Source organism: Aeromicrobium sp. IC_218 (assembly GCF_004336805.1).
Lineage (GTDB): Bacteria > Actinomycetota > Actinomycetes > Propionibacteriales > Nocardioidaceae > Aeromicrobium.
In genome coordinates, this window is sequence record NZ_SJXM01000003.1 from 223,203 (window position 1) to 277,860 (window position 54,658).

A 54,658-nucleotide genomic window follows, 5' to 3' on the forward strand; every position below is an offset into this window, starting at 1 on the left:
TCGGCCGCCGCGGGCGTCGACGCGTACCTGACGGGCAGCACCGCGCTGCCGGCGCCGATCCCGCCGAACGCGCGTCCGGTCGTCGTCTGAGCGACGTCCGAACCGCCCCTCCGAGGGGGCCCGGCCACGTGCCGGGCCCCCTTCGTCGTCCGTTCACGTGAGCGACGTCTCACGGAAACGGGGCTCGGGTGCGGTAGGGGGAGCGCGGTGGATAGGGTGGACCCGTGCGTAGAGCCAAGATCGTCTGTACCCTCGGGCCCGCTGTCGACACCTACGAGACCCTGCTCCAGCTGGCCGAGGCCGGCATGGACGTGGCTCGTCTGAACATGAGCCACGGTGACGTGCCCGACCACCAGCGACGGCTCGACGCCGTGCGCCGCGTGGCCGCGGAGACCGGCAAGGCCATCGCCGTGCTCGCCGACCTCCAGGGCCCCAAGATCCGCCTCGGCCGCTTCGCGGACGGGCCCCACCAGCTCGCCGTCGGCGACACCTTCACCATCACCATCGACGACGTCGAGGGCGACGCCAGCCGCTGCTCCACGACCTACAAGGGCCTGCCCGGCGACGTCTCGCCCGGCGACCCGATCCTGGTCGACGACGGCCGCGTCCGCCTGGTCGCCCGCGAGGTCACCGACACCGACGTCGTCACCGAGGTCGAGGTGGCCGGCCCGGTCAGCAACAACAAGGGCATCAACCTGCCCGGCGTGAACGTCAGCGTCCCGGCCATGAGCGAGAAGGACGTCGCGGACCTGCGCTGGGCGCTCGGCGCCGGCGTCGACTACGTCGCCCTGTCGTTCGTCCGCAACGCCAGCGACGCCGACGACGTGCGCGCGATCATGGAGGAGGAGGGCGTCAAGCGCCCGATCATCGCCAAGATCGAGAAGCCGCAGGCGGTCGAGAACCTCGACGAGATCATGGACGCCTTCGACGCGTTCATGGTCGCCCGCGGCGACCTGGGCGTCGAGCTGCCGCTCGAGGACGTCCCGATCGTGCAGAAGCTCATCGTCGAGAAGGCCCGCCGCAACGCCAAGCCGGTCATCGTCGCCACGCAGATGCTGGAGTCGATGATCTCCTCGCCGCGCCCCACGCGCGCCGAGGCGTCCGACGTCGCCAACGCCGTGCTCGACGGTGCCGACGCGGTCATGCTGTCGGGCGAGACGAGCGTCGGCGAGTACCCGATCGACACCGTCCGCACGATGGCCAACATCGTGGAGTCCACCGAGGACCACGGCCTGCCCCGCATGGCCGCGTACACCTGGCAGCCGAAGACCCGCGCCGGCATCATCTGCCGCGGCGCGGCCACGGTCGCGGAGTCGATCGAGGCCAAGTACGTCGTCGCGTTCACCACGATCGGCGGCTCGGCGCGCCGCATGGCCCGCTACCGCTCGCACGTGCCGGTCCTGGCCCTGACGCCCGACCCGGTCACGCGCAACCAGCTGGCCCTCACGTGGGGCGTGCAGACCTTCCTCATGCCCGAGGTCAAGCACACGGACGACATGGTGCTGCAGGTCGACACCGCGCTGCTCGAGCGGCACCTGGGGGAGACCGGCGAGGAGGTCGTCATCGTGGCCGGTGCCCCTCCGGGAATCCCCGGCTCGACCAACGCGCTGCGGATCCACCGCATCGGCGACGCGGTCAACGCCGCCGCTCCGGCCTACGAGAGCTGAGCGCCGAGAGGCCCGCACCCACCGGGGTGCGGGCCTTTCTCGTCCTCTGCGTGGGAACGCTCCCAAAAAGTGTTCCGGATCACGTCGCGTTGTGTCAGGGTGGCTCCACCACTCGGATCGTCCGGCACGTTCCTGCCGGTGGAAAGGAGCCTTCGATGGCTGCAGTGACGTTCGACCAGGCGACCCGCCTGTTCCCCGGGCAGGACCGCCCCGCGGTCGACGCCCTCGACCTGTACGTGGAGGACGGTGAGCTGCTCGTGCTCGTCGGCCCCTCCGGGTGCGGCAAGTCCACCTCCCTGCGGATGCTCGCCGGCCTGGAGGACGTGGACGGCGGTCGCATCCTCATCGGCGACGACGACGTGAGCCGGCGTCCGCCCAAGGACCGCGACGTGGCGATGGTGTTCCAGAACTACGCGCTCTACCCGCACATGTCGGTCGCCGAGAACATGGGCTTCGCGCTCAAGGTGGCCGGCGCGAAGGCGTCCGAGATCCGCCCCCGGGTCGAGGAGGCCGCGCGGATGCTCGACATCGAGCAGTTCCTCGACCGCAAGCCCAAGGCGCTCTCCGGCGGCCAGCGCCAGCGCGTCGCGATGGGTCGCGCGATCGTCCGCCAGCCCAAGGTCTTCCTCATGGACGAGCCGCTGTCGAACCTCGACGCCAAGCTGCGCGTGCAGACCCGTACGCAGATCGCCCAGCTGCAGCGCCGGCTCGGCACGACGACGGTCTACGTCACCCACGACCAGGTGGAGGCCATGACCCTCGGCGACCGCGTCGCGGTGCTCAAGGACGGCGTGCTGCAGCAGTGCGCCTCGCCGCGCACCATGTACGACCGCCCGGCCAACGTGTTCGTCGCCGGGTTCCTCGGGTCGCCGGCCATGAACCTGCTCGAGCTGCCCATCGAGGACGGGGGAGTGCGCTTCGGCGACCTGGTCGTCCCGGTGCCGCGCGACGAGCTGGCCGAGGCCGAGGGGCCGACCGTCGTCGTCGGCATCCGGCCGGAGAACCTCGAGGTGTCCGACTCCGGTGTCGCGATGCGCGTCGAGATCGTCGAGGAGCTCGGCGCGGACGCGTGGATGTACGGCACCGCGCAGCTCGGCGCCGACTCGCCGCTGCTCGTGGCCCGCGCCGACTGGCGGCGCCCGCCGCAGAAGGGGTCCGACCTGCACCTGGCGCCGGCCGACCCCGAGAGCATCCACCTGTTCTCGGCGACCACGGGCCTGCGGCTCGGCTAGTCGTCCTCGTCGTCCTGGTCGTCGGGACGTGCGGCCAGGAGCGCGGTCTCGACCGCGTGGCTCCAGCGTCGCGCGCCCCGGCGGCGGGCGCGCGGGTCCATGCGCGGCTGCCACGACGCGGCGCGGTGCCAGTTGCGCCGCAGCGTCGACAGCCCGGCCCAGAAGCCGACGGTGAGCCCCGCGGCGTACGCGGCGCCCAGGCAGACGGTCTCGGAGACGAGCGGACGCTGCACGGGCACGTCGAGCACGTCGGCGACCATCTGCATGAGCAGGTGGTTGGACGTCATGCCGCCGTCCACGCGGAGCCCGGCCAGGTCGATGCCGGCCTCGCGGCGCACGGCCTCGACGACCTCCCAGGTCTGCCACGCGGTGGCCTCCAGGACGGCGCGGGCCAGGTGCCCGCGGCCGACGTAGGAGGTGAGCCCGACGATGACGCCGCGGGCCTCCTGCGACCAGCGCGGCGCGTACAAGCCCGAGAACGCCGGCACGATGGTGCAGCCGCCGCTGTCGTCGACCGTGCGGGCCAGCGTCTCGATCTGCGGAGCGGTGGGGATGATCTCCAGCGAGTCGCGCAGCCACTGCACGAGGGAGCCGGCCATGGCGATGGAGCCCTCGAGCGCGTGCACCGGCGGCTCGTCGCCCAGCACGTACCCGACCGTGGTCAGCAGCCCGTCGGTGTCCGGCGGTCGCTCGGTGCCGGCGTTCACCAGCAGGAAGGCTCCCGTGCCGTAGGTGCACTTGGCGTCGCCTGCCTCGAAGCAGGTCTGCCCGAACAGCGCGGCCTGCTGGTCGCCGATCGCCGCGGCGATCGGGACGCCGCGGAGCAGGCTGTCGCAGTCGCCGTAGCGCTCGGCGTTGCTGCGGATCTGCGGCAGCATCGCCCGCGGGACGCCGAGCAGGGCGAGCATGTCGTCGTCCCACTGCCGGGTGGTCAGGTCCATGAGCATGGTGCGGCTGGCGTTGGTCGCGTCCGTGACGTGGATGCCACCGTCGGGCCCGCCGGTGAGGTTCCAGATCAGCCAGGACTCCATCGTGCCGAACAGCGCGTCGCCGGCCTCGCCGCGCTCGCGCAGCCCCGGCACGTGGTCGAGCAGCCAGCGCAGGCGCGGCCCGGCGAAGTAGGTGGCCGGCCGCAGCCCGGTCGTCCGGCGGATGCGTTCGGCGTCGCCGGCGGCCACCAGTGCGTCCACGAGCTCGGACGTGCGGGTGTCCTGCCAGGTGATGGCGGGGGCGAGCGGACGTCCGGTCGCCGGGTCCCACACGACCGTGGTCTCGCGCTGGTTGGCGATGCCGAGCGCCGCGACGTCGCGCTCGGAGGCGCCCGCCTGGGCCAGCGCCTGCGGGACGACGCGCTGCACGTTGCGCCAGATCTCCAGCGCGTCGTGCTCGGCCCAGCCGGGCCGGCGGAACAGCTGACGGTGCTCGCGCTGGGCGAGCGAGACGGTCTGGCCCTGTCGGTCGAACAGCATGCAGCGGGTCGAGGTCGTGCCCTGGTCGATGGCGGCCACGTAGCTCACGTGACCACCGCCCGGGAGATCGAGTGCGCGGTGGAGCGGACCAGGTCCAGCAGCCCGGCCGACGGACGTCCGTCGCGCCCCGTCACGCGCTCGATCGGCCCGCGCACCGACACCGCGCCCACGACGAGCCCGCCGTAGCCGCGCAGCGCGACGGCCACTCCGGCCTCGTCCGGGTGGAACTCGCCCGTCTCGCCCGCCCAGCCGGACTCGCGGACCCGGCGCAGGACCGCGTCCAGCCGCGGGCGCTGGGTGATGGTGCGGGTGGAGTACCGCTCGAGCTCGGTCGGGCGCGGGGTGCGGACGGCGTGGGCGAGCAGCACCTTGCCCGCGGCCGTCGCGTGCAGCGGCAGCAGGTCGCCGGTGCGCAGCTCCTGGGCGCTGTCGTCGGGGCGGAACACGTGGTGCACCACCCGGGCGCCGCCCGGCTCGGGCATGGTCACCAGCACCTCCAGGCGCGAGCGGGCGGCGAGCGCGTCGGCCCAGTTGGTCGCGATCGAGCGCAGGTCGTGGGGGTCCAGCGCGGTCTGCTGCAGCCGGGCGAGGGCGTCGCCGAGCGCGTAGGCGCCACCGGTTCCGTGCTGCTCCACGACGCCGACGTCGCGCAGCGTCCGCACCAGGCCGAACGCCGTGGTCTTCGGCAGCTCCAGCGCGGCGGCGATCTCGGCCAGGTCGAGCGGACGTCCGGCCGCGGCGAGGGTGCGCAGCACCGCCACCGCCCGCTCGACCGCCTGCACGTTCCCCGGCACGCGACCACCGTAGAGGACGCCGTTCGGCATCGTCGAACGGGACGTGTTGCCGTGCGTCACACGGCTTCCTAGGTTCGCTGCAACGCCGGCAACGGAGCCGGCCTCGAGGGAGGACGGGCGTGTGAAGCGCAACCCACTCGTCGGAGAGCTGTCCGCAGAGTTCTTCGGCACGATGATCCTGATCCTGTTCGGCGCCGGTGTCGTCGCGCAGGTCGTCACCGGTGGTGGCACCGGGGCGGACGGCACCGCGGGCGACTGGAACTCCATCGCCTGGGCGTGGGGCCTGGCCGTCACGCTCGGCGTCTACGTCGCCGCCCGCCTGAGCGGCGCCCACCTGAACCCGGCCGTCACGGTCGCGCTCGCGGCCTTCAAGGGCTTCGAGTGGCGCAAGGTCGCCCCCTACTCGCTGGCCCAGCTGGCCGGCGCGTTCGTCGCCGCGCTCATCGTCCGCGTGACGTACGCCGACCAGATCGCCAAGATCGACCCGAACCACACCAAGGCCACGCAGGGCATCTTCTCCACGTCGCCCGCCGAGGGCGTCTCGGTCGCCACGGCCTTCCTCGACCAGATCGTCGGCACCGCGATCCTGGTGTTCGTCATCTTCGCGCTGACCACCGCGGCCAACAACGGCCCGCTGGCCAACCTCGGCCCGGTCACCGTCGGCCTCACCGTCGTCGCGATCGGCCTGGCCTTCGGCTCCAACGCCGGCTACGCCATCAACCCCGCCCGTGACCTCGGCCCGCGCCTGGCGTCCTGGATCACCGGCTACGGCGACGCGTTCTACTCCGCGAACGGGGACCAGCTCTACTTCTGGGTGCCCATCGTGGCCCCGGTCATCGGCGGTCTCATCGGCGGCGCGCTGTTCAAGTACGCCATCGAGGCGTTCCTGCCCGACGAGGACGCCCTGCCCAAGGCCGACGCCCCCGTCGGCGACACCAACACCTGATCCGCACGGAAGACGAGGAGCACCGACATGGCTGACTACATCGGCTCGATCGACCAGGGCACCACGAGCACCCGGTTCATGATCTTCGACCACGGCGGCAACGAGGTCGCCCGTCACCAGCTCGAGCACGAGCAGGTGATGCCGAAGGCGGGCTGGGTCGAGCACGACCCGACCGAGATCTGGGAGCGCACGACCTCGGTCATCCAGACCGCGCTGCGCAAGGCGAAGCTGGACTCGTCCGACCTGGCCGCGCTGGGCATCACCAACCAGCGCGAGACCACCGTCGTGTGGAACAGGAAGACCGGACGTCCGTACTACAACGCGATCGTCTGGCAGGACACCCGCACCGACCGCATCGCCTCGGCGCTGGAGCGCGACGGCCACGGCGACACCATCCGGCACAAGGCCGGCCTGCCCCCGGCGACGTACTTCGCCGGCGGCAAGATCAAGTGGATCCTGGAGAACGTCGACGGCGTCCGCGAGGCCGCCGAGGCCGGCGACGCGATCTTCGGCACCACCGACTCCTGGGTCGTGTGGAACCTGACCGGCGGTCCGCGCGGCGGCGTCCACGTCACCGACGTGACCAACGCCAGCCGCACGATGCTGATGGACCTGGAGACGCTCGACTGGGACGACGAGCTGCTGGCCATCTTCGACATCCCGCGCCAGATGCTGCCCGAGATCAAGTCGTCCTCGTCGCCCGAGCCCTACGGCCACACGCTCGAGAACGGCCCGTTCGGCGGCGAGGTGCCGATCACCGGCATCCTCGGCGACCAGCAGGCCGCGACCGTCGGCCAGGTGTGCTTCGAGCCCGGCGAGGCCAAGAACACCTACGGCACCGGCAACTTCATGCTGCTCAACACCGGCACCGAGATCGTCCGCTCCAAGGCGGGCCTGCTCACCACGCCGGCGTACAAGTTCGGCGACGAGCCGTGCGTGTACGCGCTGGAGGGCTCGATCGCGGTGACCGGCTCGGCCGTGCAGTGGCTGCGCGACCAGCTGGGCATCATCTCCGGTGCCTCGCAGTCCGAGTCGCTGGCCAAGCAGGTCGACGACAACGGCGGCGTCTACTTCGTCCCGGCGTTCTCCGGTCTGTTCGCGCCGTACTGGCGCTCGGACGCCCGCGGCGCCATCGTCGGCCTGTCGCGCTACAACACCAACGCCCACCTGGCCCGGGCCACGCTCGAGTCGATCTGCTACCAGAGCCGCGACGTCGCCGAGGCCATGGCCAAGGACTCCGGCGTCGAGCTGGAGGTGCTCAAGGTCGACGGCGGCGTCACCGCCAACGAGCTATGCATGCAGATCCAGTCCGACGTCCTCGGCGTCCCGGTCAGCCGTCCGGTGGTGGCCGAGACCACCGCGCTCGGCGCCGCCTACGCGGCCGGCCTCGCCGTCGGCTTCTGGGCCAACACCGACGAGCTGCGCGAGAACTGGAACGAGTCCAAGCGGTGGGAGCCGTCCTGGGACGAAAACCGGCGCGAGGAGGGTTATGCCCAGTGGAAGAAGGCCGTGACCCGCACCCTCGACTGGGTGGACGTGGACTGAGGAGGTTCGACCATGCGATCGGTTGCCCTGTCACCGCAGGCCCGTGAGGACGCGCTCGACGCGATGGAGAGCGAGGTGCTCGACGTGCTCGTCGTCGGCGGAGGCGTCGTCGGGGCCGGAGCGGCGCTGGACGCCGTCACCCGCGGCCTGACCGTCGGTCTCGTCGAGGCGCGCGACGTCGCGTCCGGCACGTCCAGCCGCTCCAGCAAGCTCATGCACGGCGGGCTGCGCTACCTGGAGATGCTCGACTTCCGGCTCGTCGCCGAGGCGCTCAAGGAGCGCGGCCTCAACCTGGAGCGGCTCGCGCCGCACCTGGTCAAGAAGGTGCCGTTCCTGTACCCGCTGACGCACCGCGGCTGGGAGCGGTTCTACGTCGGCTCCGGCGTGGCGCTCTACGACGCGATGAGCAAGGCCTCGGGCTACGGCTCGAGCGTCCCGCTGCACAAGCACCTGACCCGGCGCGGCGCCCGCAAGCTGGTGCCGTCGCTGAAGAAGGACGCCCTCGTCGGCGCGCTGCGCTACTACGACGCGCAGGTCGACGACGCCCGGCACACGATGTTCCTGGCGCGCACGGCGGCCGCCTACGGCGCGCACGTCGCCACCCGGGCCCGCGTGGTCGACCTGGTCAAGGAGGGCGAGCGCGTCGTCGGCGCGCACGTCCGCGACCTGGAGACGGGACGCGAGCTCACGGTGCGGGCCCGCCAGGTCGTCAACGCGACCGGCGTCTGGACCGACGACACCCAGCAGATGGCGGGGGAGCGTGGCCTGTTCCACGTCCGCGCCTCCAAGGGCATCCACCTCGTCGTGCCGCGCGACCGGCTGCGCAGCGAGACCGGCATGATCCTGCGCACCGAGAAGTCCGTGCTGTTCGTCATCCCGTGGGGACGGCACTGGATCATCGGCACGACCGACACGGCGTGGTCGCTGAGCAAGGACCACCCGGCGGCGAGCGAGAGCGACATCGACTACCTGCTCGACCACGTCAACGAGGTGCTGGAGACGCCGCTCACCCGGGCGGACGTCCAGGGCGTCTACGCCGGGTTGCGCCCGCTGCTCGAGGGCGAGTCCGAGGCCACGTCGAAGCTGTCGCGCGAGCACGCGGTCGGTCACCCGGCCCCGGGCCTCGTGGTCGTGGCCGGCGGCAAGTACACGACGTACCGCGTCATGGCCAAGGACGCCATCGACGAGGCCGTCCACGGCCTGGAGGTGCAGCTGGACCGCAAGGTCCCCGAGTGCGTGACCGAGGACGTCCCGCTGCTCGGCGCCGAGGGGTACGAGGCGCTGTGGAACACGCGTCACCTGCTGGCCCGCACCAGCGGGCTGCACGAGGTGCGCGTCGAGCACCTGCTCAACCGCTACGGCTCGCTCGTGCACGAGGTGCTCGAGCTCGTCCGGCAGGACGCGTCGCTGGGCGAGCCGCTCACCGGTGCGAGCGACTACCTGCGGGCCGAGGTCGTCTACGCCACCAGCCACGAGGGGGCGCGTCACCTCGACGACGTCCTCACGCGACGCACCCGCATCTCGATCGAGGAGTTCGACCGGGGCCTGGGCGTCGTCGAGGAGGTCGCCGAGCTCATGGGCGGCGTCCTGGGCTGGGACGACGCGCAGCGCGGCCGCGAGGTCGAGCACTACCGCAGCCGGGTCGAGGCGGAGCTGGAGAGCCAGCGTATGCCCGACGACGAGACGGCCGACGCCGCCCGCAAGGGCGCGCCGGACGTCGTGCCGGTGACGACCGCCTAGGTCGTCGCGCGGGAGGGAAGCGACGGCGCCGCCGCACGGATCATCCGTGCGGCGGCGCCGTCGTCGTGCTCGATGTGCCGGGTACGGGACTCGAACCCGTACGCCCTCTCGGACAACGGTTTTTGAGACCGTCGCGTCTACCATTCCGCCAACCCGGCCGGGCGCCCGAGGCGTCACGGGCGCCGGATAACCTTCTCACGTGGACGACTCGACGACCGACGCGACACCGGCCCCGCGCGTGCTCATCGCCGAGGACGAGGCGCTCATCCGGCTCGACCTCTCCGAGATGCTCGCGGAGGAGGGCTACGACGTGGTGGGCCAGGCGGCCGACGGCGAGCAGGCCGTGGCGCTGGCGCACGAGCTGCGTCCCGACCTCGTGGTCATGGACGTCAAGATGCCCAAGCTCGACGGCATCGCCGCCGCCTCGCAGATCGCCCAGGCCCGCATCGCCCCGGTCGTCATGCTGACCGCGTTCAGCCAGCGCGAGCTGGTCGAGCGCGCGGGGGAGGCCGGCGCCATGGCCTACCTGGTCAAGCCGTTCACCAAGTCCGACCTCGTGCCGGCCATCGAGGTCGCCCGCAGCCGGTTCGCCGAGCTGCGCCAGCTCTCCGACGAGGTCGGGTCGCTCGAGGAGCAGCTGGCGGCGCGCAAGGCCGTCGAGCGGGCCAAGTCGCTGCTGCAGTCGGCGCTGGGCATCAGCGAGGCCGAGGCCTTCCGCTGGATCCAGAAGACGGCGATGGACCTGCGCATGTCCGCGCGCGAGGTCGCCGAGCAGGTCGTCGAGAAGGGCCCGGGCCTCGGCGCGTCCTGAGCGGGGACGCATTACAACTTGGCTACGAAACCCACCAATTCTCCGTGCGTAACCCATTCGGCACGAACGAGGACTATTTTCATCGCAACGCGACCTGGGTCACGAGACCCTGACGGGATCCAGGCCGACCATCCGTTGACGATCCCCGGAGGATTGATGAAGAACAGCACCAAGCTTGTTCGCCTCGCCGCCGTCGCTGCTGCGAGCGCCCTCGTGCTCGCCGCCTGCGGTGGAGGCGACGACGACAAGTCCTCGTCGGACGACAAGACCTCGGCCGCTCCCGCCGCCAAGGGCGACGGCACGCTGACCGTCGGCACCCTGCTGCCGTCGACCGGTGACCTCGCCTTCCTCGGCCCGCCGGAGTTCGCGGGCGTCGACCTCGCGGTCAAGGACATCAACGAGGCCGGCGGCGTGCTCGGCAAGCCGGTCGCGCAGTCCAAGGCCGACTCCGGCGACGGCACGCCGAAGATCGCCCCCGGCTCGGTCGACAAGCTGCTCGCGGCCAAGTCCGACGTCATCGTCGGCGCGGCGTCCTCGAGCGTCTCGCTGTCGGTCATCGACAAGATCATCGGCGCCGGCGTCGTGCAGTTCTCGCCGGCCAACACGTCGACCGCGTTCGACGAGTACGACGACAAGGGCCTGTACTTCCGCACGGCCCCGTCGGACGTCCTCCAGGGCGCGGTGCTCGGCAACCTGGTGCTGCAGGACGGCGCCAAGAACGTCGCGATCCTGGCCCGCCAGGAGGCGTACGGCGAGGCGCTGGCCGAGAACACCAAGAAGACCATCGAGGAGCAGGGCGGCAAGGTCGCCGAGACGGTGCTGTACGCCGTCGACGCCACCTCGTACACCTCCGAGATCCAGAAGATCAAGGACTCGGGCGCCGACGCCATCATCGTCATCGCCTTCAACGAGACCACCAAGATCATCCCGGGTCTGGAGCAGGCCGGCATCGGCCCGAAGCAGGTCCCCACGTACTTCGTCGACGGCAACACGGCGGACTACAGCAAGGACTTCCCGAAGGGCACCCTGCAGGGCGTCAAGGCGACCTACCCGGGCGCTCAGCTGAAGGACGACTTCAAGGCTCGCATGCTCGAGATCGACCCGAAGCTGACCGACTTCACGTACGGCCCGGAGTCCTACGACGCGACCATCCTGTCGGCCCTGGCCGCCGAGGCCGCGAAGGACGACTCGGGCAAGTCGATCGCCAGCAAGATCGTCGAGGTCTCCCGCGAGGGTGAGAAGTGCACGACGTTCAAGGACTGCGTCGCGCTCCTCAAGGACGGCCAGGACATCGACTACGACGGTGTCTCCGGCCCGGTCGACATGAACGACTCCGGCAGCCCCTCGAAGGCCACCATCGGCATCTTCGAGTACGCCGCGGACAACACGTTCAAGAACACCGACTACATCACCGGTGTCGTCGAGTGACCTGCTGAACCGAGCAACAGCAAGGGGCCCCGGCTTTCGCCGGGGCCCCTTCGCGTGGGTGCTGCGTGGCGGTCAGGACAGCGCCTGCTCCAGGTCCGCGAGCAGGTCGGCGGTGTCCTCGATGCCGACCGAGAGACGCACCAGGTCGTCCGGCACCTCGAGCAGCGAGCCGGCGGTCGACGCGTGGGTCATCGCTCCGGGGTGCTCGATGAGCGACTCGACGCCGCCGAGGCTCTCGGCGAGCGTGAACACCTCGGTGCGCGCGCACAGGTCGAGCGCCGCCTGGCGGCCGCCGGCCAGCCGCAGCGAGATCATGCCGCCGAAGCGCCGCATCTGCTTGGCCGCGGTGTCGTGGCCCGGGTGCTCGGGCAGGCCCGGGTACAGGACCTTCGCGACGGCCGAGTGGCCGACGAGCATGTCGACGATCGCCTCGGCGCTGGTGCAGTGCTGCTCCATGCGCAGCGCGAGCGTCTTGGCGCCGCGCAGCGTGAGGTAGGCGCCGAACGGGTCCGGCACGCCGCCCGCGCCGTTCTGCAGGAAGCCGAAGCCGAGGTCGAGCTCCTCGTCGTCCGTCACCAGCACGCCGCCGACGACGTCGGAGTGCCCGCCGACGTACTTGGTGGTGGAGTGCAGCACGACGTCCGCGCCCAGCGACAGCGGCTGCTGCAGGTAGGGCGAGGCGAACGTGTTGTCGACCAGCAGCTTCGCGCCGGCACCGTGCGCCAGCTCGGCCGCGGCGGCGATGTCGCCGACGTTGAGCAGCGGGTTGGTCGGGGTCTCGATCCAGACGAGCTTCGTCTCGGGCCGGATCGCCTCGCGGATGGCGTCGACGTCGTTGACCGCGGCGGGCGTGTAGCTGATGCCCCACTGGGTGAAGACCTTGTCGATGAGCCGGAAGGTTCCGCCGTACGCGTCGTTGGGGATGACCAGGTGGTCGCCCGGGCGCAGGATCGTGCGCAGCGCGCAGTCGGTCGCGGCCATGCCGGAGCTGAACGCGCGTCCGTACGTGCCGTTCTCCAGCGCCGCCAGGTTCGCCTCCAGGGAGCGTCGGGTCGGGTTGCCGGTGCGGGCGTACTCGAAGCCCGAGCGCATGCCGCCGACGCCGTCCTGGGCGAACGTGGACGAGGCGTAGATCGGGGTGTTGACCGCGCCGGTCACCGGGTCCGGGTCCCACCCGGCGTGGACGGCGCGGGTGCTGAAGCCGTGGTCGCTCTGATCCGTCATACGTGCACTCCCAGCAGGTCGTGGCGGGTGAGGACGCCGACGGGGCGGCCCTCGTCGATGACCATGAGGGCGTCGCTCTCGCTGAGCGCCTTCATGGTGGCGGTGAGGTCCTCGCCGATGCCGATGAGCGGCAGGCGCGGCCCCATGTGGTCGGCGACGGCGTCGGCGAGCGAGGCGCGTCCCTCGAACACGGCGCTGAGCAGGTCGCTCTCGTTGACCGACCCGGCGACCTCACCGATGACGACCGGCGGCTCGGCGCCGACGACGGGCATCTGCGAGACGCCGTACTCGCGCAGGATCTCGATCGCGTCGCGGATCGTCTCGGACGGGTGCGTGTGCACCAGCGCGGGCATGTCGCCGGACTTCTTGCGCAGGATGTCGCCGACCGTGGGCTCGTCCGTGCGGCCGTCCAGCGACGTGCGCAGGAAGCCGTACGAGCTCATCCAGTCGTCGTTGAAGATCTTGGCCATGTAGCCGCGTCCGCCGTCGGGCAGCAGCACGACGACGACCCCGTCGGGGTCGCGGCGGGCGACCTCGAGGGCGGCGACGACGGCCATGCCGCACGAGCCGCCGACGAGCAGGCCCTCCTCGCGGGCGAGGCGGCGCGTCATGTCGAAGGAGTCGGCGTCGCTGACCGCGATGATCTCGTCGGTGACCGACGGGTCGTAGGCGCTCGGCCAGAAGTCCTCGCCGACGCCCTCGACCAGGTACGGGCGGCCGGTGCCACCGGAGTACACCGATCCGACCGGGTCGGCGCCGATGACCTTCACGCGACCGTCGGACACCTCCTTGAGGTAGCGACCGACGCCGGTGATGGTGCCGCCGGTGCCGACCCCCGCCACGAAGTGCGTGACGGTGCCGTCGGTGTCGGCCCAGATCTCCGGGCCGGTGGTCTCGTAGTGGCTCTGCGGGCCGGCCGGGTTGGAGTACTGGTCGGGCTTCCACGCGCCCTCGACCTCACGGACGAGGCGGTCGGAGACCGAGTAGTACGAGTCGGGGTGCTCCGGCGGGACGGCGGTGGGGCAGACGACGACCTCGGCGCCGTAGGCGCGCAGCACGTTGCGCTTGTCCTCGCCGACCTTGTCGGGGCAGACGAAGATGCACTGGTAGCCGCGCTGCTGGGCGACGAGCGCGAGGCCGACGCCGGTGTTGCCGGAGGTGGGCTCGACGATGGTGCCGCCGGGCTTCAGGGCGCCGGACGCCTCGGCGGCGTCCACCATCCTGACCGCGATGCGGTCCTTGGAGCTGCCTCCGGGGTTGAGGTACTCGATCTTGGCCGCGACCAGGCCCGAGCCGGGAGTGACGACGTTGTTGAGCTTGACCAGCGGGGTGCCCCCGACGAGGTCGACGACATGATTGGCGATCCGCATGCCGCCATTCTTGCATCCAGTCCGTGAGACGCCCCGGCCGCGCCGGACTAGGGAGCCGTCAGCACGGGCCGGGCCTCGCGGACGGCGATGGTGGTGCCCGGACCGGTCGCGGTGATCGTGTCGGCGAGCGTCTGCCACGGGCCGCCGTCGACGCGGAACCGCACCTGGTAGGTGGCGTCGACCCTCAGGGTGACGCGGCTCGAGGGACGTTCGTAGCGGTGCACGACGTCCTTGCGCGGGTACGGGGCGCCCGGCGTCGTCGTCCGCTGGCTGGTGCCGTCGCCGTGGTGCCAGGTGTAGGTCGTGGGGGAGGCCTCGAGCTCGACGCTGCTGCCCAGCAGGCTGATGCTCCGTGCGAAGTCGGGCTCCTGGGTGTGCAGGATCGTGTCGAGGTTGACCAGCGTCTCGCCGCCGGGCTGGACGGACAGCCGCAGTCGTGGCAGCCCGATCTCGCGCACCGCGGTCAGCACCCGGCCCGGCGTGACCCGTGGCGCCTCTGGCTCGTCCGCCACCGGTTGCGCCGGGTCGTCGCCGAAGTCGCTCGGCAGCGCACAGCGGTAGTTGGGATTCGACATGTCGACGTAGCACCGTTCGGGCGGCGTGGTGCGCACGACCGGCGATACAGGAGCGTCTGGACGAGCGATTCCGTGACTGCGCTGAAGATTCGATCGGCCACCGCGTTCGAACTTGTGGCCATCGATTCGGATCCCGGGTTGAATCTGGCTGGGGTCCGCTCGGATACGGTCATCAGCTGTCGCTGCGGTGGGGCTCGCAAGACCAAGGAAAGTTGCGACAGCGACCGACAGACGCCAACCCCTCATTTCACGTTGTGCATCGTGGTGATGCGGCGGTCCTCTCGCGCCACCTCGAAATACACGCGGTACTGGGCAGGGCCGCCTTCTTCGACCGAGTCGATAGTCGCAACAACGCCATAGGCCGTGTCGTCGGAGGAGACGTCCGAGCTAGCGACCTTCCAGTCGAGATTCGGGACCGCCGTACTCCGGAACGTCTGGACGTACTCCTGGCATCCAGCGCAGGACGCGTCGCTTAGGCGTGCCATCGGGTCTACATCGCCAGTGTGCGCCGCGTAGTTGATCAGGTCGACGTAGTGATCGATGAAGGCGGCAGCCGACTCGTTGCTGGACAGGTCCTGAGCCTGGGCGGGCATGGTGGGCGGGGTCTCGGACGGGGTCGGGGACGTCGCGGACGCGGACGGGCTCGAGGCCGACGCGGACGGCGTGGGCTCGGCGTCGGCGTCCTCGCCGGAGCAGGACGCGAGCAGGAGCAGGGCTCCGAGCATCAGGGTGACGGGTCCGGTTCTGTTCATGCTTCCCCCGAAGGCAGTGGACAGTCCTGCAAACATAACGCCGTCGTTCCGGCCTTGTCAGCCCTCGTGGCGCAGGTGTGGACGCCCGTCCGAGCGCTCCGGCCCTGAGGACGACGACGCCCCGCGGTCGCCGGAGCGACCACGGGGCGTCAGGGCGGGAGGAGCGGCTAGACCGCGCCGGCCTCCCGGGTGCCGTTCTCGACGTGCGCGTACGGGTCCACGGTCTTGGGACCCTTCTCCGGGTCGTGCGGCCAGCGCTCCTCCAGCACGACCGCCAGGGCGGACGCGGTGAAGATCGTCGACAGGATGCCGAACCCGAGACCGATCAGCAGGGCGAGCGCGAAGTCGCCGAGCGAATCGCCACCGAGCACCGCCAGGGCGGCCAGGATGAACATGGCGCCCAGACCGGTGTTGATGGTGCGGGGGATCGTCTGCAGGATCGCCTCGTTGACCACGTCCCTGAGCCGTCGGCCGCGGTTCTCGGCCGTGTGCTCACGGATGCGGTCGAACACGACGATCGTGTCGTTCACCGCCAGGCCGATCACCGACAGGATCGCGGCCAGGAAGACGCCGTCCACGAGCTTGCCCGTCCAGGCGAAGAAGCCGATGACGGTCAGCACGACCGACGACATCGACAGCACGGCGGCCGCCGCGTAGGTCCAGCGGAAGCGCCAGGCCAGGTACAGCATCTGCGCGGCGACGGCGATGATGAACGCCAGGATCGCCTTGTCGCGCAGCTCCTTGCCGAGCGTCGGGCCGATCAGCTCGTCGCGCTGCTTCTCGACCTGCCCGCCGACCGTGGCCAGGGCGTCCTGGACCTCGACGGCCTCCTCGTTGCTGATCTTCTCCAGGCGGACGCTGATGTTGTTCTCGGAGCCGTCGCCGGACGACTCCTGGACGACCGCGGACGGGAAGCCCGCGTCGGAGATCGCCTCGCGCGCGTCGTCGACCGAGATGTCCTTGGAGTGCGAGAACTCCAGGACGCGACCGCCGGTGAACTCGACACCCAGGTTGAGGCCGCGGATCAGCAGGCCGCCGATGGAGACGACGGCGATGACGATCGTCAGGACGATCCAGGTGCCGGCGCGGCGCATGAGGTTCGGGCCACGCTCGTTCAGGTACCGGCGGACCCGCCCGGTCTTGGCCAGGCCGGTGAGGCCCGGACGGTTGCGGACGAACGAGCGGCGCACCGCCCACTCGCACAGCACGCGGGCGACGACCAGCGCCGAGAACATCGACGCGATCGTGCCGATCGAGAGCGTGACGCCGAAGCCCTTGACCGGGCCCGAGGCCAGGAAGAACAGCAGCAGCGCCGCGAGCAGCGTGGTGATGTTGGAGTCGAGGATCGCCGACCAGGCCTTGTTGAAGCCGGTGCTCAGCGAGCGTTCCATGTTGCCGCGCTCGGCGTACTCCTCGCGTGCTCTCTCGAACACGAGCACGTTGGCGTCGATGGCCAGGCCGATGGCGAGCACGAATCCGGCGAGGCCGGGCAGCGTCAGGGTCGAGCCGAGCCAGACCAGCAGGCCGTAGGAGATGAGCGCGTACGTGCCCAGCGCGATCGAGGCCAGGAAGCCCATGAGGCGGTAGACGAGCACGATGAAGATGCCGGTCAGCGCGATGCCGATGATGCCGGCCTCGATGGACGCGTCGATCGCGGCGTCGCCGAGGGTGGCGCCGACGGTGCGCTGCTCGATGACCTCGACCGGCACCGGGAGGGCGCCGCCCTTGATGAGGACGGCCAGGTTGTCGGCCTCCTCCTGGCTGAAGTCACCGGTGATGGACGTGCTGGAGCCGCCGCCGGACGCGCACAGCTCGGGCACGACGCCGGGGGAGGAGATGACCTTGTCGTCCAGCACGATCGCGACGCGCTGGCCGGCCGACGGGTTGGCGCAGGCCGAGGCGACGAGCTCCTTCCAGCCGGGCGCGCCCTCGCCGTTGAACTCGACGTTGACCTGCCACTGGCCGATGCCGCCGTCGGGCGTGACCGCGTTGGCGTCCTTGACGCCGTTGCCGTCCAGGACGACCGGGCCGACGATGATCGGCGCACCGGACTCGTCCTGCAGCAGCTTCTGGCCCTCAGGGACCTGCGGCTCCGCCTCGGTCGGGACGCTGACGACCTCGTGGAAGCCGAGCTGGGCGGTCTGGCCGATGACCTCGGCGGCCTCGCGCGGGTCCTGGACGCCGGGGAGCTCGACGACGATACGGTTCTCGCCGGAGCGAGCCAGCGTGGGCTCGGAGACGCCCAGGGCGTCGACGCGGCCGCGCAGCACCTCCAGCGCGCGGTCGGTGGACTCGGCGTCGGCCTTGACGCGGTCGGTGTCCTGGGTCTCCAGGACGATCTGGGTGCCGCCCTCGAGGTCGAGGCCGAGCTTGGCCGGGGTGGTGAGCGCGAGCGCGAACGAGGCGGCGATGACCGCGAGCGCCGCGAGGGCGCGCCACAGGTTGGTGCGGGATGTCATGGGTGTCTTTCGGTGGTGACGCCGTGCGGCGTGGGACGGACGAGCGGGTGCGGCCTCAGGCCGGCGGCGCGCGTCCCTCGCGGGTCAGCGGGGTGGCCGGCTCGCCCGGGCTGGGGCGCGACGGTGCGGCGTCGGTGACGCCGTGGGGGAGCGGGACGCCCGAGAGCTCGGGCAGCGCGGCCGCCAGGTCCCAGTGCAGGTCCGGAGCGGCGCTCACCGCGGCCGGCTCGACCGTCGCCGCGTGGCGGACGGGAGCGGCGGCGGAGGCTGTCTGCGCGGCGACGGTGCGCTGCGCCGACGTGGGCTGCGTGCGGGTCGCGGCGTGGACCACGACGAGCGCGAGGAGCAGCGGGACCGACAGCACGGCCGCACAGCGCCGCCTCGTGGTCCCGGTGAGCATCCCCTGATCGTACGGGACGCACGTGGCCGGGCGGTGACGTCTCGGTGTGCGTCCTACGCTGACCGCATGACGATCCAGATGCGCCGGCTCGGCACGAGCGACCTGTCCGTCTCCGTCGTGGGCGTGGGGTGCAACGCCTTCGGGCGCCGCATCGACGCCGACCGCTCCCGCGACGTCGTGCTCGGAGCCCTGGACGCGGGCGTGAACTTCTTCGACACCGCCGACACGTACGGCCTCGGCGCGAGCGAGGAGATGCTCGGCGCCGTGCTCGCCGGACGCCGCGACGAGGCCGTGATCGCCACGAAGTTCGGCATGGACATGCAGGGCGCGAACGGGGACGACGGCGGGCGCCGAGGCTCCGCCGCATACGTCCGCCGGGCGGCGGAGGCGAGCCTGCGACGGCTGGGCGTCGACCACATCGACCTGTACCAGCTGCACACGCCCGACCCGGAGACGCCGATCGAGGAGACCCTCGGGGCGATGACCGAGCTCGTCCGCGAGGGCAAGGTGCGGGCCATCGGCTCGTCCAACCTGCAGGCCTGGCAGCTCGTCGGTGCCCACCACCGCGCCAAGGCGGCCGGCCTGGAGGAGTTCGTCACGGCTCAGAACGAGTACTCGCTGTACAACCGGACGGCCGAGGTCGAGCTGGTGCCGGCCTGCGAGACGCTGCAGGTCTCGATCCTGCCGTACTTCCCGCTGGCCTACGGGCTGCTCACCGGCAAGTACCACCGCGGCCAGAAGCCGCCGGCGGGAAGCCGGCTGGAGAGCGAGACGCACCGCTACGAGAACGCCGACTGGGACACGGTCGAGGCGCTGGCCGCGTTCGGCGAGGCGCGAGGACTCAGCCTGCTGGAGGTCGCGATCGGCGGTCTGGCCGCCCAGCCCGCGGTCGGCAGCGTCATCGCGGGAGCGACCCGGCCCGACCAGGTCGTGGCGAACGCCGAGGCGGTGCAGTGGGTGCCGAGCCAGGACGACCTCGCCGAGCTCGCGGCCATCGGACGTCCGCGGCACTCGTACACGACGTTCGCGCCGTCGCGCTGAGGGGAAGTAGGGCGTCGGGCTGGGAAGCGCCTCACGGCGCAAGGCCGCTCGAAGCGGCTATTTGTGGGACCCGGGGCTTGCCACAGCCCGACGCCTCACCAGCGTAGCGGCCGGTCCGTGACGCACAAGCACTAGTGCAGCTCGCCGGCCCGCTCGAGCTCGGCGGCGCGGTGCAGCGCCTTGGCGGTGTCGAGCAGACGGGCGGCGCTGTGCGCGTCGCCGGACTCCAGCTGGGCCCGTCCGATGGCCACGACGTGGGCGAACGAGGCCGCGCGGTCGAGCGCGACGTCCAGGTCCGGGCGCACGATGCCGCTCACCACGGTGTCGACCAGCGCGATGACCTCGTCGGGTCCGGGCGGCTCCACGACACCGGCCAGCACGACGTCGACGGGGGAGTACGCCTTGCCGGCGCTGAACTCGCGGGCGGCGCCGACGGGGTCGCGCACGACCCACGTGCGGAGCACGTACAGCCGCCACAGGGCGCCGGCGATCGTCTCGGCCGAGGCCTGCGACCACAGCTCGGCGATGACGCCGAGACCCTCCTCGTCGGCCAGGTGGACGACGCGCTCCACGAGACCGGCGTCGGCGTCGTTCGCGGCGCCGCGGACGAGCAGGGACGCGATGCGGTGACCGGCGGCCGCGCGCTCAGCGGGGTCGGGTTCACCGGGGAGGTCGTCGAACAGGTGGGCTCCGGGCAGGGCGGGCCGGCGGAAGTCGCTCATCGACGACGACTGTACGCCGCGGACCCAGACCGATCAGGCAGTTGCCGGAGAACGCAGCGCGTCGGCCAGCGGCTCGGCCACGATGCTCACCTGCCAGCGGCGGGCGCCGTGCGCGAGCAGCGTCTCGGCGACGGTGGGCGCGTCGATCGGCGAGGGCGGGCTCCAGGCCAGCTCACGCACCAGGTGGGGCGTCAGCAGGTTCTCGGAGGGCAGGTCGTGCTCGGTGGCCAGCGCGGTCATGACCTCGCGCACCGCACCCAGCCGCTCGGCCGCCGCGGGGTTCTTCTCGGTCCACGTGCGCGGCGGCGGTGGACCGTCGGCGCGCGGGGACGGGCTGGGCAGGTCGGCGTCGTCGAGCTGCAGGACGTCGTCGACCACCTGCAGCCAGCGGGCCAGGAACCGCCGCGGGCCACGACGCTGGAGAGACTTCAGGCCGCGCATGGTCTGGGCGTCGGTCGGGAGCGTCTGGGCGATCTCGAGGATCGCGGCGTCGGGGAGGACGCGCGAGGGCGTGGTGTCGCGCTCGCGGGCGATCTCGTCGCGGGCCAGCCACAGGTCACGGACGACGCCGAGGGCGCGACGGCCGCGGGCCCGATGGATGCCGGACGTGCGTCGCCACGGGTCGGTGCGCGGCGCGGGTCCGGTGAACGACAGCAGCGCCTCGAACTCCTCGGCGGCCCACTCGCGCTTGCCGGCGGCGACGAGTCGCTCGTGCATGGCGTCACGCAGCTCGACGAGCACCTCGACGTCGAGGGCGGCGTACTCCAGCCACGGCTCGGGCAGCGGACGCGTGGACCAGTCGACGGCCGAGTGCTCCTTGGCCAGGCTCGACCCGAGCAGCGACTCGACCAGCGTGGCCAGGCCGACGCGGGGCAGGTTCAGCAGCCGCCCGGCGTGCTCGGTGTCGAACAACGCCCGCGGGCGCAGGCCGACCTCGGCCAGGCACACGAGGTCCTGGGTGGCGGCGTGCAGGATCCACTCGGCGTCGCCGATCGCCTCGTCCAGGCTCGACAGGTCGGGCAGCGCGATGGGGTCGATCAGCGCGGTGCCGGCGCCCTCGCGACGCACCTGCACGAGGTAGGCGCGCTGGGAGTAGCGGTAGCCGGACGCCCGTTCGGCGTCCAGGCCGACCGGACCGGAGCCGGCGGCGACCTTCGCGACGTAGTCGGCGAGCGCCTCGGGCGTCGCGATGACCTCGGGCAGCGGCTCACGCAGGCGCAGTGGCGGCGCCGGCGGGGTGTCGGGCACCTCGGGCGCCGGGAGCTCGGTAGGGGTGTCCTCGCTCATCCGCGCTGGCCACGCCGCGACGGGAACGGGATGACGCCGGGCTGCAGCGGGGGCAGGCCGGCGAGGGTGCACAGGAGGTCGGACCAGGCGGCCGCGTGCTGGCCGTCGGGGACGATCGGGGTCCAGGACGCGCGCAGCTCGACCTGGGCCGAGCCGGTGTCGTCGTCCAGGTCGCCGAAGCCCTCGGACCGCACGACGGTGACCGAGCCGCTGGCGACCGCGTGCTCGGCGCCGTAGCCGGCCAGCGCGTCGACCAGCCAGCTCCAGCCCACCGACGGCAGGACCGGGTCGGCCGCCATCTCGGGGTCGATCTCGGCGCGGGCGAACGTGACGCAGCGGAAGGTGCCCTCCCACGCGTCCTGCCCGGCCGGGTCGTGCAGCAGGACGAAGCGTCCGGTGCCGATCTCGTCGTCGTCGACGGTGACGTCGCCGGTCATCGCGTACGCGTACGGCGCGATGCGGCGGGGAGGCGGCAGCTCGTCGGCGCCCACCTCGGGGCGCAACGAGGCGTGACGCATGGCCTCGACCGCAGCGACGAACGCTGCGGGCTCTCGGTCGATCGGCTCGCGGGCACCCACATCGCGATCGTAGGCGTCACCGCCGACGCCGACCGGCTCCGACACTCCGAATCCGGCCGTCCGATGGGGACGAGGTGGGGCGCACCTGAGAGGATCGGGGGGTGACGACGACGTTGGCCGACAGCCCGTTCCTCCAGGCCGCCCGCGGCGGCACGCCCGCCCACACCCCGGTGTGGTTCATGCGCCAGGCGGGGCGCTCGCTGCCCGAGTACCGCGCGGTGCGCGAGGGCGTGGCGATGCTCGACTCGTGCTTCCGCCCCGAGCTGGTCGTGGAGATCACGATGCAGCCGGTGCGCCGCCACGGCGTCGACGCGGCCATCTTCTTCAGCGACATCGTCGTCCCGCTCAAGGCCATCGGCGTCGACCTCGACATCGTGCCGGGCACCGGTCCGGTGGTCGCCGAGCCGATCCGCGAGGCCAGCCAGCTCGCCCAGCTGCGCGACATCGAGCCCGACGACGTCGAGCCGATCGCCGAGTCGGTCCGCGGTCTCGTCCAGGAGCTCGGCTCGACGCCGCTCATCGGCTTCGCCGGCGCCCCGTTCACGCTGGCGTCCTACCTGATCGAGGGCGGCCCGTCGCGCGACCACCGCCGCACCAAGCAGCTGATGTACGCCGAGCCGGAGCTGTGGCACGCGCTGGCCGGACGCCTGGCCGCGATCGCCGGGCAGTTCCTGCGCGTGCAGGTCGAGAACGGCGCGTCGGCCGTCCAGCTGTTCGACTCCTGGGCCGGGGCGCTCTCGCTGGCCGACTACCGCGAGTTCGTGCTGCCCCACTCGAAGACGGCCCTGTCCGCGCTCGACGGCCTGGACGTGCCGCGTATCCACTTCGGCGTCGGCACCGGCGAGCTGCTCGGCGCGATGGGTGAGGCCGGCGTCGACGTCGTCGGCGTCGACTGGCGCGTCCCGCTCGACGAGGCGGTGAAGCGCATCGGCCCGGGCAAGGCGGTGCAGGGCAACCTCGACCCGACCACGCTGTTCGCCCCGACCGCGGTCGTGGAGCGCGAGGCCGCGCGAGTGATCGAGGCGGGCCGGGCGGCGCCCGGGCACGTGTTCAACCTCGGCCACGGCGTGCTGCCCGACACCGACCCGGACGCGCTCACCCGGCTCGTCGACTTCGTCCACGGGTACGACGCGCGATGACCCGCGTCGCGGTCGTCGGCGGCGGCATCGCCGGTCTGGCCGCCGCGCTGCGCGTGCGTGAGCTCGCGCCCGACGCGGACGTCGTCGTCCTCGAGGCCACCGACCGGGTGGGCGGCAAGCTGCGCCACCAGGACGTCGGCGGCCTGACGATCGACGTGGGCGCCGAGGCGATGCTGGCCCGGCGTCCGGAGGGGCTCGCCCTCGCACGCGCCGCCGGACTGGACGACGAGCTCGTCCACCCGGCCGCCGGCGTCGGGGCCGGCATCTGGACGCGCGGGTCGGTCCGTCCGCTCCCGCCGACGGTGCAGGGCATCCCGTCCGACCTCGAGGCCCTCGCCGCGTCCGGCATCGTGACCGGGACGCCCGTGTCCCACCCCGCGCCGGCGCCCGACGAGGACGTGTCGGTCGCCGAGTTCGTCACCGAGCGGGTCGGGCAGGACGTCCTGGACCGGCTCGTCGAACCGCTGCTGGGCGGCGTCTACGCCGGACGTCCGGAGCGGCTGTCGCTGCAGGCCGCGGCTCCGCAGGTCGCCGCACTGGCGCCCGACCTGCTGGCCGGGGCGGCCGCTGCGCGCGAGCGCACCTACCAGCAGCCCGACGCCGGACCGGTCTTCGCGTGCGTGCGCGGCGGCATGGGCCGGCTGCCCGCCGCCGTCGCCGCGGCCTCGGGCGCCGAGGTGCGTACCGGTGCGGCCGTCCGTGACCTCGTGGGCCACGGCGACGGGTGGCGGCTCACCGTCGGCCCCGCGCACGACCTGGACGAGCTCGACGTCGACCTCGTCGTCGTCGCGACGCCCGGAGCGGCCACGTCGCGCCTGCTCGCCGAGCTCGCGCCGGAGGCCGCGTTCGCCCTCGCCGACGTCGAGTACGCCAGCATGGCGATCGTCTCCTTCGTGCTGGACGGCGAGGTCGAGGGCGTCGGGTCGGGCTTCCTCGTGCCCGCGGTCGAGGGCACGGCCATCAAGGCGTCGACCTTCTCCTCGCACAAGTGGCCTTGGGTCGCCGAGATGGCGCCCGGACGCACCGTGCTGCGCACGTCCATGGGCCGGGTCGGCGACGCCACGCTGCTCGGGCTCACCGACGCGCAGGTCGTCGAGCGCTCGCTGGCCGACCTCACCGAGGCCGTCGGCGCGCTGCCGCCGCTGGTCGACGCGCACGTGCAGCGGTGGGGCTCGGCGCTGCCGCAGTACGACGTGGGCCACCTCGCCCGGGTCGACGTCGTCGAGCGATCCGTCGCGCAGGTGCCGGGTCTCGAGGTGTGCGGCGCGGCCTACCGCGGCGTCGGCATCCCGGCCGTCGTGGCGAACGCGCACGCCGCCGTCGCCCGCCTGCTCGCCACCGCCTAGCCGGGCGCCGGCGCGTGGTGCGCCAGGAGCACAATGGAGCCATGAGCGACATCGACCACGCAGCCATCGCCGAGGAAGTCAACGCCAGCACGCGGTACGTCTTCTACTCGGTGTTCAAGCTCGTCACGCCGCTGGCGGACGCCGACCGGGCGGCCGAGGCCGCCGAGGTCGAGGCGTTCTTCGCCAAGCTCGACGACGACGACGTCGTGGTGCGCGGCACGTACGACGTCAGCGGCATGCGCGCCGACGCCGACCTGCTGATCTGGTGGCACGGGCCGAGCATCGACGTGCTGCAGGCGGCCTACAACGGCTTCCGCCGCACCGCGCTCGGCTCGCGCATGACGCCGGTGTGGTCGAACGCCGCGATGCACCGTCCGGCCGAGTTCAACCGGGCCCACATCCCGGCCGTGCTCGCCGGCGAGGCCGCGAAGCCGTACCTGTGCGTGTACCCCTTCGTCCGCTCCTACGAGTGGTACCTACTGCCCGAGGACGAGCGCCGCACCATGCTGCGCGACCACGGCCTGGCCGCCCGCGACTACGCCGACGTCCGCGCCAGCACGCTCGCCTCGTTCGCGCTGGGCGACTACGAGTGGATCCTGGCCTTCGAGGCCGACGAGCTCCACCGCATCGTCGACCTCATGCGCGAGCTGCGCGCCACCGAGGCCCGGCTGCACGTCCGCGAGGAGCTGCCGTTCTACACCGGCCGCGCGCACTCGGTCGCCGAGCTCGCCCAGCTCTGGCCCTGAGCCTGCAGCACGACGAAGCCCCCGGACGCAGGCAGCGTCCGGGGGCTTCGTCGTGGGGCGTCAGCCCTGCACGGGCTCCTGCGTGAGGCTGATGCCGTTGATGCAGTAGCGCAGGTCGGTGGGCGTGTCGAAGCCCTCGCCCTGGAAGACGTGGCCCAGGTGCGACCCGCAGTTGGCGCAACGCACCTCGGTGCGCTTCATGCCCATCGTGGTGTCCTCGATGTACTCCACCCGGTCCTCGGCCAGCGGCGAGTAGAACGCCGGCCAGCCGCAGTGGGCGTCGAACTTGGTGTCGCTGCGGAACAGCTCCGACCCGCACGCGCGGCACGCGTACACGGCCTCGGTGGTATCGGTCTCGAAGGAGGAGGAGAAGGGGCGCTCGGTGCCGGCCTCACGCAGGACGTGGTACTCGGCGGCGCTCAGCTCGCCGCGCCACTCGTCCTCGGTCTTGGAGACGTCGTACGCGCGGTCGCTCGAGGCGGGGATGTCGTGAGCCATGAGGTCAGGGTACGACCGGGCTCAACCGCGGCTCAGAGCGACTGGGCGTCGAACGGGACGTGCTCGAGCAGGTGCAGCGTCGGCAGGTCCAGCGTGCGCCGCGCGCGCGAGGCCCAGTCGAGCCGGAGCAGCTCGCGGACGGCGTGGGAGTCGGTCATGACGATGACCTCGGCGACGTCGACGCGCTTGGCCAGCGCGACCAGCTCGTCCAGCGGGTCGTCCTCGGCGAGCTCGGCGGTGACCGTCTGGCCACGCTCCTTGAGCAGCGCCACGCTGGCGTCGAGCTCGGCCTGGCCGGCGCGCCGTACCTCGCGCGACAGGTCGCGGAGCGTGTCGGGGTCGGCGGGCGGCAGCACCTGACCGCCGCCGAACGCGGTCATGGAGGACACCATCGAGGACGTGGACGACTCCACGGGGAGCAGCAGGTGGTAGGTGACCGGCTCGTCCAGGCCTTCGTGCAACGAGACGACCTGGTCGGCGTCGAGGGGCTCAAGCTGGTGCTCGATGAGCAGGGCGACGTCATACATGGCCCCAGCCTAGGCGTCGCCGGGGCGCGGCGCCCGTGCTAGGCAGGACCCATGACCGACGACCTGACCTCGTTGCTGCGTGCCCCGGCCTCCGTTGACCTCACGACGCTCGACTCCCGCGCGACGCCCGGCTTCGACGGCGGCAAGGCCGACGGCCAGCACGCCCTGAAGGACGAGCTCGGCGACGTGCTCGCGCTGCGGCAGGAGCAGCTGTACGCCCGCGGGACGACCGGCGCTCGCGAGCGCGTGCTGCTGGTGCTGCAGGGCATGGACACCTCGGGCAAGGGCGGCACGATCGCCAAGGTCGCGGGACTCATGGACCCGCTCGGCGTGCGGGTGGCCTCGTTCAAGCGTCCGACCCCCGAGGAGCTCGAGCACGACTTCCTGTGGCGGATCGAGAAGCAGGTCCCCGCAGCGGGCATGGTCGGGGTGTTCGACCGCTCGCACTACGAGGACGTGCTGGTCGCCCGCGTCCACGCGCTCGTGCCGGCGCCGGAGCTGGAACGGCGCTACGACGCCATCGACGCGTTCGAGCGCCGCCTGGTCGACGACGGCGTCACGGTCGTGAAGTGCTTCCTGCACATCGACCTCGACGACCAGCGCGAGCGGCTCGCGGCCCGCCTCGACGACCCGGCCAAGCACTGGAAGTACGACCCGGGCGACCTCGACGAGCGGGCGCGCTGGGACGACTACCAGCGGGCCTACGAGGTCGCGATCGAGCGGTGCTCGTCGGCGCCGTGGACGATCGTGCCGTCCGGGCACAAGTGGTACCGCAACTGGGCCGTCGGCCAGGTGCTGGCCGAGGCGATGGAGGCGATGGGGCTGGACTGGCCCGAGCCCGGGTTCGACGTGGACGCCGAGCGCGCCCGGCTGGCCGCGACCGACTGATCAACGACGGCGTCGCAGCAGCCGCGCGAGCAGCGGCGCAGCGAGCAGCACGAGCAGCAGCCGCAGCATCTGCACGGCCGAGACGAAGGTGACGTCGGCATCGGTGCCGGCCGCGGTGGCCAGCACGGCGTACAGGCCGCCCGGCGTGGTGGCCAGGTAGCCGTCGAGGCGGCTGGTGCCGGTCAGCTCCGACAGCAGCACGCCCAGCCCGGCGCAGCCGGCGATGATCAGGCCGATCACCAGCAGCGCGGTGGGCAGCATGCGTCCGATGGCCCGCAGGCTCTCGGCGGTGAAGCGGAGCCCGACGTCTACGCCGACCAGCAGGAACCCGATGCTCTGGACGACGGGCGGCACCCCGGCGTCCTGGAACGGCGGCAGGAGCAGCAGCAGGATGGTCGCGAGCAGTCCGCCGAGCACGGCCGGGGACGGCAGGTGCAGCAGCCGTCCGACCACGAGACCTGCGACCACGGCGAGCGCGGAGAACCCGACGTCGCTCCACCCGGCGTGGACGGCCAGCACCTCGCCCTGCTGCCCGGCGCCGAAGACGATGGTCACCACGGCCGGCATCGCGAGCAGGACGACGAGCACCCGCAGGTACTGGATGACCGTGACGACCCGGTCGTCCGCGCCCAGGTCGCGCGACAGGGCGGTCATGCCCGACGCCCCGCCGGCGATGGCGGCGAACGAGGCCGTGACGCCGCTGGTGCCGCGGTGCAGCCGCAGCAGCTGCCCGACGACGACGCTCAGCGCGAGCGTGGAGACGGTCACCGCGACGACCGCGGGCCAGTCCCAGCCGAGTCCGCTCAGCGTCGCCCAGTCGATGGACGCACCCACCGTGACGCCGATGATCGCTTGGCCGACGACGAACAGCAGGCGGGGCGGCTCGACCCGGTGCCGCGGGAAGGCCAGGGAGTGCACCAGCCCGCCGAGCAGGCCGCCGAACAGCAGCGGTGACGGGAGGCCGGCGACCGTCAGCAGGGCCGAGACGGCGGCCACCACCGCGACGAGCAGCAGCCAGGCACGCACGGGCGCCAACCTACGGCGTCCGGCGCCGGACGCACGAGGGGCCCACCGCGACGGCGGTGGACCCCTCGTGGTGACGGCTGCTGGTCAGGCGAACATCGCCTCGAGCGGGACGAGGTCGACGGCGCCGACCGCGTAGCGGGCCAGGACGACCCGGGCGATCTCGTCGTGCGCGCCCATGGGCTCGGCCACCGCGACGGCACCGGCCTCGAGCGCGAGCTCCTTGACCCGGTCGGGCAGGAAGCCCGGGGCCAGGAACAGCGAGCCCACGGCGATGTGACGGCGTCCGTCGGCCCGCAGCGCGCGGACCGCCTCGCCGGCGGCCGGGGGAGCGGCCGATGCGAACGCGGCGATCGTCGGCAGGTTGTGACGGTTGCCCCAGGCCCGGGCCGCGCGCGCCACGGCGGCGTTCGCGATCGGGTCCGAGGAGCCGGCACCGGCCAGCACGAGGCCGTCGAGCTCGCGCACGCGGTTGGCACGCAGGGCCTCGCGCAGGCGCTCGTCCAGGATCTGGAAGAAGGCCTGCTCGATGCCGAGCACGTCGGTCACCTGCACGTGGATGCCGGCGTGGCGCGCCTCGGCGGCGGCCGCGGCCTGCGGCACGTCGACCTTGGCGTGGTACGCCTGCGTGAGCAGGAGCGGGACGACGACGATCTCGGAGTGGCCCTCGGCCACGAGGCGGTCGACGACCTGGTCGAGCGAGGGCTCGGACAGGTCGAGGAACGCCGGGGCCACGCGCAGGTCGGGACGCATGCACGCCACGATCTCCGTCAGGGCAGTGATGGTGGCGGCCGAGCGGGGATCTCGGCTGCCGTGCGCCAGTACGACAAGGGCTGGTGCGGTCATGTGCGTGCCTCCCTTCCAGGGGCGTTCGTGGTGGTCGGGCTGAGGATGCCCAGGTACTTCACGGCGAAGGCGCGTCGACAGGCGCGACACTCCCACTCGCCGTGCTTCTGGCCGTGCGGCCAGAGGTTCTCGTCGCCGCAGTACGGGCAGTGCAGGGGAGCGTTCCCGCTCATCGCAGGACCTCCTCGTCCACACGACCCACCCAGCGGGCGAAGGTCTCGCCGTGCTCGCGCTGCTCCAGGAAGGTGCGCGAGAGCTTCTCGACGTAGTCGGGCAGCTCGGTCGCGGTCACCTTGTGGGCGCGCAGCTTGCGGCCGAAGCCCGCCTCGAGGCCGAGCGCGCCGCCGAGGTGGGCCTGGAAGCCCTCGACCTGCCGGCCGTCCTCGTCGAGCACGAGCTGGCCCTTGAGGCCGATGTCGGCGGTCTGGATGCGGGCGCACGAGTTGGGGCAGCCGTTCACGTTGATCGTGATCGGCACGTCCAGCTCGGGGACGCGCTGCTGGAGCTCGTCCACCAGCCACGCCGCCCGGTCCTTGGTGTCGACGATCGCGAGCTTGCAGAACTCGATGCCCGTGCAGGCCATCGTGTTGCGCCGCCACTGCGAGGGCCGGGCCTCCAGGCCGATCGCGGCCAGGTCGGCGACGACGGCCTCGACGTCGGACTCCTCGACGTCCAGCAGCAGGAGCTTCTGGTGCGCCGTGGTGCGGATGCGGGTGAGTCCGTGACGCTCGGCGACGTCGGCCAGCTGCGTGAGCAGGGTGCCCGAGACGCGGCCGACGACGGGCGCGGCGCCGATGTAGAAGCGTCCGTCCTTCTGGCGGTGGACGCCGACGTGGTCGCCGGGCACCTCGGGGAGCTCGGGCGAGGGGCCGTCGATCATCGGACGCTGCAGGTACTCGTCCTCCATGACCTGGCGGAACTTCTCCGGGCCCCAGTCGGCGACGAGGAACTTGATGCGCGCCCGCGAGCGCAGCCGGCGGTAGCCGTAGTCGCGGAAGACGCCGGCGACGGCGGCCCAGACCTCGGGCACCTCCGCGTCCGGGATCCACGCGCCCAGCCGCTGGGCGAGCATCGGGTTGGTCGACAGGCCGCCGCCGACCCACAGGTCCCAGCCGGGGCCGTGCTCGGGGTGGACGACGCCGACGAAGGCGATGTCGTTGATCTGCGGCACGGTGTCGTGGCTCGGGTGGCCGCTGATCGCGGTCTTGAGCTTGCGCGGCAGGTTCGAGTACGCCTGGTCGCCGATGTACTCGCGCTCGATCCGCTCGATCGCGTCGGTGCCGTCGATGATCTCGTCGGCGGCGATGCCGGCGACCGGCGAGCCGAGGATGACGCGCGGGCAGTCGCCGCACGCCTCCTGGGTGTGCAGGCCGACGGCCTCGAGGCGCTGCCAGATCGTGGGGACGTCCTCGACGCGGATCCAGTGGTACTGGACGTTCTGGCGGTCGGTCAGGTCGGCGGTGTCACGGCCGTACTCGGTGGACAGCTCGCCGATGGTGCGCAGCTGGGCGACGTCGAGCTGGCCGCCGTCGATGCGCACGCGCAGCATGAAGTAGGAGTCCTCGAGCTCCTCGGGCTCCAGCGTCGCGGTCTTGCCGCCGTCGATGCCGGCCTTGCGCTGGGTGTAGAGGCCCCACCAGCGGAAGCGGCCGCGCAGGTCGGACTTGTCGATCGAGTCGAAGCCGCGGTGGGCGTAGATGTTCTCGATGCGGGCGCGGACGTTGAGCGGGTTGTCGTCCTTCTTGGCCTGCTCGTTGGCGTTGAGCGGCTCGCGGTAGCCCAAGGCCCACTGGCCCTCGCCGCGCTTGGGGCGGGGGCGTCGCGGGGTGGTGGTCGGTGCCGGTGCCATGAGTCCTCGTCAGGTCGGGGCACACGGCACGGGCGGGACGCGGTGGTCGGGCTCGGCCGCGCGCCGGAAGCAGTGCTGGGGGTCGCGCGGGACTCAGCGACACATCATGCTGCGGGAACGACCGAGGTCCACGTGGAGTCGCTCCACGAGGTGGGTCGTCGTCGCGTTCAGCATGGGTAGGAGTCTGGCGCGGGCGGTCCGCCCGGCACAAACCCGGATATCACGATGTGGGACACATGACCAGGATGTGAGATGCGTCGGCGACGAGCGCCGGGATTCCGGGGCTTTCGGGCGGTAGGAATCGCGCGGGGGCGGTGAGTCCTGGTCACTTCCGGCGGTGGAGCGGTGACTGGTGGTCACTTCCGACGCGGAAAGTGACCGCCACTCACCGCCCCACGGGTCGAGGGAGGCTCAGGCCTGGGGCATCGCGCGCTCGGCGACGTGCTTCAGGTCCAGCCCCGCCGGCAGGGTGCCCATGACGCCGGACCAGTCGCCGCCCAGTCGCGAGGCGCAGAACGCGTCGGCCACGTGCGGGTCGCCGTCCTGCAGCAGCAGCGCCGCCTGCAGGCACACGGCCATGCGGGACGCGATGCGACGGGCGCGCGTCTCGGCGTCCTCGAGCGTCGCCAGCTCGGTCAGGACGTCCTCGACCGCGGCGTCGAGCCGGCGGTCCGCGCCGCGCACCGCGCCGACCTCGGTGATCCAGGCGTCCAGCGACTCCGGCTCGCGGGTCAGCGCGCGCAGCACGTCGAGGGCGTTGACGTTGCCGCTTCCCTCCCAGATCGAGTTGAGCGGCGACTCGCGGAACAGCAGCGGCATGCCGGACTCCTCCACGTACCCGTTGCCGCCGAGGCACTCGAGCGCCTCGGCGACCATGAACGGCGTCCGCTTGCAGACCCAGAACTTGGCCAACGCCGACCCGATGCGGCGCAGCGCCTGCTCGTGCGCGTCGTGCGGACGGTCCGAGGCCAGCGCCAGGCGCAGGCCGATGCGCGTGGCGGCCTCGCTCTCGACGGCCAGGTCGGCCAGCACGTTCACCATCGCCGGCTGGTCGGCCAGGGTGCGGCCGAACGCCGCGCGGTGGGACGTGTGCCAAGCGGCCTCGGCCAGGGCCTTGCGCATGAGACCGGCCGAGCCGAGCACGCAGTCCAGCCGGGTCGCCGAGACCATGTCGATGATCGTGCGGATGCCCCGCCCCTCGTCGCCGAGGCGCTGCGCCCAGGCGCCGTCGAGCTCGAGCTCGGAGGACGCGTTGGAGCGGTTGCCCAGCTTGTCCTTGAGCCGGACGATCGAGATCGCGTTGCGGCTGCCGTCGGGCAGCACCCGCGGCACCACGAAGCAGCTGATGCCGTCGGGGGCCTGGGCGAGCACCAGGAAGACGTCGTTCATGGGCGCCGACGTGAACCACTTGTGGCCGTGCAGCAGGTACTCGCCGTGGACGTCCGTGGGCGTGGCGGTGGTGACGTTGGTGCGCAGGTCCGAGCCGCCCTGCTTCTCGGTCATGCCCATGCCGGCGAGCAGGCCGGCCTTCTCGCCGGCGGGACGCAGCCCGAAGTCGTACGTGGTGGAGGCGAGGCCGGGCGTCCACTGCTTGGCGATCGCGTCGTCGGCGCGGAGCGCGGGGACGACGGCATAGGTCATCGTGATCGGGCACATGTGCCCCTGCTCGACCTGGCCCCACGTGACGAAGCCGGCGGCGCGCTGCAGGTGGGCGACCGGGCTCGTGGACGTCCACGGGGCCGCGGTGAGGCCGAAGCCGACGCCGTGCTCCATGAGCCAGTGCCAGGAGGGGTCGAACTCGACCTCGTCGACCCGGTTGCCGAACCGGTCCACCGTGCGCAGCACCGGCTCGTGCTCGTTGGCCCGGTGCCAGTGGTGGCGCGCCTCGAGCGAGCCGGCCAGACGGCCCACCGGGTCCAGGTACGCGTGGACGTCCGCGGCGTGGTCGCCGGCGTACGCGTCGAGCGCGTCGACGAGGGCCCGGTCGCCCGCGGCGGCGTGGTGGACGAGCGGCGTGGCCTGGTTCTGGGGTGCGCGCTGGCGGGGATCCATGCCGTTACCGTAGGCGCCATGGTGGCCGACCCGGTAGGCGTGCGTCTGCGTCGGGTCGTGACGCAGACGGTCGCGGCGTGCCTGCGCTACCGGGTCACCGGACTGGCCGCCGAGGCGGCGTTCTTCGCCATCCTCTCGCTGCCGCCGCTGGTGTTCGGCCTCGCCGGCACGATCGGCTACGTCGCCGAGCAGTACGACGTCGCGCAGGTCGACGTGCTCAAGGACCGCGTGCTCGACATCGCGTCCCGCGCGCTCACCGACAGCACCGTCGACGCGGTCATCGCGCCCACGCTGGACGACGTCCTGTCCGGCGGCCGGATCGACGTCGTCTCGATCGGCTTCGTGCTGGCGCTGTGGTCGGGGTCGCGGGCGCTCAACGTCTTCCTCGACACCATCTCGATCATGTACGGCCGGGGCGGGGAGCGCGGCATCATCGCGACGCGGGCACTGTCGTTCACGCTGTACATCGCCGCGCTGGTGATCGGCATCGTGCTCGTGCCGCTGGCGCTCGCGGGCCCGGACGTCGTCCGCGACGTCGTGCCCGACGACGTCGCGTTCCTGCGCGAGCTCTACTGGCCGACGGTGCTCGTGGTCTCGACCGGCTTCATGGCGACGCTCTACCACGTGGCCGTGCCCGGCCGGTCGTCCTGGTTCACCGGCATGCCCGGGGCGGCGTTCACCCTCGTCATGTGGGTGCTCGGCAGCATGTTCGTGCGCTGGATCCTGGGCTACACCAGCGGCGGCTGGTCGATCTACGGACCGCTCGCCGCACCCATCGCCGTCCTGCTGTGGCTGTACGTGCTGGCCTTCTCGATCCTCATCGGCGCGGCGCTCAACGCCGCGGTGAACCGCGAGCGGAGCGCCGCGCCGGTGGCCGAGGGACCGGGCTGGATCAGCGCAGCACGACGCGCAGGCGGAGCTGCTCTCGGTCGCCGTCGCGCTCGCCCGTGAGCAGGGCGTGGTCGATGGCGCCGAGCTCGCCCACGTGCTCGGCGTCGTCGCCGAGCAGCGCCCGGACGTCCACCACGCCCAGCATCGACAGGTCGTCGAGGTCGCCCTCGACGTGCTGGAGCAGGCGCGAGCCGGTGAGCGGCTCGTCGACGTCGGTCGATGCTCCGGGCGTCGCGAAGCGCACGAAGCCGTCGCCGGCGTCCGCCGTCTCGGGCTGGAAGGCCTCGGGGGCGGTGAGGTCGCCCAGGTCCTCCGCGATCATGTCGTCCGTGGCGTAGGCCGAATCGGGGGGCGTGCACTTCTCGAAGTCGTCCACGGACGTGGCGGACTCCAGGCACCGCTCGAACTCGGCGTCGAGCTCCGGGTCGCTGTACTCGCCGTCCAGGGTGACCTGCTCGTCCTCGACGGCGTAGCCCATGCCGAAGCCGGACGTGAACAGCGACACGATCGACGCGACCTCGGCCACCCCGGCCTCGACGTCCTCCTGGTCGGCCTTGACCGCGCCGGTGAACGCTCCGTCGCGGTCGAAGGCCACGCCCAGCGGCTCGGACAGCAGCTGCACGAACGACGAGAGGCCCATCTCCTCGGCCTCGGCCAGGTCGGCGGCGGCCGGCGTCCCGCCGGGGGAGGCCAGCACGCCCACCGCGTCCGCCGGCAGCTTCTCCAGCACGTCGGCCACGGACGTCTTCGGCTCCGGCGCGTCCTCGGCGACGGGCACGCTGGCGAAGAGCTCCAGGGAGTCGTCGGACGCGCGCACGGTCGCGGCCACGCGGCCGTCAGCCCCGGTGGCGTCGACGCCCATCTCCTCGGCGAGGGCGCCGGCCGCCTCCATGTCGGCCCACGCCGTGGCGACGCCTTCGTCGCCGAGCGCCTCGACGTCCTCGCGGAAGTCGGCGGAGTCGGCCAGCGACTCGAAGCCGTCGGAGTCCGGGAGCGCGGGCAGGGCCCCGTCCGTGGCGACGAGCCAGCCGCCGTCCTGGTCCAGGTACGTCGCGGACACGGTGGTGTCGTCGCCGCAGTCCATGCCGTCCTCGCCGATCTTGCGGGCGAGCTCCTTCGCCGTCCGCTCGTCGTCGACCGCGGCGTAGACCGCGACGCTGAACGGCTCGTCCGTCTTCTTCTCGGCGGGCAGCGCGACGATCGCGGCGCGGTCGCCGGCCCAGTCGCCGTCGGCGAGGGAGACGTCGTCGCAGGTCAGCTCCTCGAGCAGCGCGTCGACGCTGAGCACGTCGGCGTCGACGACGCGGTCCTCGCCACCCTCGCGCTCCAGCTTCTTCAGCAGGTCGTCCATGGCCAGCTTCTGGGACGCGCTGGGGTCGAGGTTGACCGCCGCGAAGCCGATGGCCTCGCTCGGCACCAAGGCCGCCATCTCGGAGGCGTCGGAGCCGGTCAGGCGGGAGGCGGCGTACACCCCTCCGGCGGCGATGGCACCGATCGCGGCCACGGCCAGGCCGATGGCGAGCGGCTTGCGCACTCGGCGGGTCGCGGCCGGCTCGGCCGGGATCTCGTCGGCGGTCGTCGGGTCGGGGTTCGTGGCGTCGTCGGTCACCGGTCAAGGATCGCCGATCGACCGCTGCCACGGTTGAGATTCGGCCGATCTGGGCACGGGTCACACATGAGCGAAGCCCCCGCACCCGACTACGTCCCCGAGCCCGAGAAGACGCCGGACCCCGCGGTCGAGCCCGACCCGGGCAGCACCACGGTGCCCGGTCCGCTGACCGAGGAGCCCGAGGACTTCCCCGAGGCCGACCGGCCGCACTGAGAGGAGCAGCGATGACCACCATCCCCATGCACCCCGACGGACCCGTCCCCGGGTCGCCCACCGGCCCGCAGGAGCCCACGCCCGTCGGCCCCGAGGACCCGATCTCGACGCCCGAGCCGCCCGCCGAGCCGGACGAGACCCGCTGAGGCATGGCTGAGACACCCTCCACCACACCGGGCCGCGCCCTGGTCGTCGGCGCGACCGGGATCGTCGGACAGGCCGTGGCCGCCCGGCTGGTCGCCGAGGGCTGGGAGACGTACGGCCTCTCGCGCAGCGGGTCGACGCCTCACCCGGACGTGATCCCGGTCCGCGCCGACCTGAGCGACCCGGAAGGCCTCGCCGCCGCGCTCGACGGGGTGGCGCCCCAGCTCGTGACGATCACCGCCTGGACCCGGATGGAGACCGAGTCCGAGAACATCCGGGTGAACGGGGGAGCGGTGCGCGACCTGCTGGCCGCACTCTCGCCGGCGGGGTCGGTTGACCACGTGGCACTCATGACCGGGCTCAAGCACTACCTCGGCCCGTTCGAGGCCTACGGCCAGGGCACGATGCCCGACACGCCGTTCCGGGAGGACGAGGAGCGCCTGCCGTACCCGAACTTCTACTACGCGCAGGAGGACGAGCTCTTCGCCGCCGCCGAGCGGGACGACTTCACCTGGAGCGTGCACCGGTCGCACACCGTCCTCGGGTTCGCCACCGGCAACGCGATGAACATGGTCGCGACCCTCTGCGCCTACGCGTCCCTGTGCCGCGAGCTCGGCCGACCGTTCGTCTTCCCCGGCTCGGAGCGGCAGTGGAACGGGCTGACCGACGTGACGGACGCCGACCTGCTGGCGGGGCAGATGACCTGGGCCGCGCGGACGCCGGCCGGTCACGACCAGGCGTTCAACACCGTCAACGGCGACGTGTTCCGGTGGCGCTGGCTCTGGCCCCAGATCGCCGCATGGTTCGACCTGCCCTGGGAGGGGTTCGTCGACGCGCCGCGCACGCTCGAGGCGTCCATGGCAGGCATGGAGGAGGCGTGGCGCGCGCTCGCGGCGAAGCACGACCTCGTGGAGCCCGAGCTGGCCCGGGTGGCGTCCTGGTGGCACTCGGACGCCGACCTCGGTCGCGAGATCGAGGTCGTCACCGACATGAACAAGAGCCGGGCGGCCGGATTCTCGGCCACCCGCGACAGCCGGGCGTCCTTCTTCGAGCACGCGCAGCGGTACCGGGACGCCCGCATCATCCCCTGAGCGTCGCCCGCCCCTTGGCGTCCACCGTCTGGCGTCGCCCGCCTCGTACGTCGCGGGGGATACGCGCGCCCGCCGGCCACGCCAGGGTGGGAGCAGGACGAGCGACGGTGGGGCGGTGACATGGCGGACGTGCGGGTGACGGGCTCCGGGCTGCCGTGCCCTCTCGCGCCGACGGACCGGGACGGCGCCTAGTGGACACCGTGCTCGTCGTCGCCGGCATCGCCGTGGTCGTCCTCGACTACGTCATCAAGGTGCTCGCGATCGGGGTGCTGCCGGGCAACCGCAAGCCGTCGTCGGCGATGGCCTGGCTGATCCTCATCCTGATCGTCCCGCTGGCCGGCTACGTCGTCTTCCTCGTGCTCGGCCGCACGCACCTGGGCCGGCGTCGTCTCGCCCGTCAGCGGGAGGCGGACGAGGCCATCCGTGCCGCCACCGCCCGGCTCGAGGCCTCGCCGGTCGACGGGCCCGCGTACCTGCCTCCGATCGCCGCCCTCGGCGAGGAGCTGGGGTCCCTGCCCTGGCAGGCGGGCAACCGGGTGGACCTGCTGCCCGGGTACGGCGACGCGATCGCGGCGATGACCGCCGCGGTGCGCGAGGCGCGCTCGACGGTGGAGGTGGAGTTCTACATCGTGGCGTGGGACGACGTCACGGCGCCGTTCTTCGAGGAGATGCTCGCGGCCACCCGGCGCGGCGTCGTCGTGCGCCTGCTCATGGACCACATGGGCTCACGCTCCATCCCGGGCCACAAGGAGCTCGTGGCGAAGCTGGAGGCGTCCCCGATCCAGGTGCACCAGATGCTCCCGGTCCGGCCGTTCAAGGGCGAGCTCCAGCGTCCGGACCTGCGCAACCACCGCAAGATCGTCGTGGTGGACGGCGAGGTCGCGTTCATGGGATCGCAGAACCTCGTGGAGCCGGGCTACAACAAGAAGAAGCACCACGAGGCCGGACGTGAGTGGGTCGAGTTGGTCGTCCGGGTCGAGGGGCCGGTCGTGCACGCGCTGCGGGCGGTGTTCGCCAAGGACTGGTACATCGAGTCCGACGAGCGCATCGGTGACGAGATCAAGCCGGTCGCGGGTGGGGGAGCGGCCGGCGACGTCGCCGGCCAGGTGGTGCCGAGCGGGCCGGGCTACGGCACCGAGAACAACCTGCGGGTGTTCACCGCGCTCATCTACTCCGCGCGGCGCCGGGTGTCGCTGACCAGCCCGTACTTCGTGCCGGACGAGCCGCTGCTCTACGCCGTGACGACGGCCGCGCGCCGCGGGATCGACGTGGAGCTGTTCGTGAGCGCGTGGGGTGACCAGTTCATGGTGTCGCACGCCCAGTGCTCGTACTACGACGCGCTGCTGGAGGCCGGCGTCCGCATCCACCTGTACCCGGCGCCATGGGTGCTGCACTCCAAGCACTTCTCGATCGACGACGACGTGGCGGTGATCGGCTCGAGCAACATGGACATGCGCTCATTCGCCCTCAACGACGAGGTCTCGCTCGTGCTGGCCGGCGGAGACGTCGTGGCCCGCTTCCGTGCGGTGGAGGACCAGTACCGCGCGATCTCGCACGAGCTGACGCTCGATGAGTGGCGCCGGCGGCCGTGGCGCCTGCGCTACCTCGACAACACCATGCGGCTCACCGCCGCCCTGCAGTAGGTGGGTCTCCAGAGCGCCCGGTCAGAGCGAGCCGGACAGGGGCCAGTTGCTCCAGTGGGTGTTCGGCGGCTCGGTCGGGCGGTAGGCCCCGGGGTCGCAGGTCGCCATCACCTGGGCCAGCTGCTGGAAGGTCTCGGTCTCGCTCGGCGTCGTCTCGAAGAGCTCGGGCTGGTGCCACTCCTCGAGCTGCAGCAGCTTGGGGAGATCGGGCGGAACCCTGCGCCGTACCTCCGCATCGGTGCCGAGCAGCGGCTCGCGATGCTCGGGGACGAGCGTCCGCAGTGCTGACACCAGGTTCGTGCCGGGTGTGGCCGCCAGCGGCAGGTCGCGACCTCGGACGCGCGGCGGAGGCCCGTCGGCGAGCGCGTCGAAGTCGCTCGTGTCGCGGATCTCGGCGAAGTTCTCGATCCGTCCGTGGAAGTCGTCCTGCTCGAGCATGTAGCCGCCGGAGGTGAGGCAGTTGCCGAAGGCGTGCACCACGTCGAACAGGTTGAAAGCCCGGCCGTAGTAGCAGACGTGCTCCATGACGAGGGCCCATCGAGAGCCGTCACCGAACGCGTGCAGGCGGCAGTCGACGGCATGCAGGTACGGATGGTTGAGGTCGAAGAACGTCAGCCCGTCCCGGGCGATGTCGAGCTCCTCGAGGATGCCATCGACGTCGATCATGCGAGCACTGTGGCACCACGACCGCCGGACGTCCCGGGAACCGCTCGACCGAGTCCCGGAACGAGAAGAACCCCCGGAGCGAGCTCCGGGGGTTCTGTCCCGTCCCGGAACGAGAAGAACCCCCGGAGCGAGCTCCGGGGGTTCTGTCCTGTGGGCGATACTGGGTTTGAACCAGTGACCTCTTCCGTGTCAGGGAAGCGCGCTACCGCTGCGCCAATCGCCCGTGCTTATTCACTTGTGAGGCTCTGGATCGAGCCTGAGAGGTGGGTACGGGATTCGAACCCGTGTTCACGGCTTTGCAGGCCGTTGCCTCGCCTCTCGGCCAACCCACCGCAGGATGGCCCTGCCGTGGACCCTCTCCGAGCGGACGACGGGATTCGAACCCGCGACCCTCACCTTGGCAAGGTGATGCTCTACCACTGAGCCACGTCCGCGTGCTTCTTGCGAAGCGGTTGCCCTCCGGGCCGGTTTTTCCGACCCCCTCGGGCCGAGATGAAACATTAGTACATGACCATCCGATGACCAAAACCGGGGTCGGTTAACGTGTCTCCATGCGTGCCTGGCTGAACGGAAAACTCCTGGAATCTCCGCAGGATCCGGCTCTCTCGATCCTGGACCACGGCCTCGTCGTCGGCGACGGGGTCTTCGAGACGGTGAAGATCGAGGACGGTCGGCCGTTCGCGCTCACTCGTCACCTGGACCGGCTCGCGCGTTCCGCACGCGGTCTGGGCATCGGCGAGCCCGACCTCGGTGCCGTCCGCGAGGGCGTCGCCGCGACCATCGAGGGCCAGGAGCTCGAGTTCGGGCGCCTGCGCATCACTGTCACGTCCGGGCCCGGCCCGCTCGGCTCTCCCCGTGGTTCCGGTCCGATGAGCCACGTGGTGGTGACCGAGCCGGCCGAGCGTCCGCCGTCGGTGACGTCCGTGGTGACGGTCGACTGGCCGCGCAACGAGCGCGGCGCCCTCGCCGGGCTCAAGACCACGTCCTACGCCGAGAACGCGCTCATGATCGAGCACGCGCACGACCTCGGAGCGTCCGAGTCGCTGATGCCGAACACGGTCGGCGACCTGTGCGAGGGCACCGGGTCCAACGTCATGTACGTCGTGGGGGAGACGTTGGTCACGCCCACGCTCGCGTCCGGCTGCCTCGCCGGCGTCACCCGTGCGCTGGTGCTCCAGTGGGGCGCCGGCGAGCTGGACGTCATCGAGCGCGACGCGCCCATCGAGGTGCTCGAGGAGGCCGATGAGGTGCTGCTGGTCGGCACCACCCGCGACGTCCAGGCCGTGTCCCGCGTGGACAAGCGCGAGCTCCCGGCCCCCGGTCCGGTGACGCGCAAGGCGCAGGAGATCTGGGCCCGAGAGGCGGCCAAGAGCGTCGATCCGTGACGGGCGGGACCCGGTTTCGCGTCCCGTGAGGGGTGCGTTAGTGTGGTCCGCGCACCGATGGTGCGACGGGCGATTGGCGCAGTGGTAGCGCGCTTCGTTCACACCGAAGAGGTCACTGGTTCGAACCCAGTATCGCCCACCGTCACGAGAGGCCCCCGGCACCTGCCGGGGGCCTCTCGTCGTTGTCGGGATGGGACGAGTGACCAACTCGCAGACTGACTCGACGAAGTTCGGGACGCAGGGGTCTCGTCGTGCTTACGTTCCGGGCCATGTCGAACACGATGGGCACTGGGCAGCCGAATGGTCCGAGAAATCCGCGAGCAGAGGTGAAGGCCGCAAAGGCGTACGCCAAGGCTTCCCGTCCTTGGTACAGAAAGAAGCGGTGGTGGGTCCTCGCTGTCGCGGTCATCTTCGTCGCAGTCGCGGCGACGACGGGCGGTGGCACGGACGAGCCGTCGGTCACGTCCGACGACAAGAAGACGACCACGACTGCTCAGCCCACCAAGCCTGCCGAGGCGGCCGCCGACGAACCGCGGGAGTCCGAGCCGGAGATGACTTCGGGGCAGGAGAACGCCCTCGCTGCTGCGGAGAACTACCTGGAGATCGCTCCGTTCTCTCGCAAGGGGCTCATTCGGCAGCTGTCATCCGATGCCGGAGACGGCTACTCCCGCAAGGACGCGACGTATGCCGCCGACCATGTCGACGTCGACTGGAAGGAGCAGGCGGTGAAGGCAGCCGAGAACTACTTGGACATCTCACCGTTCTCCCGTCAGGCGATGATCGAGCAGCTGTCGTCTGACGCAGGGGACGGCTACACCCGCGCGCAGGCGGAACATGGCGCTGAGAAGGCTGGCCTGTAGCGCCGCCGCTGCGTGATGATCGGGCCATGACGAATCCGGACGACCGACCGCCGCGCCCCGACCGGCCCGTCGGCTGGGGGCCGGGCCTCGGCGACAACCCGTTCGGTCTCAGCTGGCTGACGCAGTCGGACGGCTCGCGGTCGTCCGGGCGGTGGATCCTCGCCGGCCTCGTGGTGGCCGTGGCCGTCCTGCTGGTCCTGCTGCTCGTGTACTGAACCCGCGGACGCGGAAGGGCCCCTGGCGTGCTGCCAGGGGCCCTTCCGCGCGTCGAGGTGCAGATCAGGCGTGGACGGACTCGCCGTCGACCGTCACCGGCTCCACGGACTTCGCGTCCTGCTTGCGCGGGATGAACGCCGCGATGCCGACGCCGACGAACGCGGCCAGCGCGCCGACCAGGAAGCACGCGGTGAACACGCCCTCGGTGGGCGCCTGGACCGGGCCGACCGGCGTCTCGAACGTCTTCATCGAGCTGGTCAGGATCGTCGCCATGACCGCCGAGGCGATCGTGGTGCCGACCGAGCGCGACAGGCCGTTGAGGCCCACCGCGGCGCCGGCCTCGGCGGCCGGGGCGTTGTCGAGCACCAGGGTCGGCATGGCCGCGTAGCCGATGCCGACGCCGGCCGACGCGATGCACGAGGCGATCAGCAGCTGCCACGGGGCGTCCATGAGGAACAGCGCGACGACGTAGCCGACACCCAGCACGGTCGCGCCGGTCATGAGGGTCTTCTTGGCGCCGAGGTTGGTGATCAGGCCGGCCGAGACCGGGGCGAACACCAGCATCATGAGTCCGCCGGGAGCCATCCAGAGTCCCGCGGCGAGGATCGACTGGCCCAGGCCGTAGCCGGTGAACTCGGGCATCTCGAGCAGCTGCGGGACGACGATCGACTGCGCCATCATGCCGAAGCCGATGGCGACGGCCGCGAGGTTCGTGAACAGGATCGGCAGGCTCGCCGAGGTGCGCAGGTCGACCAGGGGCTCGTCCTGGCGCAGCTCGAAGAGGCCGAACAGCACGAGCACGACGAGGCCGCCCACGATGCAGCCGATGGTGGCGGCGTCGCTCCAGCCCCAGGTGTTGCCCTTGGAGATGCCGACCAGGAAGGTCACGAGGCCGAGGGCCAGCAGGATCACGCCGGGCACGTCCAGGCGTCCGCCGTGGGCGTCGTGGACGTGCGGGACGAACGCGAGCACGGCGACGACCACGACGGTCGCAGCACCGGTGCCGACCCAGAAGAGGTTGTGCCAGTCGCTGCCGTCGGCGATCCACGCCGAGAGCGGCAGGCCGATCGCGCCGCCGACGCCGAGCGTGGCGCTCATGGCGGCGACCGCGGTGTTGGTGACGTGCGGCGGGGTGATCTCGCGGATCAGCGAGATGCCGACCGGGATGAAGCCCATGGCCAGGCCCTGCAGGCCGCGGCCCACGAGCATCGGGGCCAGGGTGTCGGACAGCGCGGCGACGGCCGAGCCGACCAGCAGGATGCCGGCGCTGACGACGATGATGCGCTGCTTGCCGAACAGGTCGGCCAGGCGTCCGGCGACCGGCATGGCGACCGCGGCGCACACGAGCGTGATGGTGATGACCCACGAGGCGTTGGACGCCGACGTGGAGAGCAGCTGGGGCAGCTCGCTCTGGATGGGGATGACCATCGTCTGGGTGAGGGCGGCCATGAGGCCGCCGAGGCACAGCACGACGACCGAGACGATCGGGTTCGCCGCGACGGGTGCCTCGGAGGACGAGGACGGGGACGAGGTCAAAGTCGTTCCTTCGGGTCGTTCGGGGAGGGGACAAGACTTGTGTATCACGCAACTGTTGATGAACTGCAACCAAGAGCGGCGTGATGCCTGGCACACCGATGACGCCGCGGGACGGTTAGCGGTCCCGGAGGCGGGTACGGGCCGGTCGTGACGCGCGGGACGTCCGCGCGGAACCACCCACAGGAGGCGACATGACCATCGCACCCGAGGATCCGGAGAGCTTCCCCGACGCAGAGCCGTCGATCGAGCCGTCCTCGCCGGCCATCGACCCGCCCGGGGCGGACCCGGCCTACCCGCCGGGCGCCGAGCCCCAGACCGACCCGGACAGGAGCGAACCGTGACCGAGCCCATCCATCCCGACGACGGATCCGTCACCGACAACGACGAGCAGGACTCCGAGCCGAGCGGCACCGCGCCCGACGGCGGAGCGCCGAACGACCCGTCCACCACCGCGGACTGAGCGGGAGCACCACCGATACCAGCACGACCGCGACGAGCGCGGGGCCAGCCGGCTCCGTGCTCGTCCTACCTTGGGGGAGACACATGAGCGAGCAGGACAAGGGAATCGTCGAGAAGGGCGCCGAGATGGCGGCCGGCGTCGCGGCCCAGGTGAAGAACGCGGTGACACCCGGGGCGAACACCGTCCCCGGCGTCCCGAACAGCATCACGCCGACGGTCGAGGAGCCGACCACGCCGCGCGAGCCGCTCGACCAGCAGGCCGGGCACCACGGGCCCGAGGCGTACTCGCCGACCGGCGTGCCGTCCGGCGAGACCGAGGACGCGGCCCAGCAGGACGCGTACCTGACCACCGCGCAGGGCGTGAGGCTGCGCGACACCGACCACTCGCTGAAGGCCGGCGCGCGTGGCCCGGTGCTGCTGCAGGACCACCACCTGCGCGAGAAGATCATGCACTTCGACCACGAGCGCATCCCCGAGCGTGTGGTGCACGCCCGCGGCGCCGCCGCGCACGGCGTGTTCCGGTCCAACGGCAAGGCGTCGCGCATCACGCGCGCGGCGTTCCTGCAGGGAGGGGTGGAGACGCCGGTCTTCGTCCGGTTCTCGACCGTCCTGGGCTCCCGCGGCTCGGCCGACACCGTCCGCGACACCCGCGGCTTCGCGACGAAGTTCTACACGTCCGAGGGCGTGTACGACCTGGTCGGCAACAACATCCCGGTCTTCTTCATCCAGGACGGCATCAAGTTCCCCGACGTCATCCACGCGGGCAAGCCGCACCCGGACGTCGAGATCCCGCAGGCGCAGAGCGCCCACGACACGTTCTGGGACTTCGTGTCGCTGCACACCGAGGCGCAGCACCACGCGATCTGGAACATGTCCGACCGGGGCATCCCGCGCTCGTACCGGATGATGGAGGGCTTCGGCGTCCACACCTTCCGCCTGGTCAACGCCGCGGGCGAGACGTCGTTGGTCAAGCTGCACTGGAAGCCTCGTCTGGGCGTCCACTCGCTCACCTGGGAGGAGGCGCAGATCGCCGCGGGCGTCGACCCCGACCTGCACCGCCGCGACCTGGCCGACGCGATCGCGTCCGGCGCCTACCCCGAGTGGGACCTGGGCGTGCAGGTCTTCCCGGACACGCCGGAGCAGACCTTCGAGGGCATCGACCTGCTCGACCCGACCAAGATCGTCCCCGAGGAGCTCGCGCCGGTCGAGGTGATCGGCACGATGCAGCTCAACGCCAACCCGAGCAACTACTTCGCCGAGACCGAGCAGGTCGCCTACCACGCGGGCCACTTCGTGCCGGGCATCGAGCCGACCGACGACCCGCTGCTGGCGGCGCGCCTGTTCTCCTACCTCGACACGCAGCTGACGCGCCTGGGCGGGCCGAACTTCTCGCAGATCCCGATCAACCGCCCGCACTCGCCGGTCAACGACATGTTCCGCGACGGGTTCCACCAGGACGCCGTGCACAAGGGCGTCGCGCCGTACAAGCCCAACTCGCTGGACGGTGGCTGCCCGTTCCTGGCCGGCGAGGACATGTCGGCGTTCATCGACGTGCCGGTCGCGGTCGAGGGGCGTCGCGTGCGCGAGGCCCCGGCGTCCTTCGACGACCACTACAGCCAGACGCGGATGTTCTACCGGTCGCTGACGAAGGTCGAGCAGGACCACGTCAAGGACGCCTACTCCTTCGAGCTCGGCAAGTGCTACGAGCAGGCGATCAAGGAGCGTCAGCTGCAGAACCTGGCCAACATCGACGCCGGCCTGTGCCAGGCGGTCGCCGACCGGCTGGGCCTGCCGGCGCCGGAGCCGACGGTCGAGGTCGTCGACCTGCCGCCGAGCCCCGCCCTGTCGCAGATCGGCGGCGAGTGGCCGCCGGACGGTCGCCTGCTGGGCATCGTCGTCACCGACGTCGAGGCCGACCTCGACGGAGTCCGGGCCGTCCGGGACGCGGCGTTCACCGCCGGCATGGTGCCGATCGTGGTGGCCCCGCGTGGCGGGATGCTCGAGGACGGCTCGGGCGCTCCCGTCCCGGTCCAGCGCACGTTCCAGACCGTCCGCTCGATCGAGCTGGACGCCGTGCTGGTCGTCGGCGGGGGACAGGCGGCCCAGCACCCGGAGGTGGCCCTGCTGCTCTCCGAGGCGTACCGCCACGGCAAGGCGATCGGCGGCTGGAACAGCCCCGAGGACGCCCTCACCGCGGGCGGCGTGCCGGTCAACGGTCCGGGCGTCGCGCTGGAGCCCGACGGTCCCGCGGCGCTGACGCGGATCAGCCAGCTGATGGCGACGCACCGCGTCTGGGAGCGCCACGCCGGCTGACCGGTTCCCGGTCGGGACGGTTCGATCCGCCCCGACCGGGGTACGGCCCGGTCATGACTGACACGAACATCGATCTCGAGGCCATCCAGAACGTCGTCGACCGCGTCACGTCGTGGCAGGACGGCGCCACTGAGGGCACCGTGGAGGACGAGCTGCGCAAGGGCTTCACCGAGGCCGGCGTGCAGGTGTCCGACGACGACGTCACGAAGCTCGCCGACGCCATCCAGGACAAGCACGGTGCCGTCGACGCCGCCGAGGTCCTCGGCCGATGAGCGAGCCCGAGAGCCACGACGAGCAGGTCGCGAAGCTCGTCGAGCTGACCAAGGACGCTCGCACCGCGTTCCTCACGACCCGTGACGAGCACGGCCACCTGGTCGGACGTCCCATGGCCCGCCAGGACGTCGACCTGGACGCCGACCTGTGGTTCATCACCGAGCGCGACTCGCGCAAGGTCGCTCACATCGCCGCCGACCCGAAGGTGGGCGTCACGCTCGGCACGTCCGACTCGTGGGTGTCGCTCTCGGGCGTCGCCAGCGTCGTCGACGACAACGAGAAGCTGCACGAGCTGTGGAACCAGTTCACCGACGCGTGGCTGCCCGAGGGGCCCGACAGCCCGAACGCGGTGCTCATCCACGTCCGCGCCGACCAGGCCGAGTACTGGTCGCCGCCGGTCGGCGGACGCGTCGCCACGCTGGTGAGCCTGATCAAGTCCAAGGTGACCGGTCAGCGGTACGACGGGGGCGACAACCAGGTCGTCACCGACCTGTGAGGTGAGGAGGACCATGACCGAGAAGCACAACACGTCGAAGTCGGCGAAGCTGCTCTACCGTCCGGTGGGCATCGTCGGCTCGATCGGCGCCGGTCTCGTCGCGAGCGCCATCTTCAAGCAGATCTGGAAGAAGGCGGCGCACGGTGACGGCGCCGACCCGCCCACGCCGCTCGAGAGCGAGTACCCGCTCAAGGAGATCCTGACGGCGGCCGCCATCCAGGGCGTCATCTACGCCGTGGTGAAGGCGCTCGTCGACCGTGGCGGTGCCCGGGCCTTCGAGAAGGCCACGGGGGACTGGCCCGGCAGCTGACGGGTAGCGGGTGCGTAGACTCGGCGCGATGTCATCCTTCGTCGACGCCGAGTCTCGCACCGCGCCCTCCCTCGCCCAGGTGCTCGACCTGGGTGCGAAGGGGCTGCTGGTCCTGCTGTCGGCGATGGCCGCGCTCGACCCGGTCGGCGCCAACCTCGACGGCAAGGCCGCTGAGCTGCGCGCCGTCGGCTACCCGGCGCTCGCGTTCACGATCCCGGCCCTCTGGTACGTGTTCTGGCGCGACCGTCCGTTCCCCTGGCTGGCCGACCTGCTGGTGACGATCACCTGCTTCAGCGACACGCTGGGCAACCGCATGGACCTGTACGACCAGATCGTCTGGTTCGACGACTGGATGCACTTCATGAACCCCGCGCTGCTCTGCGTCGCGGTGCTCCTGCTGTCGGTGCCGCGCGACGCCGGCTTCGGTGCCTGCCTCGAGCGGTCGCTGGCCTTCGGCGCCACGGCGGCCATCGCCTGGGAGATCGCCGAGTACTTCGCCTTCATCGCCACGTCCGACGAGCGCAACGGTGCCTACACCGACACGCTCGGCGACCTCAGCGCCGGCATCCTCGGGTGCGTGCTCGCCGCGACCTTCGTGCACCTGGCCTGGCGCACGGGTCGCCTGCGCGAGCCCGGCCCGTTCGGCGGACCGTCGCCGGTCCCGGCCGAGGCCCGCTAGCTAGTAGGCGTCGGCGCGTCCGGTCGCGGGTAGCTCGACCCAGCCGTCGCCGGACCGCTTCTCCAGCCGCACGCCGCGGCCCGGCTCCTCGTCGGGCCCCGACACCGGCGCCGACGCGCGCCACAGCACCGCCGCGCGGTCGTCGTCGTGCGTCGCGCTCGCCACGACGTGTCCGTCTTCGTTCACCAGTCGGTAGTCAGGCATGGGCCCACCGTGCCAGCGGGGTGCGGGACGCGCGAGCCGAGCCCCGGTCGATCTCGGTGATCCGCGGACGCGTGGCGATGCCGGCTGGGAGGATGCCGGTCGTGTCGATCCCGCCGTTCCAGCCCGTCCCGCCTCCGTGGCCGCACCGCCGGCGCGACGGCCTGGGCTCCTGGGGCTGGTTCGTGCTCGCCTTGACGGCGCTGGGTCTGTCGTTCGTCCCGTTCCTGCCTCCGGACGAAGCCGACGTCGACGCCTGGCGCAGCCACGGGATCGCCACGATCACGGACGAGAGCTGCGTCGGCCGGTCGTGCGAGTGGACGGCGGACTTCGTCCCCGACAGTGGTGCCGCGACGCAGCGGGACGTCGACGCGACGGACCTCGACGTCATGGGCCTCGGGGTGGAGGTCGGCGACCGCGTCCCGGCCTGGTACTCGTGGAGGAACGAGACGCTGCACCAGCACGAGAAGGACGACGACCTGCCCCTCGGCGTCGGTCTCGTGCTCGTGGCAGGAAGCGGTGTCGCAACCATCGCCAGCGGCACGTGGGTGCTCGTCGAGCACCGCCGCCGCAAGGCCTGGCACGCCGCGGCCGCCAGATCGTGAGGGACCGCCTCTCGCGCCTCTGGGACCGCATGCCCTGGGGCGGGATCTTCGCCGTGGTCGTCGCGGTGTGGATTCCGTCGGCGGTCTCCGCGGCCCTGGACGAGCGGGCGGCCGAGCGTGACGAAGGAGTCCCGGGGACGTACCGGGTCGTCGACCTGTACTGCGGGCGTGCCGGGTGCGACCCGATCGCGTCGTTCGCCAGCGACGACGGGCTCGTCGGGTTCAGCGAGGTCTCGATGTCACGTGAGTTCCGCGGTGACGTGGGGGACTCCGGCCGGGCGCAGTACCTGGAGTCGACCGGCCGGCTCTACCGGCCGGGCTCGGACGCGTGGAGCACGTCCATGGCCTTCGCCGTCATCGGCTCGTTGTACGTCCTCGTCTACGTCCTGTGGTTCGTGTGCTGGGGACCGGTCGCGCGATTCCGCGCGTCCCGGCAGCAGCGCGCCGCCGCTGGACCCGCCGAGGTCGCCCCCGAGTAGAGTCGTCGCGAGCCGCGTGGCCCAGCCGTAGGGGCCGCCATGAACCGAAAGGCACACCTGTGTCCGACATCCGCATCACCGTCCTGACCGCCGACCAGCGCGAGGAGCGGACGGTGGAGACGGGCACGAGGGCCTGGCAGCTCTTCGACGACGCCGAGGTGGTCGTCGCCCGCGTGAACGGCGAGCTGGTCGACCTGTCCCACGAGCTGGCCGACGGCGACGAGGTGGAGGGCGTGCTCATCGGCAGCCCCGACGGCCTCGCCGTGCTGCGCCACTCGACCGCGCACGTCATGGCCCAGGCCGTGCAGGAGCTGTTCCCGGACGCCAAGCTGGGCATCGGCCCGCCGGTCACCGACGGCTTCTACTACGACTTCGACGTCGCCGAGCCGTTCAAGCCCGAGGACCTCGACAAGATCGAGTCCCGGATGCGCAAGATCGTCAAGGAGAACCAGAAGTTCGACCGTCGCCCGGTCTCCGACGACGACGCGCGCGTCGAGCTGGCCGACGAGCCGTACAAGCTCGAGCTGATCGGTCTCAAGTCGTCCGCCGGTGACGCCGCCGAGGGCGCCAGCGTCGAGGTCGGCGAGGGCGGACTGACCATCTACGACAACCTCGACCGCAAGGGCGAGGTCGCGTGGAAGGACCTGTGCCGCGGCCCGCACCTGCCCACCACCAAGCGCATCCCGGCCTTCACGCTCATGCGCAGCGCCGCCGCCTACTGGCGCGGCGACGAGAAGAACAAGCAGCTTCAGCGCATCTACGGCACCGCGTGGCCGACCAAGGACGACCTGGACGCCTACCTGTTCCGGCTCGAGGAGGCCCAGCGGCGCGACCACCGCCGGCTCGGCCAGGAGCTGGACCTGTTCAGCTTCCCCGACGAGCTGGGCTCGGGCCTGCCGGTCTTCCACCCCAAGGGTGGCGTGATCAAGCGCGAGATGGAGGACTACGTCCGCCGCCGGCACATCGAGGAGGGCTTCTCCTACGTCGGCACGCCGCACATCAGCAAGGACGGGCTGTTCCACACGTCCGGCCACCTGCCGCACTACGCCGACACGATGTTCCCGCCGATGGAGTTCGAGGGCTCGAACTACCAGCTCAAGGCGATGAACTGCCCGATGCACAACCTGATCTTCCAGTCGCGCCAGCGCTCGTACCGCGAGCTGCCGCTGCGGCTGTTCGAGTTCGGCAGCGTGTACCGGTACGAGAAGTCCGGCGTCATCCACGGCCTGACCCGCGTGCGGGGGTTCGCCCAGGACGACTCGCACTCCTACGTGACCCCCGAGCAGGCGCCGGCCGAGGTCAAGCACCTGCTCGACTTCATGCTCGGCGTGCTGCGCGACTTCGGCCTGGACGACTTCTACCTCGAGCTGTCGACGCGCGGCGAGGGCGACAAGTTCATCGGCTCCGACGAGGAGTGGGAGGTCGCCACCGGAGTCCTGCGCGAGGTGTGCGAGCAGTCCGGCCTCGAGCTCGTCCCCGACCCGGGCGGCGCCGCGTTCTACGGCCCCAAGGTGTCGGTGCAGGCCAAGGACGCCATCGGCCGCACCTGGCAGATGGGCACCGTCCAGTACGACTTCAACCAGCCCGAGCGCTTCGGCCTGGAGTACGTCGCGGCCGACGGCTCGCGCCAGCAGCCGGTCATGATCCACTCGGCCAAGTTCGGCTCGATCGAGCGGTTCCTGGGCGTCCTGGTCGAGCACTACGCCGGTGCCTTCCCCCCGTGGCTGGCTCCCGTGCAGGTCGTCGGCATCCCCGTGGCCGAGCGCCACACCGACTACCTGTACGAGCTCGCCGACCGGCTCAAGCGCCACGGCGTGCGGGTCGAGGTCGACGAGTCCGACGAGCGGATGCAGAAGAAGATCCGCAACGCCCAGACCCAGAAGGTGCCGTTCATGGTGCTGGCCGGCGACAAGGACGTCGAGGCCGGTGCGGTGTCGTTCCGCTTCCGCGACGGCACGCAGGAGAACGGCGTCGGCCTGGACGACGCGGTCGACCGCATCCTCGCGGCGATCCGCGACCGCGCGCAGGTCTGACGTGGGCGACGAGCTCGAGCGGCTCTGGGTCCCGTACCGGCTGGCGTACGTCCGCGGGGAGGCCGGCGACCCCGCGGACGACCGCTGCCCGTTCTGCGTCATGGTCGACGAGCCGGCCGAGGACGACCTGGTGGTGCACCGGGGGAGCGAGGCGTTCGTCGCGCTCAACCTCTACCCGTACAACCCCGGTCACCTCATGGTGCTGCCCCGGCGCCACGTGGCCGACTACGCCGACCTGACGCCGAGCGAGACCGTCGAGGTCGCCGAGCTGACGCAGCACGCGCTGCGGACGATCCGCCAGGTCAGCCAGCCGCACGGCTTCAACGTCGGGATCAACCTCGGCGGGGTCGCCGGCGGCTCGCTCTCGGCCCACCTGCACCAGCACGTCGTGCCCCGCTGGGGCGGCGACGCCAACTTCATGACCGTGGTCGGCAAGGCCAAGACGATGAACCAGGTCCTCGAGGACACCTGCGCCATGCTGCGCGAGGCCTGGACCGAGGAGGACTAGTGCTCGAGCGATTCCGTGGCTTCTGGACGAAGATCATGTCGTACCCGGCCGACGCCATGCTCAAGGTCGGCATCACGCCCGACCAGGTGACGATGGTGGGCACGCTCGGCGTCTCCGCCGGAGCGCTGTGGTTCTACCCGCGCGGCGAGTTCTTCGTCGGCACCCTGGTCATCACGCTGTTCGTGTTCTCCGACCTCATGGACGGCTACATGGCCCGCAAGACCGGCCAGGCGAGCAAGTGGGGCGCGTTCCTGGACTCCACCCTCGACCGCGTCGGCGACGCCGCCGTGTTCGGCGGACTGGTGGTCTACTACGCGATCGGTGACCGCGAGACGCAGCTCGGCGACGCGGACCTGTACCTGTGGCTGAGCCTGGCCTGCCTGGTGCTGGGCAACCTGACGTCGTACGCCCGCGCCCGGGCCGAGTCGCTGGGCATGCAGGCCAAGGGCGGCATCGCCGAGCGCTCGGACCGGCTCGTGTCGATCCTCGTGATGACCGGCCTGTCGGGCCTGTTCGACACCCCGGCGCTGCGCGAGGTCACGCTGTGGGCGCTCGCCGTGGCCAGCCTGGTCACCGTCGTCCAGCGGATGCTCATCGTCCGCAAGCAGGCGCTGGTCGACCCGAACCTGCCCTCCTGAGCCGTCCGCCCTCCGCGAACGCCCTCGCCCTCGGCGGGGGCGTTCGCGTTCGATGAGGGGATGACCCGCACCCTCGTCCTCGGCGGAACCGCCTGGCTCGGCCGCCTCGTCGCCGCCGACGCCCGCGACCGCGGCCACGACGTCACGTGCCTGGCCCGCGGCGAGAGCGGCTCGGTACCCGACGGCGTCCGGCTCGTCCACGGCGACCGGGCGCGTCCCGATGCGTATGCGGCCCTCGACGGCGAGTGGGACCTCGTGCTCGACGTCGCGCGCGTGCCCTCGCACGTCCGGGGCGCCGTCGCGGCGCTCGGGCGGCGGGCCGGTCACTGGACGTTCGTGTCCAGTGGATCGGTGTACGCCGACCAGTCCGGCCCGCTCGACGAGTCGTCGCCGCTGCTGCCGCCCGGTGAGGACGAGGCGCCCTACGGCGAGGCGAAGTCCGCCTGCGAGCAGGCGCTGCCGTCCGGCGCGACGATCGTCCGCGCCGGACTGCTGGCCGGGCCGGGCGACCCGTCCGACCGCAGCGGCTACTACGTCGCGCGGATGGCCGCGGTGCCCGACGAGCCCGTGCTCGTGCCGGACGTCGCCGACCAGCCGATGCAGGTGCTGGACGTCCGCGACCTGGCCGGCTGGCTGGTCGACCTCGCCGTGGCGGGCGAGCCCGGGGCGGTGAACGCCGCCGGAGCCCCGAGCACGGTGGGCGAGCTGGTCGAGCTCAGCGTCCGGGTGGCCCGCCACCGGGCCGGGACGGTGGCCGCCCCGGCGGAGCGCCTGCGTGAGCTCGGCGTCCAGGAGTGGGCCGGCGACCGGTCCCTGCCGTGGTGGCTCCCACCGACGCACGTCGGCCTCGGCCGCATGAGCGTGACCGAGGCGTCGCGGCGTGGACTGCGACCGCGTCCGCTCGAGGCGACCCTGGCCGACGTCCTGGACGACGAAGCACGCCGCGGACCGGATCGTCCGCGGCGTGCCGGCCTGTCTCGGGCCGAGGAGGCGGACCTGCTCGGTCGCCTCGCCCGGTAGGGGTCAGGCCGCGCCCGAGAGCACCTCCATCTCCACGACGCCCTCGGGGACGTCCAGGCTCGTGGTGACCTCGTGGTCGCGCAGGTCGACGACGTGCACCTTGCCCGCGGCGGGATCGCTCACGTAGGCACGGTCGCCGGCCACCTTCACCAGCGGCCCGGGCAGCTGCCAGTCGTCCGCCTCGGTCCACGCGTCGATGACGGGCACCTGGGCGGTGACCTCGCCGGTCTCCTCGTCGATGACGGTCAGGTTGCCGTCGGTCGTGAGCACCAGGCCCTCGCCCTCGGGTCCGCGGGCCAGCGAGCGGAACCAGTAGCTCGCCTCGAGCGGCACCTTCGTCAGCTCCGCGGTCCGGCTGTCGATGAGCGCGACCTGCTCGGGACGCTCGTGCTCGGCGTCGGGATCGGTCTTGTAGTCGGCCAGGACGATCGGCGACTCCTCGCTGCCGGCCAGGTTGCCGGTGCGGGCGTAGTCCTCCTCGACGTCCACCTTGGTGAAGCGTCCGTCGCGGTACACCTCCGGGCCGTTCTCGCAGCCCATGACCACGGTCTCGGCGCCGCCCTGCGGGGCGGCGACGGCCTCGCCGTGCACGCCCTGGCAGGTGTCGGTGCGGGCCACCTCGGCGCCCTGCGCGTCGACGACCCGCACGGTGCGGCGCGCGTCGACGGTGCCCTCGGTCATCAGCAGCCGGTCGCCGGCGAGCGGCACGGCCACGCCGTGGTGCGGGGCGTCGGCCTCGACGGTCGTGCCCTCAGCGCCCTTGGCCAGCTCCTCGACCGGGACGACCTGGGCGGTGCCCGCGCCGTCCGAGAACAGGGCCGCGACGCCGTGGTGGGTCACCAGGTGACCGGGCTCGGGCGCCTCGTAGGTGACGTCGGTGAGCGCGGGGCCGGTCTCATACAGGTGGCTGTGGTCGCCGTGGGCCTTCTCGACCAGCCCGGAGTCGAACAGCGTGAAGCCGTCGCCCATCGCGACGCCCAGGTGACGTCCGTCGCCGACGGGGGAGAGGCGCTTGAAGCCGCGCACCTCGTGCTCGCCGAGCACCTTGCCGGTGGCGGCGTCGAGGGTGGTGAGGCCGGTCTCGGTGGACACGACGAGGCGGGGCAGGTGACGGGTGACCTCGATGGTCTCGGACGAGGACGGCTCGGACTCGGCCGTGTCCTCGGAGCTCTCGCCGCAGGCCGCGAGGGCGAGGGCGGACGCGGTCAGGACCGCGATCGTGCGCAGGGGTGTCAGGTTCATGGACGACGAGGTTACATGAGAATGAGAATCGTTCCCAACACGGTACCCACGTCCCGGGACGACGGCGGAGCCGTCGGGCCACGGCGGTAGAGTGGATCCGTTCCGTCCGAGCCTTGGGAGTACGCAGTGAGCAACGAAGAGACCGCCGTCGGGTCGGCGCGCGTCAAGCGCGGCATGGCCGAGATGCTCAAGGG

General features: G+C 71.8%; 58 protein-coding genes and 5 tRNA genes (2 of these 63 only partly in view). 36 read left to right on the forward strand and 27 right to left on the reverse strand.

The features are described from left to right. From E0W78_RS05180 to ugpC, 3 genes are all read left to right on the forward strand, one after another. Window positions 1-90 carry the end of a glutamate synthase subunit beta gene (locus E0W78_RS05180; protein ID WP_131402787.1) on the forward strand. The gene continues 1,377 nt to the left of window position 1, outside the view, so 90 of the gene's 1,467 nt are visible here — the last part of the coding sequence; its start codon lies off the left edge, out of view; its stop codon occupies window positions 88-90. Window positions 91-224: 134 nt separating this feature from the next. After that, on the forward strand, window positions 225-1,667 hold the full coding sequence (pyk, locus tag E0W78_RS05185; protein ID WP_131402788.1) for a pyruvate kinase: 1,443 nt from the start codon (window positions 225-227) through the stop codon (window positions 1,665-1,667). Between the two features lie 155 nt (window positions 1,668-1,822). Next, window positions 1,823-2,899 (forward strand): sn-glycerol-3-phosphate ABC transporter ATP-binding protein UgpC, encoded by a 1,077-nt coding sequence (ugpC, locus tag E0W78_RS05190; protein ID WP_131402789.1) that lies wholly within the window; start codon window positions 1,823-1,825, stop codon window positions 2,897-2,899. Here ugpC and glpK (E0W78_RS05195) read toward each other — a convergent pair. After that, on the reverse strand, window positions 2,896-4,416 hold the full coding sequence (glpK, locus tag E0W78_RS05195) for a glycerol kinase GlpK (RefSeq protein ID WP_242686238.1): 1,521 nt from the start codon (window positions 4,414-4,416) through the stop codon (window positions 2,896-2,898). The genes ugpC and glpK (E0W78_RS05195) overlap by 4 nt on opposite strands. Then, a complete protein-coding gene (locus E0W78_RS05200) occupies window positions 4,413-5,162 on the reverse strand; it encodes an IclR family transcriptional regulator (protein WP_131402790.1) in 750 nt (249 codons plus the stop codon). The genes glpK (E0W78_RS05195) and E0W78_RS05200 overlap by 4 nt, the downstream gene beginning before the upstream one ends. A 121-nt stretch (window positions 5,163-5,283) precedes the next feature. Between E0W78_RS05200 and E0W78_RS05205 the strand changes: the two genes are divergently transcribed. Genes E0W78_RS05205 through E0W78_RS05215 form a run of 3 tightly spaced genes read left to right on the forward strand, consistent with a single transcriptional unit; the run spans window position 5,284 to window position 9,393 of the window. Next, the gene (locus E0W78_RS05205) at window positions 5,284-6,108 is read left to right on the forward strand and encodes an MIP/aquaporin family protein (protein WP_131402791.1); all 825 of its coding nucleotides are present in this window, start codon (window positions 5,284-5,286) and stop codon (window positions 6,106-6,108) included. A 27-nt stretch (window positions 6,109-6,135) separates the two neighbouring features. Then, window positions 6,136-7,653 (forward strand): glycerol kinase GlpK, encoded by a 1,518-nt coding sequence (gene glpK / locus E0W78_RS05210; protein WP_131402792.1) that lies wholly within the window; start codon window positions 6,136-6,138, stop codon window positions 7,651-7,653. Between the two features lie 12 nt (window positions 7,654-7,665). Then, window positions 7,666-9,393 carry a glycerol-3-phosphate dehydrogenase/oxidase gene (locus E0W78_RS05215; protein WP_131402793.1) on the forward strand — a complete coding sequence of 576 codons (1,728 nt, stop codon included), beginning with the start codon at window positions 7,666-7,668 and terminating at the stop codon, window positions 9,391-9,393. 75 nt (window positions 9,394-9,468) lie between these two features. On the opposite strand, the gene E0W78_RS05220 is transcribed toward E0W78_RS05215, so the two are convergent. Next, window positions 9,469-9,551: transfer RNA gene (locus tag E0W78_RS05220), tRNA-Leu, on the reverse strand. A gap of 41 nt (window positions 9,552-9,592) precedes the next feature. On the opposite strand from E0W78_RS05220, the gene E0W78_RS05225 reads away from it, so the two are divergent. Together E0W78_RS05225 and E0W78_RS05230 are read left to right on the forward strand one after the other, a co-directional pair. Further along, a complete protein-coding gene (locus E0W78_RS05225) occupies window positions 9,593-10,204 on the forward strand; it encodes a response regulator (protein WP_131402794.1) in 612 nt (203 codons plus the stop codon). Between the two features lie 156 nt (window positions 10,205-10,360). After that, a complete protein-coding gene (locus E0W78_RS05230; RefSeq protein ID WP_131402795.1) occupies window positions 10,361-11,632 on the forward strand; it encodes an ABC transporter substrate-binding protein in 1,272 nt (423 codons plus the stop codon). Window positions 11,633-11,704: 72 nt separating this feature from the next. Here the strand turns inward: E0W78_RS05230 and E0W78_RS05235 are convergent, their stop codons facing one another. From E0W78_RS05235 to E0W78_RS05260, 6 genes are all read right to left on the reverse strand, one after another. Next, window positions 11,705-12,856 carry a cystathionine gamma-synthase gene (locus E0W78_RS05235; protein WP_131402796.1) on the reverse strand — a complete coding sequence of 384 codons (1,152 nt, stop codon included), beginning with the start codon at window positions 12,854-12,856 and terminating at the stop codon, window positions 11,705-11,707. Beyond that, complete coding sequence (locus tag E0W78_RS05240; protein WP_131402797.1) at window positions 12,853-14,226, reverse strand: cystathionine beta-synthase; 1,374 nt, start codon at window positions 14,224-14,226, stop codon at window positions 12,853-12,855. Before E0W78_RS05240 ends, E0W78_RS05235 begins: the two co-directional genes overlap by 4 nt. Window positions 14,227-14,273: 47 nt before the next feature. Continuing rightward, window positions 14,274-14,801, reverse strand: a complete 528-nt coding sequence (locus tag E0W78_RS05245) for a hypothetical protein (RefSeq protein ID WP_131402798.1) — start codon at window positions 14,799-14,801, stop codon at window positions 14,274-14,276. A 242-nt stretch (window positions 14,802-15,043) separates the two neighbouring features. After that, window positions 15,044-15,553, reverse strand: coding sequence for a DUF6318 family protein (locus E0W78_RS16475; protein WP_165570410.1), 510 nt, complete (start codon window positions 15,551-15,553; stop codon window positions 15,044-15,046). Between the two features lie 167 nt (window positions 15,554-15,720). After that, window positions 15,721-18,012 carry a protein translocase subunit SecD gene (secD, locus tag E0W78_RS05255; RefSeq protein ID WP_131402799.1) on the reverse strand — a complete coding sequence of 764 codons (2,292 nt, stop codon included), beginning with the start codon at window positions 18,010-18,012 and terminating at the stop codon, window positions 15,721-15,723. Between the two features lie 55 nt (window positions 18,013-18,067). Continuing rightward, window positions 18,068-18,412 (reverse strand): hypothetical protein, encoded by a 345-nt coding sequence (locus E0W78_RS05260; protein ID WP_131402800.1) that lies wholly within the window; start codon window positions 18,410-18,412, stop codon window positions 18,068-18,070. A 66-nt stretch (window positions 18,413-18,478) separates the two neighbouring features. Between E0W78_RS05260 and E0W78_RS05265 the strand changes: the two genes are divergently transcribed. Beyond that, complete coding sequence (locus E0W78_RS05265) at window positions 18,479-19,453, forward strand: aldo/keto reductase (protein ID WP_131402801.1); 975 nt, start codon at window positions 18,479-18,481, stop codon at window positions 19,451-19,453. A 131-nt stretch (window positions 19,454-19,584) separates the two neighbouring features. Here the strand turns inward: E0W78_RS05265 and E0W78_RS05270 are convergent, their stop codons facing one another. From E0W78_RS05270 to E0W78_RS05280, 3 genes are read right to left on the reverse strand one after another with little or no spacing between them, the layout of a single operon-like run. Continuing rightward, window positions 19,585-20,175 (reverse strand): hypothetical protein, encoded by a 591-nt coding sequence (locus E0W78_RS05270; RefSeq protein ID WP_131402802.1) that lies wholly within the window; start codon window positions 20,173-20,175, stop codon window positions 19,585-19,587. 33 nt (window positions 20,176-20,208) lie between these two features. Further along, complete coding sequence (locus E0W78_RS05275; RefSeq protein WP_131402803.1) at window positions 20,209-21,462, reverse strand: HRDC domain-containing protein; 1,254 nt, start codon at window positions 21,460-21,462, stop codon at window positions 20,209-20,211. After that, the gene (locus tag E0W78_RS05280; protein WP_131402804.1) at window positions 21,459-22,040 is read right to left on the reverse strand and encodes a DUF3000 domain-containing protein; all 582 of its coding nucleotides are present in this window, start codon (window positions 22,038-22,040) and stop codon (window positions 21,459-21,461) included. The genes E0W78_RS05275 and E0W78_RS05280 overlap by 4 nt, the downstream gene beginning before the upstream one ends. Before the next feature lie 101 nt (window positions 22,041-22,141). Between E0W78_RS05280 and hemE the strand changes: the two genes are divergently transcribed. Genes hemE through hemQ form a run of 3 tightly spaced genes read left to right on the forward strand, consistent with a single transcriptional unit; the run spans window position 22,142 to window position 25,271 of the window. Then, window positions 22,142-23,179 carry a uroporphyrinogen decarboxylase gene (gene hemE / locus E0W78_RS05285; protein WP_131402805.1) on the forward strand — a complete coding sequence of 346 codons (1,038 nt, stop codon included), beginning with the start codon at window positions 22,142-22,144 and terminating at the stop codon, window positions 23,177-23,179. Further along, window positions 23,176-24,525 carry a protoporphyrinogen oxidase gene (gene hemG / locus E0W78_RS05290; RefSeq protein ID WP_131402806.1) on the forward strand — a complete coding sequence of 450 codons (1,350 nt, stop codon included), beginning with the start codon at window positions 23,176-23,178 and terminating at the stop codon, window positions 24,523-24,525. Before hemE ends, hemG begins: the two co-directional genes overlap by 4 nt. Before the next feature lie 41 nt (window positions 24,526-24,566). Continuing rightward, a complete protein-coding gene (gene hemQ, locus E0W78_RS05295) occupies window positions 24,567-25,271 on the forward strand; it encodes a hydrogen peroxide-dependent heme synthase (RefSeq protein WP_131402807.1) in 705 nt (234 codons plus the stop codon). A gap of 60 nt (window positions 25,272-25,331) precedes the next feature. Here the strand turns inward: hemQ and msrB are convergent, their stop codons facing one another. Together msrB and E0W78_RS05305 are read right to left on the reverse strand one after the other, a co-directional pair. Next, on the reverse strand, window positions 25,332-25,769 hold the full coding sequence (msrB, locus tag E0W78_RS05300; RefSeq protein ID WP_131402808.1) for a peptide-methionine (R)-S-oxide reductase MsrB: 438 nt from the start codon (window positions 25,767-25,769) through the stop codon (window positions 25,332-25,334). Window positions 25,770-25,801: 32 nt separating this feature from the next. Next, window positions 25,802-26,296: a hypothetical protein gene (locus tag E0W78_RS05305; RefSeq protein ID WP_131402809.1), complete on the reverse strand. Its 495-nt coding sequence runs from the start codon at window positions 26,294-26,296 to the stop codon at window positions 25,802-25,804. 51 nt (window positions 26,297-26,347) lie between these two features. Here E0W78_RS05305 and E0W78_RS05310 point away from each other — a divergent pair, with 51 nt between their 5' ends. Further along, window positions 26,348-27,184 (forward strand): PPK2 family polyphosphate kinase, encoded by an 837-nt coding sequence (locus E0W78_RS05310; RefSeq protein WP_131402810.1) that lies wholly within the window; start codon window positions 26,348-26,350, stop codon window positions 27,182-27,184. Here E0W78_RS05310 and E0W78_RS05315 read toward each other — a convergent pair whose 3' ends face one another. From E0W78_RS05315 to E0W78_RS05330, 5 genes are all read right to left on the reverse strand, one after another. Continuing rightward, a complete protein-coding gene (locus E0W78_RS05315) occupies window positions 27,185-28,210 on the reverse strand; it encodes an AbrB family transcriptional regulator (RefSeq protein ID WP_131402811.1) in 1,026 nt (341 codons plus the stop codon). 84 nt (window positions 28,211-28,294) lie between these two features. Then, on the reverse strand, window positions 28,295-29,053 hold the full coding sequence (locus tag E0W78_RS05320; protein ID WP_131402812.1) for a CbiX/SirB N-terminal domain-containing protein: 759 nt from the start codon (window positions 29,051-29,053) through the stop codon (window positions 28,295-28,297). Continuing rightward, window positions 29,050-29,226 (reverse strand): hypothetical protein, encoded by a 177-nt coding sequence (locus E0W78_RS16480; protein WP_165570411.1) that lies wholly within the window; start codon window positions 29,224-29,226, stop codon window positions 29,050-29,052. Before E0W78_RS16480 ends, E0W78_RS05320 begins: the two co-directional genes overlap by 4 nt. Further along, a complete protein-coding gene (locus tag E0W78_RS05325; RefSeq protein WP_131402813.1) occupies window positions 29,223-30,902 on the reverse strand; it encodes a nitrite/sulfite reductase in 1,680 nt (559 codons plus the stop codon). The genes E0W78_RS16480 and E0W78_RS05325 overlap by 4 nt, the downstream gene beginning before the upstream one ends. A gap of 411 nt (window positions 30,903-31,313) precedes the next feature. Continuing rightward, the gene (locus E0W78_RS05330) at window positions 31,314-32,954 is read right to left on the reverse strand and encodes an acyl-CoA dehydrogenase family protein (RefSeq protein ID WP_131402814.1); all 1,641 of its coding nucleotides are present in this window, start codon (window positions 32,952-32,954) and stop codon (window positions 31,314-31,316) included. Between the two features lie 57 nt (window positions 32,955-33,011). On the opposite strand from E0W78_RS05330, the gene E0W78_RS05335 reads away from it, so the two are divergent. Continuing rightward, window positions 33,012-33,905: a YihY/virulence factor BrkB family protein gene (locus E0W78_RS05335; protein WP_242686239.1), complete on the forward strand. Its 894-nt coding sequence runs from the start codon at window positions 33,012-33,014 to the stop codon at window positions 33,903-33,905. Here the strand turns inward: E0W78_RS05335 and E0W78_RS05340 are convergent. Beyond that, window positions 33,847-35,454 carry a hypothetical protein gene (locus tag E0W78_RS05340; RefSeq protein WP_131402816.1) on the reverse strand — a complete coding sequence of 536 codons (1,608 nt, stop codon included), beginning with the start codon at window positions 35,452-35,454 and terminating at the stop codon, window positions 33,847-33,849. The two genes, E0W78_RS05335 and E0W78_RS05340, sit on opposite strands and share 59 nt — an antisense overlap. A 66-nt stretch (window positions 35,455-35,520) precedes the next feature. On the opposite strand from E0W78_RS05340, the gene E0W78_RS16485 reads away from it, so the two are divergent. From E0W78_RS16485 to cls, 4 genes are all read left to right on the forward strand, one after another. Further along, on the forward strand, window positions 35,521-35,667 hold the full coding sequence (locus tag E0W78_RS16485) for a hypothetical protein (protein ID WP_165570412.1): 147 nt from the start codon (window positions 35,521-35,523) through the stop codon (window positions 35,665-35,667). Window positions 35,668-35,678: 11 nt separating this feature from the next. Beyond that, a complete protein-coding gene (locus E0W78_RS16955; RefSeq protein WP_278249421.1) occupies window positions 35,679-35,813 on the forward strand; it encodes a hypothetical protein in 135 nt (44 codons plus the stop codon). A gap of 3 nt (window positions 35,814-35,816) precedes the next feature. Continuing rightward, window positions 35,817-36,902 (forward strand): SDR family oxidoreductase, encoded by a 1,086-nt coding sequence (locus E0W78_RS05345; RefSeq protein ID WP_131402817.1) that lies wholly within the window; start codon window positions 35,817-35,819, stop codon window positions 36,900-36,902. A 191-nt stretch (window positions 36,903-37,093) separates the two neighbouring features. Continuing rightward, the gene (gene cls / locus E0W78_RS05350) at window positions 37,094-38,545 is read left to right on the forward strand and encodes a cardiolipin synthase (RefSeq protein WP_242686240.1); all 1,452 of its coding nucleotides are present in this window, start codon (window positions 37,094-37,096) and stop codon (window positions 38,543-38,545) included. Between the two features lie 21 nt (window positions 38,546-38,566). Here cls and E0W78_RS05355 read toward each other — a convergent pair whose 3' ends face one another. The 4 genes from E0W78_RS05355 to E0W78_RS05370 all read right to left on the reverse strand — a co-directional run bounded on the left by E0W78_RS05355 (window position 38,567) and on the right by E0W78_RS05370 (window position 39,645). Next, window positions 38,567-39,211 (reverse strand): hypothetical protein, encoded by a 645-nt coding sequence (locus E0W78_RS05355; RefSeq protein WP_131402818.1) that lies wholly within the window; start codon window positions 39,209-39,211, stop codon window positions 38,567-38,569. Between the two features lie 151 nt (window positions 39,212-39,362). Further along, a tRNA-Val gene (locus E0W78_RS05360) sits at window positions 39,363-39,434 on the reverse strand. A 38-nt stretch (window positions 39,435-39,472) separates the two neighbouring features. Beyond that, window positions 39,473-39,543 (reverse strand) — tRNA-Cys (locus tag E0W78_RS05365). A gap of 30 nt (window positions 39,544-39,573) precedes the next feature. Continuing rightward, a tRNA-Gly gene (locus tag E0W78_RS05370) sits at window positions 39,574-39,645 on the reverse strand. A gap of 117 nt (window positions 39,646-39,762) precedes the next feature. Here E0W78_RS05370 and E0W78_RS05375 point away from each other — a divergent pair. The 4 genes from E0W78_RS05375 to E0W78_RS05390 all read left to right on the forward strand — a co-directional run bounded on the left by E0W78_RS05375 (window position 39,763) and on the right by E0W78_RS05390 (window position 41,671). Next, window positions 39,763-40,596, forward strand: coding sequence for an aminotransferase class IV (locus E0W78_RS05375; RefSeq protein ID WP_131402819.1), 834 nt, complete (start codon window positions 39,763-39,765; stop codon window positions 40,594-40,596). Window positions 40,597-40,663: 67 nt separating this feature from the next. Further along, window positions 40,664-40,735, forward strand: a tRNA-Val gene (locus E0W78_RS05380). Window positions 40,736-40,865: 130 nt separating this feature from the next. Next, a complete protein-coding gene (locus tag E0W78_RS16710; protein WP_207392640.1) occupies window positions 40,866-41,456 on the forward strand; it encodes an Ltp family lipoprotein in 591 nt (196 codons plus the stop codon). Window positions 41,457-41,482: 26 nt separating this feature from the next. Next, a complete protein-coding gene (locus E0W78_RS05390; RefSeq protein ID WP_131402820.1) occupies window positions 41,483-41,671 on the forward strand; it encodes a hypothetical protein in 189 nt (62 codons plus the stop codon). A gap of 64 nt (window positions 41,672-41,735) precedes the next feature. Here the strand turns inward: E0W78_RS05390 and E0W78_RS05395 are convergent, their stop codons facing one another. Next, complete coding sequence (locus E0W78_RS05395) at window positions 41,736-43,208, reverse strand: MFS transporter (RefSeq protein WP_207392641.1); 1,473 nt, start codon at window positions 43,206-43,208, stop codon at window positions 41,736-41,738. Window positions 43,209-43,399: 191 nt separating this feature from the next. On the opposite strand from E0W78_RS05395, the gene E0W78_RS16715 reads away from it, so the two are divergent. From E0W78_RS16715 to E0W78_RS05420, 7 genes are all read left to right on the forward strand, one after another. After that, entirely contained in the window at window positions 43,400-43,549 is a 150-nt protein-coding gene (locus E0W78_RS16715) for a hypothetical protein (RefSeq protein WP_207392642.1), read from the forward strand. Beyond that, window positions 43,546-43,668 carry a hypothetical protein gene (locus E0W78_RS16960; RefSeq protein ID WP_278249422.1) on the forward strand — a complete coding sequence of 41 codons (123 nt, stop codon included), beginning with the start codon at window positions 43,546-43,548 and terminating at the stop codon, window positions 43,666-43,668. The genes E0W78_RS16715 and E0W78_RS16960 overlap by 4 nt, the downstream gene beginning before the upstream one ends. A gap of 83 nt (window positions 43,669-43,751) precedes the next feature. Further along, window positions 43,752-45,980, forward strand: coding sequence for a catalase (locus E0W78_RS05400; RefSeq protein ID WP_131402822.1), 2,229 nt, complete (start codon window positions 43,752-43,754; stop codon window positions 45,978-45,980). Window positions 45,981-46,033: 53 nt separating this feature from the next. Then, window positions 46,034-46,252, forward strand: a complete 219-nt coding sequence (locus E0W78_RS05405; RefSeq protein ID WP_131402823.1) for a hypothetical protein — start codon at window positions 46,034-46,036, stop codon at window positions 46,250-46,252. Continuing rightward, window positions 46,249-46,749 (forward strand): pyridoxamine 5'-phosphate oxidase family protein, encoded by a 501-nt coding sequence (locus tag E0W78_RS05410; protein WP_131402824.1) that lies wholly within the window; start codon window positions 46,249-46,251, stop codon window positions 46,747-46,749. The genes E0W78_RS05405 and E0W78_RS05410 overlap by 4 nt, the downstream gene beginning before the upstream one ends. Window positions 46,750-46,762: 13 nt before the next feature. After that, complete coding sequence (locus E0W78_RS05415) at window positions 46,763-47,059, forward strand: DUF4235 domain-containing protein (protein WP_131402825.1); 297 nt, start codon at window positions 46,763-46,765, stop codon at window positions 47,057-47,059. 28 nt (window positions 47,060-47,087) lie between these two features. Next, entirely contained in the window at window positions 47,088-47,738 is a 651-nt protein-coding gene (locus E0W78_RS05420; protein ID WP_131402826.1) for a hypothetical protein, read from the forward strand. On the opposite strand, the gene E0W78_RS05425 is transcribed toward E0W78_RS05420, so the two are convergent. Further along, the gene (locus E0W78_RS05425) at window positions 47,739-47,942 is read right to left on the reverse strand and encodes a hypothetical protein (RefSeq protein ID WP_131402827.1); all 204 of its coding nucleotides are present in this window, start codon (window positions 47,940-47,942) and stop codon (window positions 47,739-47,741) included. It abuts the gene before it with no gap. 101 nt (window positions 47,943-48,043) lie between these two features. Here E0W78_RS05425 and E0W78_RS05430 point away from each other — a divergent pair, with 101 nt between their 5' ends. Genes E0W78_RS05430 through E0W78_RS05455 form a run of 6 tightly spaced genes read left to right on the forward strand, consistent with a single transcriptional unit; the run spans window position 48,044 to window position 53,222 of the window. Beyond that, window positions 48,044-48,544: a hypothetical protein gene (locus E0W78_RS05430; protein WP_131402828.1), complete on the forward strand. Its 501-nt coding sequence runs from the start codon at window positions 48,044-48,046 to the stop codon at window positions 48,542-48,544. Window positions 48,545-48,573: 29 nt separating this feature from the next. Next, complete coding sequence (locus E0W78_RS05435; RefSeq protein ID WP_131402829.1) at window positions 48,574-49,023, forward strand: hypothetical protein; 450 nt, start codon at window positions 48,574-48,576, stop codon at window positions 49,021-49,023. Window positions 49,024-49,082: 59 nt separating this feature from the next. Continuing rightward, window positions 49,083-51,056: a threonine--tRNA ligase gene (thrS, locus tag E0W78_RS05440; RefSeq protein WP_131402830.1), complete on the forward strand. Its 1,974-nt coding sequence runs from the start codon at window positions 49,083-49,085 to the stop codon at window positions 51,054-51,056. 1 nt (window position 51,057) lies between these two features. Further along, entirely contained in the window at window positions 51,058-51,564 is a 507-nt protein-coding gene (locus E0W78_RS05445) for an HIT domain-containing protein (RefSeq protein WP_131402831.1), read from the forward strand. Continuing rightward, entirely contained in the window at window positions 51,564-52,202 is a 639-nt protein-coding gene (gene pgsA / locus E0W78_RS05450; RefSeq protein ID WP_131402832.1) for a phosphatidylinositol phosphate synthase, read from the forward strand. The genes E0W78_RS05445 and pgsA overlap by 1 nt, the downstream gene beginning before the upstream one ends. Window positions 52,203-52,262: 60 nt before the next feature. Continuing rightward, entirely contained in the window at window positions 52,263-53,222 is a 960-nt protein-coding gene (locus tag E0W78_RS05455) for an NAD-dependent epimerase/dehydratase family protein (protein ID WP_131402833.1), read from the forward strand. Between the two features lie 3 nt (window positions 53,223-53,225). On the opposite strand, the gene E0W78_RS05460 is transcribed toward E0W78_RS05455, so the two are convergent. Next, window positions 53,226-54,464 carry a hypothetical protein gene (locus E0W78_RS05460; protein WP_131402834.1) on the reverse strand — a complete coding sequence of 413 codons (1,239 nt, stop codon included), beginning with the start codon at window positions 54,462-54,464 and terminating at the stop codon, window positions 53,226-53,228. Between the two features lie 126 nt (window positions 54,465-54,590). Between E0W78_RS05460 and pdxS the strand changes: the two genes are divergently transcribed. Continuing rightward, window positions 54,591-54,658: the start of a pyridoxal 5'-phosphate synthase lyase subunit PdxS gene (gene pdxS / locus E0W78_RS05465; RefSeq protein ID WP_131402835.1), read on the forward strand. The gene runs 829 nt beyond the window's last position; 68 of the gene's 897 nt are visible here — the first part of the coding sequence; it begins with the start codon at window positions 54,591-54,593; its stop codon lies off the right edge, out of view.

Bases quoted from the DNA above. Each gene is read 5' to 3' on its own strand.
- E0W78_RS05265 (WP_131402801.1), top strand. From the start codon at position 18,479: ATGACGATCCAGATGCGCCGGCTCGGCACGAGCGACCTGTCCGTCTCC.
- secD (WP_131402799.1), bottom strand. From the start codon at position 18,012: ATGACATCCCGCACCAACCTGTGGCGCGCCCTCGCGGCGCTCGCGGTC.
- E0W78_RS16715 (WP_207392642.1), top strand. From the start codon at position 43,400: ATGACCATCGCACCCGAGGATCCGGAGAGCTTCCCCGACGCAGAGCCG.
- E0W78_RS05240 (WP_131402797.1), bottom strand. From the start codon at position 14,226: ATGCGGATCGCCAATCATGTCGTCGACCTCGTCGGGGGCACCCCGCTG.
- E0W78_RS05455 (WP_131402833.1), top strand. From the start codon at position 52,263: ATGACCCGCACCCTCGTCCTCGGCGGAACCGCCTGGCTCGGCCGCCTC.
- E0W78_RS16475 (WP_165570410.1), bottom strand. From the start codon at position 15,553: ATGAACAGAACCGGACCCGTCACCCTGATGCTCGGAGCCCTGCTCCTG.
- E0W78_RS05400 (WP_131402822.1), top strand. From the start codon at position 43,752: ATGAGCGAGCAGGACAAGGGAATCGTCGAGAAGGGCGCCGAGATGGCG.
- E0W78_RS05230 (WP_131402795.1), top strand. From the start codon at position 10,361: ATGAAGAACAGCACCAAGCTTGTTCGCCTCGCCGCCGTCGCTGCTGCG.
- E0W78_RS05405 (WP_131402823.1), top strand. From the start codon at position 46,034: ATGACTGACACGAACATCGATCTCGAGGCCATCCAGAACGTCGTCGAC.
- glpK (WP_131402792.1), top strand. From the start codon at position 6,136: ATGGCTGACTACATCGGCTCGATCGACCAGGGCACCACGAGCACCCGG.
- E0W78_RS05305 (WP_131402809.1), bottom strand. From the start codon at position 26,296: ATGTATGACGTCGCCCTGCTCATCGAGCACCAGCTTGAGCCCCTCGAC.
- E0W78_RS05375 (WP_131402819.1), top strand. From the start codon at position 39,763: ATGCGTGCCTGGCTGAACGGAAAACTCCTGGAATCTCCGCAGGATCCG.
- E0W78_RS05260 (WP_131402800.1), bottom strand. From the start codon at position 18,412: ATGCTCACCGGGACCACGAGGCGGCGCTGTGCGGCCGTGCTGTCGGTC.
- E0W78_RS05310 (WP_131402810.1), top strand. From the start codon at position 26,348: ATGACCGACGACCTGACCTCGTTGCTGCGTGCCCCGGCCTCCGTTGAC.
- E0W78_RS05410 (WP_131402824.1), top strand. From the start codon at position 46,249: ATGAGCGAGCCCGAGAGCCACGACGAGCAGGTCGCGAAGCTCGTCGAG.
- E0W78_RS05245 (WP_131402798.1), bottom strand. From the start codon at position 14,801: ATGTCGAATCCCAACTACCGCTGTGCGCTGCCGAGCGACTTCGGCGAC.
- E0W78_RS05270 (WP_131402802.1), bottom strand. From the start codon at position 20,175: ATGAGCGACTTCCGCCGGCCCGCCCTGCCCGGAGCCCACCTGTTCGAC.
- E0W78_RS05320 (WP_131402812.1), bottom strand. From the start codon at position 29,053: ATGACCGCACCAGCCCTTGTCGTACTGGCGCACGGCAGCCGAGATCCC.
- E0W78_RS05215 (WP_131402793.1), top strand. From the start codon at position 7,666: ATGCGATCGGTTGCCCTGTCACCGCAGGCCCGTGAGGACGCGCTCGAC.
- hemG (WP_131402806.1), top strand. From the start codon at position 23,176: ATGACCCGCGTCGCGGTCGTCGGCGGCGGCATCGCCGGTCTGGCCGCC.
- E0W78_RS05435 (WP_131402829.1), top strand. From the start codon at position 48,574: ATGCCCTGGGGCGGGATCTTCGCCGTGGTCGTCGCGGTGTGGATTCCG.
- E0W78_RS16480 (WP_165570411.1), bottom strand. From the start codon at position 29,226: ATGAGCGGGAACGCTCCCCTGCACTGCCCGTACTGCGGCGACGAGAAC.
- E0W78_RS05235 (WP_131402796.1), bottom strand. From the start codon at position 12,856: ATGACGGATCAGAGCGACCACGGCTTCAGCACCCGCGCCGTCCACGCC.
- E0W78_RS05425 (WP_131402827.1), bottom strand. From the start codon at position 47,942: ATGCCTGACTACCGACTGGTGAACGAAGACGGACACGTCGTGGCGAGC.
- E0W78_RS16955 (WP_278249421.1), top strand. From the start codon at position 35,679: ATGACCACCATCCCCATGCACCCCGACGGACCCGTCCCCGGGTCGCCC.
- E0W78_RS05460 (WP_131402834.1), bottom strand. From the start codon at position 54,464: ATGAACCTGACACCCCTGCGCACGATCGCGGTCCTGACCGCGTCCGCC.
- E0W78_RS05415 (WP_131402825.1), top strand. From the start codon at position 46,763: ATGACCGAGAAGCACAACACGTCGAAGTCGGCGAAGCTGCTCTACCGT.
- E0W78_RS05325 (WP_131402813.1), bottom strand. From the start codon at position 30,902: ATGGCACCGGCACCGACCACCACCCCGCGACGCCCCCGCCCCAAGCGC.
- E0W78_RS05330 (WP_131402814.1), bottom strand. From the start codon at position 32,954: ATGGATCCCCGCCAGCGCGCACCCCAGAACCAGGCCACGCCGCTCGTC.
- E0W78_RS16710 (WP_207392640.1), top strand. From the start codon at position 40,866: ATGTCGAACACGATGGGCACTGGGCAGCCGAATGGTCCGAGAAATCCG.
- E0W78_RS05420 (WP_131402826.1), top strand. From the start codon at position 47,088: ATGTCATCCTTCGTCGACGCCGAGTCTCGCACCGCGCCCTCCCTCGCC.
- E0W78_RS16485 (WP_165570412.1), top strand. From the start codon at position 35,521: ATGAGCGAAGCCCCCGCACCCGACTACGTCCCCGAGCCCGAGAAGACG.
- hemQ (WP_131402807.1), top strand. From the start codon at position 24,567: ATGAGCGACATCGACCACGCAGCCATCGCCGAGGAAGTCAACGCCAGC.
- msrB (WP_131402808.1), bottom strand. From the start codon at position 25,769: ATGGCTCACGACATCCCCGCCTCGAGCGACCGCGCGTACGACGTCTCC.
- E0W78_RS05355 (WP_131402818.1), bottom strand. From the start codon at position 39,211: ATGATCGACGTCGATGGCATCCTCGAGGAGCTCGACATCGCCCGGGAC.
- ugpC (WP_131402789.1), top strand. From the start codon at position 1,823: ATGGCTGCAGTGACGTTCGACCAGGCGACCCGCCTGTTCCCCGGGCAG.
- E0W78_RS05275 (WP_131402803.1), bottom strand. From the start codon at position 21,462: ATGAGCGAGGACACCCCTACCGAGCTCCCGGCGCCCGAGGTGCCCGAC.
- E0W78_RS05390 (WP_131402820.1), top strand. From the start codon at position 41,483: ATGACGAATCCGGACGACCGACCGCCGCGCCCCGACCGGCCCGTCGGC.
- E0W78_RS05345 (WP_131402817.1), top strand. From the start codon at position 35,817: ATGGCTGAGACACCCTCCACCACACCGGGCCGCGCCCTGGTCGTCGGC.